General features: G+C 35.5%; 46 protein-coding genes (2 of these 46 cut by a window edge). 40 read left to right on the top strand and 6 right to left on the bottom strand.

Annotation, left to right across the window (positions count from 1 at the left end):
- The 31 genes from G634_RS0115890 to G634_RS0115735 all read left to right on the top strand — a co-directional run.
- Positions 1-247, top strand: the 3' end of a protein-coding gene (locus G634_RS0115890; protein ID WP_026506092.1) for an ABC transporter permease subunit. 545 nt of this gene lie to the left of the window's left edge; 247 of the gene's 792 nt are visible here — the last part of the coding sequence; its start codon lies off the left edge, out of view; its stop codon occupies positions 245-247.
- Positions 248-446: 199 nt separating this feature from the next.
- Positions 447-1142 (top strand): lantibiotic protection ABC transporter ATP-binding protein, encoded by a 696-nt coding sequence (locus tag G634_RS0115885; protein ID WP_026506091.1) that lies wholly within the window; start codon positions 447-449, stop codon positions 1140-1142.
- Positions 1135-1878: a lantibiotic immunity ABC transporter MutE/EpiE family permease subunit gene (locus tag G634_RS0115880; RefSeq protein WP_242826831.1), complete on the top strand. Its 744-nt coding sequence runs from the start codon at positions 1135-1137 to the stop codon at positions 1876-1878. Before G634_RS0115885 ends, G634_RS0115880 begins: the two co-directional genes overlap by 8 nt.
- The gene (locus tag G634_RS0115875) at positions 1878-2609 is read left to right on the top strand and encodes a lantibiotic immunity ABC transporter MutG family permease subunit (protein WP_026506089.1); all 732 of its coding nucleotides are present in this window, start codon (positions 1878-1880) and stop codon (positions 2607-2609) included. The genes G634_RS0115880 and G634_RS0115875 overlap by 1 nt, the downstream gene beginning before the upstream one ends.
- 1 nt (position 2610) lies before the next feature.
- A complete protein-coding gene (locus G634_RS0115870) occupies positions 2611-3273 on the top strand; it encodes a response regulator transcription factor (protein ID WP_026506088.1) in 663 nt (220 codons plus the stop codon).
- 15 nt (positions 3274-3288) lie between these two features.
- The gene (locus G634_RS0115865) at positions 3289-4713 is read left to right on the top strand and encodes a sensor histidine kinase (protein WP_081676679.1); all 1425 of its coding nucleotides are present in this window, start codon (positions 3289-3291) and stop codon (positions 4711-4713) included.
- Between the two features lie 484 nt (positions 4714-5197).
- The gene (locus tag G634_RS0115860) at positions 5198-5809 is read left to right on the top strand and encodes a TetR/AcrR family transcriptional regulator (protein WP_026506086.1); all 612 of its coding nucleotides are present in this window, start codon (positions 5198-5200) and stop codon (positions 5807-5809) included.
- Positions 5810-5863: 54 nt separating this feature from the next.
- A complete protein-coding gene (locus G634_RS0115855; protein WP_026506085.1) occupies positions 5864-8449 on the top strand; it encodes a PEP/pyruvate-binding domain-containing protein in 2586 nt (861 codons plus the stop codon).
- A gap of 52 nt (positions 8450-8501) precedes the next feature.
- Positions 8502-9875 carry an MATE family efflux transporter gene (locus G634_RS0115850; RefSeq protein WP_026506084.1) on the top strand — a complete coding sequence of 458 codons (1374 nt, stop codon included), beginning with the start codon at positions 8502-8504 and terminating at the stop codon, positions 9873-9875.
- Positions 9876-10039: 164 nt separating this feature from the next.
- Positions 10040-10285: a Fur family transcriptional regulator gene (locus G634_RS0115845; RefSeq protein WP_026506083.1), complete on the top strand. Its 246-nt coding sequence runs from the start codon at positions 10040-10042 to the stop codon at positions 10283-10285.
- 130 nt (positions 10286-10415) lie between these two features.
- Positions 10416-10709: a DUF4298 domain-containing protein gene (locus G634_RS0115840; protein WP_035800437.1), complete on the top strand. Its 294-nt coding sequence runs from the start codon at positions 10416-10418 to the stop codon at positions 10707-10709.
- 146 nt (positions 10710-10855) lie between these two features.
- The gene (locus tag G634_RS0115835) at positions 10856-11710 is read left to right on the top strand and encodes a hypothetical protein (protein WP_026506081.1); all 855 of its coding nucleotides are present in this window, start codon (positions 10856-10858) and stop codon (positions 11708-11710) included.
- 12 nt (positions 11711-11722) lie between these two features.
- On the top strand, positions 11723-12217 hold the full coding sequence (gene rnhA, locus G634_RS0115830; protein ID WP_026506080.1) for a ribonuclease HI: 495 nt from the start codon (positions 11723-11725) through the stop codon (positions 12215-12217).
- A gap of 99 nt (positions 12218-12316) precedes the next feature.
- Complete coding sequence (locus G634_RS0115825; RefSeq protein ID WP_026506079.1) at positions 12317-13543, top strand: AGE family epimerase/isomerase; 1227 nt, start codon at positions 12317-12319, stop codon at positions 13541-13543.
- Between the two features lie 15 nt (positions 13544-13558).
- On the top strand, positions 13559-15040 hold the full coding sequence (locus G634_RS0115820; protein ID WP_026506078.1) for a cobyric acid synthase: 1482 nt from the start codon (positions 13559-13561) through the stop codon (positions 15038-15040).
- Between the two features lie 376 nt (positions 15041-15416).
- Positions 15417-16367, top strand: coding sequence for an ABC transporter substrate-binding protein (locus tag G634_RS0115815; protein WP_035800434.1), 951 nt, complete (start codon positions 15417-15419; stop codon positions 16365-16367).
- Between the two features lie 359 nt (positions 16368-16726).
- Positions 16727-17488, top strand: a complete 762-nt coding sequence (locus G634_RS0115805; protein WP_026506075.1) for an ABC transporter permease — start codon at positions 16727-16729, stop codon at positions 17486-17488.
- Positions 17488-18261, top strand: a complete 774-nt coding sequence (locus G634_RS0115800) for an ABC transporter ATP-binding protein (RefSeq protein ID WP_026506074.1) — start codon at positions 17488-17490, stop codon at positions 18259-18261. The genes G634_RS0115805 and G634_RS0115800 overlap by 1 nt, the downstream gene beginning before the upstream one ends.
- A gap of 414 nt (positions 18262-18675) precedes the next feature.
- Positions 18676-20874, top strand: coding sequence for an anaerobic carbon-monoxide dehydrogenase catalytic subunit (gene cooS / locus G634_RS0115795; protein ID WP_051234149.1), 2199 nt, complete (start codon positions 18676-18678; stop codon positions 20872-20874).
- A 155-nt stretch (positions 20875-21029) separates the two neighbouring features.
- The gene (locus G634_RS0115790; protein ID WP_026506072.1) at positions 21030-22145 is read left to right on the top strand and encodes an acyltransferase family protein; all 1116 of its coding nucleotides are present in this window, start codon (positions 21030-21032) and stop codon (positions 22143-22145) included.
- A 253-nt stretch (positions 22146-22398) separates the two neighbouring features.
- Positions 22399-22650, top strand: coding sequence for an acyl carrier protein (locus G634_RS0115785; RefSeq protein WP_026506071.1), 252 nt, complete (start codon positions 22399-22401; stop codon positions 22648-22650).
- Between the two features lie 2 nt (positions 22651-22652).
- The gene (locus G634_RS0115780) at positions 22653-24302 is read left to right on the top strand and encodes an AMP-binding protein (RefSeq protein WP_026506070.1); all 1650 of its coding nucleotides are present in this window, start codon (positions 22653-22655) and stop codon (positions 24300-24302) included.
- Between the two features lie 19 nt (positions 24303-24321).
- Positions 24322-37023 carry a non-ribosomal peptide synthetase gene (locus G634_RS0115775; RefSeq protein ID WP_026506069.1) on the top strand — a complete coding sequence of 4234 codons (12702 nt, stop codon included), beginning with the start codon at positions 24322-24324 and terminating at the stop codon, positions 37021-37023.
- A 51-nt stretch (positions 37024-37074) separates the two neighbouring features.
- Positions 37075-38808 (top strand): MATE family efflux transporter, encoded by a 1734-nt coding sequence (locus G634_RS0115770; protein WP_026506068.1) that lies wholly within the window; start codon positions 37075-37077, stop codon positions 38806-38808.
- A 343-nt stretch (positions 38809-39151) separates the two neighbouring features.
- Positions 39152-40243: a PTS transporter subunit IIC gene (locus tag G634_RS0115765; RefSeq protein WP_026506067.1), complete on the top strand. Its 1092-nt coding sequence runs from the start codon at positions 39152-39154 to the stop codon at positions 40241-40243.
- A 76-nt stretch (positions 40244-40319) separates the two neighbouring features.
- A complete protein-coding gene (locus G634_RS0115760) occupies positions 40320-40790 on the top strand; it encodes a flavin reductase (RefSeq protein ID WP_026506066.1) in 471 nt (156 codons plus the stop codon).
- A gap of 447 nt (positions 40791-41237) precedes the next feature.
- Complete coding sequence (locus tag G634_RS0115755) at positions 41238-41858, top strand: GDSL-type esterase/lipase family protein (RefSeq protein WP_026506065.1); 621 nt, start codon at positions 41238-41240, stop codon at positions 41856-41858.
- A gap of 37 nt (positions 41859-41895) precedes the next feature.
- Entirely contained in the window at positions 41896-42801 is a 906-nt protein-coding gene (locus G634_RS0115750) for a transporter substrate-binding domain-containing protein (RefSeq protein ID WP_035800425.1), read from the top strand.
- Positions 42802-42885: 84 nt separating this feature from the next.
- A complete protein-coding gene (locus G634_RS0115745) occupies positions 42886-43539 on the top strand; it encodes an amino acid ABC transporter permease (RefSeq protein WP_026506063.1) in 654 nt (217 codons plus the stop codon).
- 13 nt (positions 43540-43552) lie between these two features.
- Positions 43553-44230 carry an amino acid ABC transporter permease gene (locus G634_RS0115740; protein ID WP_026506062.1) on the top strand — a complete coding sequence of 226 codons (678 nt, stop codon included), beginning with the start codon at positions 43553-43555 and terminating at the stop codon, positions 44228-44230.
- A gap of 2 nt (positions 44231-44232) precedes the next feature.
- Complete coding sequence (locus G634_RS0115735; protein WP_305803623.1) at positions 44233-44979, top strand: amino acid ABC transporter ATP-binding protein; 747 nt, start codon at positions 44233-44235, stop codon at positions 44977-44979.
- Positions 44980-44993: 14 nt separating this feature from the next.
- Here the strand turns inward: G634_RS0115735 and G634_RS20595 are convergent, their stop codons facing one another.
- A complete protein-coding gene (locus tag G634_RS20595; RefSeq protein ID WP_026506060.1) occupies positions 44994-46211 on the bottom strand; it encodes a GGDEF domain-containing protein in 1218 nt (405 codons plus the stop codon).
- A 201-nt stretch (positions 46212-46412) separates the two neighbouring features.
- Between G634_RS20595 and G634_RS0115725 the strand changes: the two genes are divergently transcribed.
- Genes G634_RS0115725 through G634_RS0115715 form a run of 3 tightly spaced genes read left to right on the top strand, consistent with a single transcriptional unit; the run spans position 46413 to position 48302 of the window.
- Positions 46413-46736 (top strand): metal-sensing transcriptional repressor, encoded by a 324-nt coding sequence (locus tag G634_RS0115725; RefSeq protein ID WP_026506059.1) that lies wholly within the window; start codon positions 46413-46415, stop codon positions 46734-46736.
- A 53-nt stretch (positions 46737-46789) separates the two neighbouring features.
- Positions 46790-47461 (top strand): DUF4230 domain-containing protein, encoded by a 672-nt coding sequence (locus tag G634_RS0115720; protein ID WP_026506058.1) that lies wholly within the window; start codon positions 46790-46792, stop codon positions 47459-47461.
- A gap of 13 nt (positions 47462-47474) precedes the next feature.
- Positions 47475-48302 (top strand): hypothetical protein, encoded by an 828-nt coding sequence (locus G634_RS0115715; RefSeq protein ID WP_026506057.1) that lies wholly within the window; start codon positions 47475-47477, stop codon positions 48300-48302.
- A gap of 79 nt (positions 48303-48381) precedes the next feature.
- On the opposite strand, the gene G634_RS0115710 is transcribed toward G634_RS0115715, so the two are convergent.
- Complete coding sequence (locus G634_RS0115710) at positions 48382-49449, bottom strand: HD-GYP domain-containing protein (protein ID WP_081676677.1); 1068 nt, start codon at positions 49447-49449, stop codon at positions 48382-48384.
- A 140-nt stretch (positions 49450-49589) separates the two neighbouring features.
- Between G634_RS0115710 and G634_RS0115705 the strand changes: the two genes are divergently transcribed.
- From G634_RS0115705 to G634_RS19680, 3 genes are all read left to right on the top strand, one after another.
- Positions 49590-50153 carry a DJ-1 family glyoxalase III gene (locus G634_RS0115705; RefSeq protein WP_026506055.1) on the top strand — a complete coding sequence of 188 codons (564 nt, stop codon included), beginning with the start codon at positions 49590-49592 and terminating at the stop codon, positions 50151-50153.
- A gap of 388 nt (positions 50154-50541) precedes the next feature.
- Entirely contained in the window at positions 50542-51039 is a 498-nt protein-coding gene (locus tag G634_RS0115700; protein WP_035800421.1) for a GNAT family N-acetyltransferase, read from the top strand.
- Positions 51039-51776 (top strand): sce7726 family protein, encoded by a 738-nt coding sequence (locus G634_RS19680; protein ID WP_051234147.1) that lies wholly within the window; start codon positions 51039-51041, stop codon positions 51774-51776. The genes G634_RS0115700 and G634_RS19680 overlap by 1 nt, the downstream gene beginning before the upstream one ends.
- A 51-nt stretch (positions 51777-51827) precedes the next feature.
- On the opposite strand, the gene G634_RS0115690 is transcribed toward G634_RS19680, so the two are convergent.
- The 4 genes from G634_RS0115690 to G634_RS20590 form a co-directional block, all read right to left on the bottom strand.
- Positions 51828-52583, bottom strand: coding sequence for an amino acid ABC transporter ATP-binding protein (locus G634_RS0115690; protein WP_026506053.1), 756 nt, complete (start codon positions 52581-52583; stop codon positions 51828-51830).
- Complete coding sequence (locus tag G634_RS0115685) at positions 52573-53265, bottom strand: amino acid ABC transporter permease (RefSeq protein WP_026506052.1); 693 nt, start codon at positions 53263-53265, stop codon at positions 52573-52575. Before G634_RS0115685 ends, G634_RS0115690 begins: the two co-directional genes overlap by 11 nt.
- 24 nt (positions 53266-53289) lie before the next feature.
- Positions 53290-54033 carry a basic amino acid ABC transporter substrate-binding protein gene (locus G634_RS0115680; protein WP_026506051.1) on the bottom strand — a complete coding sequence of 248 codons (744 nt, stop codon included), beginning with the start codon at positions 54031-54033 and terminating at the stop codon, positions 53290-53292.
- Positions 54034-54244: 211 nt separating this feature from the next.
- A complete protein-coding gene (locus G634_RS20590; protein ID WP_051234145.1) occupies positions 54245-55213 on the bottom strand; it encodes a glycosyltransferase family 2 protein in 969 nt (322 codons plus the stop codon).
- Between the two features lie 314 nt (positions 55214-55527).
- On the opposite strand from G634_RS20590, the gene G634_RS0115670 reads away from it, so the two are divergent.
- The 3 genes in view from G634_RS0115670 to G634_RS0115660 are tightly spaced (at most 55 nt apart) and all read left to right on the top strand, a layout consistent with a single transcriptional unit that may run on beyond the window.
- Positions 55528-55878, top strand: a complete 351-nt coding sequence (locus tag G634_RS0115670; protein WP_026506050.1) for a GntR family transcriptional regulator — start codon at positions 55528-55530, stop codon at positions 55876-55878.
- Positions 55879-55933: 55 nt separating this feature from the next.
- Complete coding sequence (locus tag G634_RS0115665) at positions 55934-56857, top strand: ABC transporter ATP-binding protein (RefSeq protein WP_026506049.1); 924 nt, start codon at positions 55934-55936, stop codon at positions 56855-56857.
- Positions 56829-57671, top strand: the 5' portion of a protein-coding gene (locus G634_RS0115660) for a DUF6449 domain-containing protein (protein WP_026506048.1). 1503 nt of this gene lie beyond the right edge of the window; only the first 843 of its 2346 coding nucleotides appear in the window; it begins with the start codon at positions 56829-56831; the stop codon falls past the right edge of the window. The genes G634_RS0115665 and G634_RS0115660 overlap by 29 nt, the downstream gene beginning before the upstream one ends.

Raw genomic sequence — 57671 nt, 5'->3', positions numbered from 1 at the left:
CGGTAAGAACAGAATGGGTATTGGTCTTGGCATTGCTCTTTTATGCTATTGCTATGATGTAATGGGACGCGTTATTCCTGACGTTAAAAAGTATCTGTATCTAGGACCTTATTCATATTGTAATGCCTCAGAGATATTTACAGATGTAGCGACGTCCGCAAAAGCAATAATTGTTGCGGTTGTTCTTCTTGTAAGCTGCACAGCATTTGCTTTTTGGAACTATAACAAACGAGATCTTGCCAGTTAAACTGGAGGTCGTCTTTATGAAATCAGTAATGGGATAATCAAAGCTTACAAGTATCTTTCTTGCCTAAAATCTTCGATGTCAGACTTTGATTTTAAAAAATTTACAAATCTTCATTAATTCTTTATTTTTTCCAGTTATGATTTATGACAGTAAAGGCAATACAGATTTTAGTAAACAAGTCATAATCAAGGAGAACAACATGGAAGAATTAATGCTTCAAACAAGAAATCTATGCAAAACATATAAAAAGCAGAAAGCGGTTAATGGTGTATCGCTAAATATAGTTAAGGGATCAGTTTATGGTTTGCTCGGACCAAATGGAGCAGGTAAATCGACGACTTTAAAGATGATAACAGGTATTATCAAGCCTTCATCGGGTGAAATACTATTTGATAATAGTAAATGGTCTAGGAATTGTCTATCAGATATAGGAGCTTTAATCGAGAATCCGCCGATTTATCCTAACCTTTCTGCAAGAGAGAACCTGAAAGTAAGAGCACTTTTGTTAGGAACAGGTGAAGATAGAATTGATGAGGTTTTAAAAATTGTATCTTTATCTGATGCTGGCAAAAAGAAAGCCTCACAGTTTTCGCTTGGAATGAAACAGAGGCTTGGAATTGCTATGGCGCTTCTTGGAAATCCAAAGCTTTTAATTCTGGATGAGCCAACAAACGGTCTTGATCCTATTGGAATTGAAGAATTAAGGAATATGATTCGACAGTTTGCAGATAGTGGAATAACTGTTATTGTGTCTAGTCACATATTGTCAGAAATCGAGCATGTGGCTGATTACATTGGGATTATTTCAAATGGAGTCTTAGGATATGAAGGCAGATTAGAGCGCGGCACAGATTTGGAAGATTTATTCATGAAGGTGGTAAGAGCAAATGGTTGAAATGATCAAGATTATAAAAGCAGAGCATATTAAGACACGTAAATCCGCAAGCAGGCACATTTTGTGGTTATTTCCTATAGTAACATTTATTCTTGCTACGATACTTACACTTGGCACGACTGATACATATGCGCAATGTGTATGGAACTGGTGGTATACCATGATACTTCCTGGAGTCATGGCTATTATTTGTTATCTTTCTATTATAAGAGAAAAGAAAATTGGTTTTTACAATCTTCTTACTTTTACAACAGAAAGTTCTAAGCTTTTTCTTGGGAAAATAATTTATATAGCCCTGATGATTTTGGCTTCCAACTTAATTATATTTGCAGGTGCTGCAATTGGGGGATTTATATTTACAAGCACTGTGCCGGTTCTAGGCGGATTTATAGCAAGCATTCTATTAACTGTAACCTTGTTGTGGCAGATCCCGATACTTTTACTTATAAGTGAGAAATTTGGACTTATTGTTGAAGTTATTTTTAGTATGTTTTTGGCTTTTTCTGGCACGATTATTTCACAGACTGGCAAATGGCTTCTTGTCCCTTTTGCTATTCCTATGAGAATAATGTGTCCGCTTATTCATGTTCTTCCTAACGGATTAAGAGCTGAAATTGGGAATGAAATGATGAGGACTGCAGATGTATTTTTGGGTGTGATAGTATCTCTTGTTTGTTTTTTAATAATCGGCATTTTGGTATTATTTTTTAGCAAAGATTGGAGCGCAAGTAAGTAATGATGATAAAATATATTCAGGCTGAGTTTCTTAAGATGCGTAAATTTCCTGTTGTTTTAGCGCATTTATTAATTCCTGTTATTGTTAGCGTAGTTTTCCTTGCATATTATTCAGGCACTTCTTATAGTGAAGAATCCAAAGTGGAAGCTTTTTTTGAAACTCTTGGATTTGGACTTCCGATTTTGATTGGTATTTTTGCAGCATGCATAGCTGAACTTGAAGAAAATGCTGGAGAACTTCAAAATCTCCTTACACATAAAAATAAAACAAAGGTATTTTCAGCAAAGCTGATAGCGCTTTTAATATTGGAATTTTGCATGGTGATGACAGCAACTCTTATCTTTGGAACTTTTTTCTGCAGAGATGAACATGTTATGATTAGTTTTAGTGAATGTGCGATATGCGGAATAATGATGTGGGCTTTTAGTATTTCTGTTTACATTTGGCAGCTTATTTTTGCATTTTCTTTTGGAAAAGAATTTTCAATTGGAGCTGGAATTGTTTCAGGACTTATCTGCGTTCTTTTCTTAACAGGTATGGGTGAAATAGTATGGAAATATACTCCATCTTCATGGACAGGAAGGATACCTTATACATATTTGCAGTCTTTTTATAATCATGCAGAAAATGCGTCTTTACACAGTGTTGCATTATATTGTATTATCTTCACGGTAGTTAGCTTTATTGTATTTTGGACGTGGTCGTCTAATTTTTCAGGCCGGAGAGGATAATATGACAAAGATTTTAGCAGTAGATGATGATGTAGCAATTTTGAATATGATTGAAAATATATTGAAAAAAGATGGGCATGTGATTACAAAGATAAGCAATCCGTTAGAAATAGATATTGATAAGGCTTCTTCGTACGATTTGATTCTTCTAGATGTAATGATGCCAGGGATTGACGGGTTTTCATTGTGCTCGAAATTAAGGACTGTAGCTGATTGTCCTATCATTTTTCTAACTGCTAAAACAGAGGAAAATTCATTGGTAGAGGGGCTTTCCAAGGGGGCAGATGATTATATTTGCAAGCCTTTTGGTGTTATGGAACTTAGAGCTAGAATATCTGCTCATCTTAGAAGAGAAAATAGAGAACATTCTGTAAGAATGGTTTTTGGACGCATCTGCTTTAATCTTTCACAAAAGCAGATGCTAGTTGATGATAAAGAGATTTCGCTTACAAGAGTTGAATATGATATTTGCGAGTTTCTAGCTAGAAATAAAGGACAGGTTTTTTCCAAGGAGCAGATATTAGAAAGTGTATTAGGATTTGATAGTGATAGTAATGAAAGTACGATTATTACGCACATAAAAAATATCAGAACCAAGTTTTCACCTTATGAAATAATGCCGGTAAAGACTGTATGGGGAATTGGCTATAAATGGGATGAATAATACAATAAAACGCAAATGAAGAATATAATAAAAAATCAAAAGGATAAACAGGTAAAAAAGAAAACTAAAGAGCATACTAATAAGCCTTTAAAGCGCAGCATTTCACTGGGAAGTGTTTTTTTAAGATATGTATTTGGAATGCTTTGTTTATTGCTTATTCTGGGGGTATCAGCAGTTATTATATTTGATATTTTAATTAATTCTGGAGCTGTTTATCCGGCAAATTATGCTGAAAAATGTATAAATGATTCTATAGAATCGATAATTAATTCTGATGAAGTCACAAGTGACATGATGCCTTTTTTGAGCAGGTACGCTATTTTTGCCAAGGACGGTGAAGTTAAAGAAACGAACATGACAGAAAAAGAGTTGTTAAGTGCTAGAGATATCATGAATTCGCAAAAGATTTCTGTTAATTATTTTTATAAAGTAATTTACGCCAAAAATGAAAATGTTTTTCTGCGTTATGAACTTACACCTCAATATAGATCGAAGTTTTTAAGGCAGCATTTTATAGAGCCGCAGAAATTTACGATTGTACTGGTAATCATCGGTCAATTTGCGATTATTATGTTTACATCTCTACGCTTTGTTAAAAAGATGAAGGAAAAGCTTAAGCCAGTACTTAATGCTACTGATGAGATTAAGCATAGGAATCTGGATATTGAAATATCCAGAAGCGGTGTGAAGGAAATTGATGACTGTTTAGTTTCAATTGACGATATGCGAATAGCTCTTAAGGATTCACTTGAAAATCAATGGAATGCTGAGCAGGAAAAAAACAGGCAGATTTCAGCGCTTGCCCATGATATCAAAACTCCACTTACAATTGTACGTGGTAACGCAGAACTTCTTATGGAAACCGATATTACTGATGAACAGAAAAGCTATCTTGATTACATTTCAAACAGTACATTGCAGATTCAAAACTATATACAGACTCTTATTGAAGTAAGTAAATCGTCTGATTATCTTCATCAAAAAAGAGAAAAAGTTGAATTAAAAAAAGTTATTCAGGAGATTAAAAATCAGACTACAGGGCTTTGCAGAGTATGCGCAATCGAAGCTAAATGGAAAGAAGATGTTACAAGCGATTATGTTTATATCATGGAGGATTCATATATAAGAGCAGTTATGAATCTGGTAAAGAATGCTACTGAACATACAGACAGGAAGGGAATAATCTATATTTCTATTTTGGAAAAAGATGGGAAACTTTTCTTTGTAGTTGAAGATACAGGAAGCGGTTTTTCAAAAGAAGCGCTTATTCATGGAACAGAGCAGTTTTTCATGGATGATAAGAGCAGAACTTCTTCCGGTCATTATGGAATAGGTTTATATTTTGCCAATCAAATAGCAGGAATGCATGAAGGAAGTTTACTTTTATCTAATTCTGATAAGACAAAGGGAGCTAGATGTGAACTTGTTGTAACTGTTTAAGAAGTCATAGGTTATTGTTACTTATATTTGATAAATGAGTTTTACTGGCTTGTAATATTTCATGAGCAGAACTGTATATAAACGTTGGTCTGGGGTTTAAAGGCATAAATAATGCCTTTAAATCTGCCTACGGCAGACGACATAATTTAAAAGTGTTTAAATTATGCCGCATTTACTTATGCGCTGTATTTTAGCGCATTATGTACCACTACGTTTATAATCAAGCGAAAGCGTGTCTGCGACGAAATATACAAACAGTAAAACGTACTATATAAAAACAATAAAGTATAGATTTTTGTCACTGCGTTCCAAAGTACATAAGGTTATATAAATGATTAAGTCAATTTTATTTATTGATAAAAGTTGTCAATAAGTAGAATTGACTTATTTTTTGCACAGTTATATATTATCTATGAACAGAACGAAAAATGTTCACGGCTGAAAATTTACGTAGATTATCTGCTAAAGCGATGGAAAGGATTTTATGGGAAAAGCGTTTACAGAGGAAGAAAAAATAGAAATAAAAGAAAGAATTGATAAAGCGGCATTGGAGGCTTTTCGCAGAAATGGTGTTAAAGAAGTCGCCATAAGAGATATTGCAAATGCAGCAGGTATATCGGTTGGTGCTTTTTATCATTTCTATGACAATAAAGAAGCTGTCCTAAAGGAACTTATAGGTAGAAGAGCCAGAGAGAAGAATGAGATTTTAATGAATAAGCTTGCAGCCATGGATCCAGATTCTATAAAAGATGTCAAGGAATTTGTAGTGGAGTGTGTTATTGAACAGATGAATATTCTAAAGCCTAATAAAGCTTTCAATAATACAATAAGTGATTCTTTGAAACTCATGATTCAATTTGAAGAGTCAAAAAATGAGGCACTTATAAGAACATATATGCAGCTTATATCTTTCTTTGAAGACTATTTTCAAAAAGCGGGAAGACCCATCAAATTCAATCGTTCAAAACTTGGTGCAGCTGTCAATGGGGGAATGATTCTTTTTATGAATATGGATATCATCGGGGATGGATTCGACGAGGTATTCAGACTGTATGTTACAAAGTGTGTGGAAGAATATGTTATTACGAAAAGCTAAGTTGTATAGACTGTAAACTAAAATTTTTTTCATACAAAATAAGAGGAGTTTTCTATGAAATATATAAAAGAATTTGTTGAAATAAAAAAAGAAGACATAGCTATAGCTGGAGGAAAAGGAGCTAATCTTGGCGAAATGGCTTCAAATTCATTTCCGGTACCAAATGGAGTGGTGCTGACAAGCAAAGCTTTCGAAGAGTATTTGGAGTTTAACCATATAGATCCGTATAGTAAGAAGTATCTTGAAGACAGCATGCTTCTTAGAAAAGATATAGTAAGCGGAAGTTTCCCTGAAGATGTTGAGAAAGAAATCGTTTCATTTGTTAATGAAAAAATGGAAGGCCCATGTGCTGTAAGATCTTCAGCTACTGCAGAAGATTTATCAGATGCAAGTTTTGCAGGGCAGCAGGAGACTTATTTAAATGTTGTTGGTGAGAAAGAAGTGCTTTCTAAGATTAAAGAGTGCTATGCTTCACTATATGGCAAGAGAGCAATCAGCTACCGTAAGAATAAAGGCTATGACAAAGATAAGGTTTTTCTTGCAGTTGTAATTCAGGAAATGGTAAACAGTGATAAGTCAGGAGTTCTTTTCACACAAAATCCAAATGGTACAGGAAGTGAAGTTATAATAAATGCTTCCTATGGTCTTGGTGAAGCAGTTGTATCAGGAAGTGTTACTCCTGATGAATATGTCTGTGATGAATCAGGGCATATCATAAGAGAAACAATTGCTTCAAAAGAAATCGAAATAAAGTATAACCAAAAAGGAACAGGAACACTTACTCTTAATGTCGATGAAAAAAGAAAGAGCGCAAAAGCTCTAACAAATTCTGAGATAGAGAGACTGACCATCTTGTCTAAAAAAATAGAAAAGCATTATAACCATCCATGTGATATCGAGTGGGCGATTAAGGGTGGAAATATCTATATCCTGCAATGTCGTGCTATTACCACAATCAATTTGTCAAATAAGCTAACTCCTTGGCAGGAAAAGCTTTATAACGAAGAAAGTCAAAAAGGCATTCAAAATAAAAAGCTGTCAAAGCTGACAAAAGATAGCCTTATATTTATGCTGGAAAAAACTCCAACAGTTTATTATCCGCTTGATTCTGATCTTAGTAATAGAATCAATGAGCAGAAGACAAGGATTTTTGCTGAGAATGGAATCGGTTTAAATGCTGATTTTTGTGTTAACGACCTTGGAATCTTTCATCTTCCTGATGGAAAAAAGACTCTGAGTCTTAAAGCTTTTAGATTAATCAAACTAATTAAAAGCTATAAGGATACTGCAGAAATAAAGAGACTTGGACAAAGTTATGAACGTAAGACTTCAAGACAGGTTAAAGAACTTATGTCTGAAGATATAAGCAGTATGAATTTTGAAAAGCTTATAGGTGCACTTAATAGATGCGCTGACCAGGTGGCTGACTGTGCTTATGGAAGATTTTCCTATTCTCTTTTCCCTGGTGTAATCATAGCTAAGTCAATAGAAAAAAGTCTAAAGAAAGTAGATAGTAAGCTGTCTACTTATGACATTTTGATGGGGCTTTCCTATGAGACTTACATGCTCAATCTCGACATGGAGGAGCTTGCACTTAAAGTCATAACAACAAAAGGTGCTGCAAATTTATTAAATGAGAATCCATCCTACGATAGGTTTATAGGAGAATATCCGCAGTTAAAAGAAAGTTTTGATCTGTTTTTGTCAAAGCATGGAATGAAGTCTAGTAATAACTGCTATGCACTTGAATCAGCGTCTCTTATTGAAGAACCTGATAGAGTAATCTATCTGCTGACTCCAGTAGTAAATGCGATTATTCTGGGCAAGCGCACTACATCTCTAGAAGATGGACTTGCAAAATATGAGGAACTTAAAAAACGTCTTGCAAATTCTATGAGCAAGAAAAAGTGGGAAAAGCTTTATAAACAGATAGAGTTTTACAGATTTGCACATGTATACAGAGAAAGCTCTCAGTATATGTGGGAAACGCTGTTTTATCGTTGCAGGCAGATATATAACAGACTGACTAAAATGATTGAGAAGGATGGATTAATCCTGAAAAATGGTTCAACAGAGAAGTTTTTTGGAAATAATAAGTCTATTAGTACTAACAGTGAAAGTGTAAATGTTAATGATCTTCACTACCTGTTTCTTAGCGAATTATCCAGGATAAAACAGGATTCTATGGGATACATCATTATTCCGGAAGAGTTAATTGAGAAAATAAAGCAGAGAAAACAGATACGACCTGTTGCAGAAAAAATCTATGAAGATGAGAAAAAATATCTTCTTATGCTGGGAAAAGAAAATGATGATGAAAACAGTTTGTCTGGAATTAGTGGAAGTAGCGGATTTGCTACAGGAAAGGCTTGCGTTATTCTGTCTCCTGATGAATTCTACAAGATGAAGAAAGGATGCATTCTTGTCTGTCACTATACTGATCCTGAATGGACACCTCTATTTACGCTTGCAAGTGCAGTTGTCTCTGATACAGGCGGAGCACTTAGCCATGCAGCTATAGTTGCAAGAGAATATGGAATTCCTGCTGTTCTTGGAACAGGGTGCGCTACAACTTTCTGCAATGATGGAGACGAAATGGCGATTGATGGAAATCTGGGAGTGGTCAAAAAAGTGTCATGATTTTCGTAAAAAAATCTTTCATATGCTTCTTGAAATTAGAAAGTGAGTGTATATGGGTAAATTAGAAGATAATTATATAAAAATGACGCAGACTCCTGTGAAAAAGCTTATCCTGAAAATGGCGTTGCCTACCATAATAGGTATGCTCATAACTTCTTTGTACAGCCTGACTGATACCTTTTTTGTCAGCAAACTTAATAACAGCAATATGACTTCAGCAATTGGAGTCATATTCTCGTTTATTTCAGTTGTTCAGGCATTAGGATTTTTGTTTGGCTATGGCTCTGGAAATTCTATTTCTAACCTTCTGGGTAAAAAGGAAGAATTAGAGGCAAAGAAATTTGCAACTGTTGGTTTTTATCTTTCTGCACTTTGCGGATTAATAGTGGCTTTAGCCGGATTTTTATTTCTTCCATTCCTTATTAAAATTCTAGGAGGAGCGATTTCTAAGGATTTGCAGAGTGCATGTACAACATACGTTTTTCCAATTCTATTTAGTGTTCCGTTTACAACTTCTGCTGTTACTCTTAATAACCAGTTAAGACTTCAGGGAAAGGCCAAAGAGGGCGCTCTTGGACTAATCATAGGCATGGGGTTAAATATGGTTTTGGATCCTATTCTAATCTTTGGTCTTGGAATGGGAATAAAAGGAGCTGGAATTGCAACTTCTATAGGTCAGATTGTTGGATTTGTCGTATTGTTTAAAACTTCTATGAAGACTGGCAATATCGGGCCTATGATTAAGCCTGATTTTAAACTAATTATGGATTGTTTTTCTGTAAAGAAAACAGTAAGAGTAGTGTACGGAGGATGCCCTAATTTCATCAGACAAGGGGTAACATCTATTTCATGTGCGCTTTTGAATCAGGCAGCAGGTGTATATGGAAAAGAAGCACTTGCGGCATTTACTGTTAATAGCAGATACATATTTATTATATATGCTATAGCAGTAGGCCTTGGCCAGGGATTTCAACCGGTTTGTGCGTTCAATTATGGTGCCAAAAAGTACAACAGGGTTAAAGAAGGATTTGACTTTTGCGTAAAAGTAACAACAATTTACCTTTTGGTATTTGCAATAATATCATTTTGGTGTGCACCATTTATTATGTCAGCTTTTTCAAAAGAAGAAAGTGTTGTAGTTTATGGAATTGAAATCCTTCGTATGCAGACAGTTTCCCTGCCGTTTCTAGGTTTTTATATTTTGGTGGGAATGATGCTGCAAAACACAGGAAATTTTGGTAAAGCAACCTTTGAAACAATTCTAAGACAAGGCATTTTCTTCATTCCTCTTGTTTTGGTACTTCCAAGACTTTTTGGCTTCGTGGGAGTAGCCATGGTTGCTCCTACAAGTGATATTTTGAGTTTTATTGCTGCATTGTTTATTTTGGGAGCTTTTAAGGCTAATAAGGTAATTGAGAAGGCTTGATTTTTTGTATGTTTCTAGAGCCTTACCCTATTATAGAACATCACTAAATATATGATACGAGATTGAAAATAATTATCAATATTATTTATTGACAATTTGACAATTTGATGGTAATTTGTTATATGGTTAGCAAGAACTAACAAATTAACTTGAAGAGGTGTAGCATGAGTGATGAGCAGATGATTATGGCGCTGAGAAAAAGCGGTTTTAGAGTTACAAAACAAAGAGCTTTAGTAGCAGAGGTTATTGCCAAAAACGATGGCGCATCATGTAAAGATATCATCTGCCTTGTGCGATCTAGAGATAAGAGTATAGGCACAGCAACTGTCTATCGTATGATAAAAGCGCTTGAAGACATCGGCGCAGTCGAAAGAGTTGATATGATTAAGATGGTTACTGATAATAGGTGAAGCGTAAAAAGTACCTGCTTTAGTGAAAACTAGGGCAGGTTTTTTTGTTAATAAAACTCCTTTAGTGGTATTATAGTAGCAAGCTCTGGAATAAAGGTAGAGTATATTGATAAGAAGATGGGACTTTATTATGAAGGATTTTAAACATATATCAGAGTATGAGAAGATTTTTGATGAAGTTAAAAATGCTCAAGAATATTTAGAAAACGCTATTGAGAATTACAAGAGTTTGCAGTCAAAAGTTCAGATATTAGAAAAATATTATTCCAGCAGGCAGTGGAAAGAGGATTTTGCTATGGATGAAAAAGGAGAAATTCCTTTACATGTGAAGAGGGGAGTTCTTTCTGAAGATGGTATCTATAACATGCTAGAGCGAAACAGGGAAATAATGGAGATGATAAATAGGGATGGTGGAGAAATGTGAAACAATTCTTTCATATGTATCACAATTTGATAAAACTGTAGAAAAATAAGTTACTGTTTGTGCTATAATAAAACATGTGTTATGGAGAATGCCAATCATTAAATAGGAAATAATGATTGGCATTAACTTTACAAAGCGAGGTTAATATGAAAAAAGAAAATAACAGATTCTCAAGAAAAGATCTTAGAAAAGTAACTGTAAAAAACAAGTATGGTATGTTTGCTGCCAGTTTATTAGGAACTGTGATAGCTGCGAGCATGGCAGGCTGTAGTACTCCATCTGTAAACTTTTCTGGAGACAACAACTCCGCAATTGAAGAGAGAGGGGCTGATAATAGCGCTTCTAATACTGCCAGTACTCTTGTAACAACAGACAATCAGAATACATCTGATAGTGCATCATCAAGTCTTGATGCATCTGATAGTGTATCGTCTGCAAATGAAGCCACCACAGCTGTTGTAAATAATGCTAAGCTTCCATCAGAGGAGAATGTTAGAAAATGTTTGGATCGTTTCATAGATTGGAATGGTCTTAGGATGATGGAATCAGTTAAGAGCTACTCTTCGTTAGATGATGATATAGCTGTTGCAGTATCTATTTTCTATGCTGGTCATGATTACAGCAAATTCGAGTATTCAGAGGATAATGGCTGTGCAATAATTCCGAGAGGCAATGTTGAAGAGGCTATGATGGAATTATTTGGCAAAAAGTTTGACTATAGCAATTATACAGGTCAGCAGGCAAAGAAAATTGATGATGAAAATTTTGGCCTTACACTTGGTGACTGGGGAACGGTTTATCCAAAGTATGATGTCAATATAGTTGATAGCGGTAATGGCGAATTTGTTATCGAGGCTGATTATTATCCTTGGAATGACGAAGAAAACAATAAATGGGATAAATATGAGCTTAAGGCAAAATATTACTGCGTAGTAGATGAGAATAATCCTAATGGCTTCTACATCAAAGATATGAGCGGTGAAGCTATAGAGAATAAGTAACAGGGAATATTTATGCAGAATATTGAGATATTTACCGACGGAGCAGCAAGAGGAAATCCAAACGGTCCGGGCGGTTTTGGAAGTATATTACGCTTCGTTGATAAAGATGGTAAAGTTTATCAAAAAGAACTTTCAGAAGGTTTTGATAAGACTACTAACAATAGAATGGAACTGCTTGCAGTTATCAAAGCTCTTGAAGCTTTAAATCATCCGTGTCACATTGATTTATATTCTGATTCCAAATATGTTATTGATGCATTTAATCAGAACTGGATAGAGAACTGGCAGAAAAAAGGGTGGGTTAATTCTGCCAAAAAGCCTGTAGCTAATAAAGCACTTTGGGAACGCTTGTTAAAGGCTAAGAATGGTCACATAATCGTGTGGCACTGGGTTAAAGGTCACGCAGGACATCCAGAGAATGAACGATGTGATGAACTGGCAACAACTTCAGCAGATGGAGATAATCTTTTGCATGATGATGGAGGAGACTTAATCGGTATTTGTTGAGTTGGTATAATACGCTTTTTGTCATGAAAGCGTGTCTGTGACGTAATATACAAACAGAAAACAGAATTTATTGAAAACATAATCTTAGGGGGTATTGCAATGAACAAAAAATATATACTTAATGATGAAGAAAACAGGGAGTTTCTTAGAAACTGTACTGATAATCTTTTGAACTTTGGGCACAATTTCCCATCTCCTAAAGGTAGTTCTTATTATTTAGGAGATGATGGAACACCTTGGAAAGACAGACCTAGAGAGACCTGGATAACAAGCAGAATGGCGCATGTTTATAGTATTGGTACTATGCTTGGTCACAAAGGTGCCAAAGAGCTTGCTGGGCAGGCTATCAATGGTCTTTTGACAGAACTTTATGATGATAAAAACGGTGGATGGTATGCAGGAATTAATGCAGATGGAACTATTCTTCCTACAAAGCAGTGCTATGCACATGCTTTCGTGATACTCGCAGCTACGTCTGGAGTTCTTGCGGGTATAGAAGGTGCTGACAGGCTTTTGGATATAGCACTTGAAACTTATGACAAATTTTTCTGGGATGAAAAAATCGGACTATCTGTAGATACCTGGAATACTGAGTTTACCATTCTTGATGACTACAGAGGTCTTAATGCAAATATGCATTCAGTAGAAGCTTTTCTTGCTGTTTTTGATGCTTGTGGAGATGTGAAATACGCAGACAGGGCAAAGAGAATAATAGACAGGGTAATCTGCTGGGCAAAAGACAATAACTGGCGTATTCCTGAGCATTTTTCAAAAAACTGGGATGCAGAACTTGAGTGCAATAAGGAGAAAAAAGATGATCCATTCAAGCCCTATGGTGCAACTCCGGGGCATGGAATCGAATGGGCAAGGCTTATTACTCAGTGGGCCAAAGCTACAGAGACAGATGATAGGAAATATATAGATGCGGCTATAAATCTTTACAATACAGCAGTTTCTGATGCATGGAATGCAGATGGAGCGCCTGGAATATGTTATACAACAGGATGGGATGGACAGCCTATTGTACATGACAGAATGCATTGGACTCTTGCTGAGGCAATCAATTCTTCTTCTGTTTTGTTTAGGGTTACAGGAAATGAGCGATATAAAGAAGATTATTCAAATTTTATGGATTATCTCGATAATGTTGTAATAGATCACAAAAATGGTTCATGGTTTCATCAGTTAGATTCACATAACAATCTTCTTGAAACCGTATGGCCGGGCAAATCAGATATTTATCATGCTTTGCAGGCAACTCTTATTCCTTATAACAAAGAAGTGGGAGTATCTATTGCCAAAGCAGTTAAAGATGGATATATATAAAAATCGGAGAAAGCATTGGCTAAAAATTTAATGATTCAGGGTACGATGTCAAATGTTGGAAAGAGCATCGTAACTGCAGGTATTTTAAGAGTTTTACATCAGGATGGATATAGCGTTGCGCCATTTAAGTCTCAAAATATGGCTTTGAATTCTTTTGTGACTTTAGATGGCAAAGAGATGGGACGGGCACAAGTGGTTCAGGCTGCTGCCGCATGCAAACTTCCAAGCGCAGATATGAATCCTATTTTGCTAAAGCCTATGGGGAATTCTATTTCGCAGGTAATAGTAAATGGAGAGTCTATCGGCAACATGAAGGCAGCAGAATACTTTTCCATGAAAAAAAGTCTCATTCCGGAGATAAAAAGTGCGTATGATAATCTATCCCAAAATGCGGATATCATAGTTATTGAAGGAGCGGGAAGTCCTGTTGAAATTAATTTAAGGGAAAATGACATAGTAAATATGGGGCTTGCAGAGATTCTGGATGCCCCTGTACTTTTGGTGGGCAATATTGACCTTGGAGGAGTATTTGCACAGCTTCTAGGCACTATGAATCTTCTTTTACCGGCAGAAAGAGATAGGGTGAAAGGATTTATCATTAATAAATTCAGAGGAGATGTTTCTTTACTAACACCAGGACTTACTATGTTCAAACAGTATTGTGATGTTCCGTTTACAGGAGTTCTGCCTTATGTAAATCACAAGCTTGATGATGAGGACAGCTTATCTGATAAATTGTATACAAGAAAAAAAGATACTGTTTTATCAGAAAATGTTGTGAAAATAGCAGTTGTTAAACTTCCATATCTTAGCAATTATTCAGATTTTGAAGTTTTTGAAGGCTTGGATAGTGTAGACTTTTTCTATACAGATAACGCAGAAGATTTGGAGGATGCAGACCTTATTATTCTTCCAGGCACCAAGAATACTACAAAAGATATGTTGTGGTTAAAGAAAAATGGTTTTGATGAAGCTATAAAAAAGTGTATAGCAAAGAGAGCTCTTCTTATAGGAATCTGTGGCGGCTTTCAGATGCTCGGAAACGAAATAGTAGATGAACTTGGAGCGGAGACAAAAGGAAATGTAGAAGGTTTATCGCTCCTTCCTATGACTACTTATTTTGCCAAAGAGAAGGTTCTAAAGCAGGTAATTACCGTAACAGATAATATGAGCGGCGTATGGAATAAACTCTCAGGGATTAGAGTAGAAGGTTATGAAATCCATATGGGAAGGTCTTTTGAAAATGGACAAAAAGTAGATAAAGTTACTTTTTCAAAAGGAAATGTTATGGGTTCATATCTTCATGGAATTTTTGACAGCGAGGAGTTTACAGATAGTTTATTAGAAATTTTGTTTGAAAGAAAAGGACTTACTAAGCCAGAATTCAAGCTAAAGTCTGCAAAGACAAGGCAGGAAGATGAGCTTAATTATATAGCTGATGTGTTTAGGGAAAATCTGGATTTTGACTTTATCAAAAAGACGATTTTTCATAATTAAAAAACGTTTTTTATAAAAAGAATATTTATAAGTGACATTATAAAAATTATTGATAACCAAATATCACAATCTTTAGGAACTAGGCTTATTGACCTAGTTCTTTTATTTTGGTATTATCCTATTGAAGCGGTAGGAAATGAAAAAAGTTGTATAAATATACATAACTATGCAATGTTTTTTCGTTTTAAAATCGTTTTAGGCACTTTTAAACCTATTAAACTAGAAGGTATAAAGGAATTGTCAAAAGAAAAATAAAAGTGCGCAAAAGTGAAGGTTCCCCAAAATTCCAAAAAGATAGCACCTTAAATAAGGAAGCCCATAAAAAGAAAGGTCTTAAAAAGAAAGTATCTAGATAGTAATCAAAATGGAGGAGACTATGATGAAAAAGTTGTTTATTTTATTGCTTGTTTTAATTCAATCTGTGGGGCTTATGGCGTGCTCTGCAGAAAAATCAAGTGCTAACGAAAATGCAAAGACTATTAAGATTGCTTACCTTCCAATTACTCATTCACTGGCTCTTTTGGAAGAAGCTGAGGAGCTTGAAAAAAACAATAAAGATATAAAAGTCGAGCTTATAAAATATGGTTCCTGGCCAGAACTTCTGGATGCATTAAATTCAGGCAAAGTGGATGGAGCATCTGTTCTAATCGAGCTTGCTATGAAGTCTAGAGCTGAAGGGATTGGAATAAAGGCAGTTGCACTTGGTCACAAGGATGGAAATGTTCTTATCGTATCTAAAGATGTGAAAGATGCTGCTGACCTTAGAAATAGGACAATTGCAATTCCTCACAGACAGTCTTCACATAATATTCTTGTTAATGATGCACTTTCTAAGAATAATTTAAAAATTGATGATGTGAAAATCGTAGAGCTTGCGCCAACTGAAATGCCATCAGCACTTGCGGCAGGAACAATTGACGGATACTGTGTTGCAGAACCTTTTGGCGCCATGGGAGTATCTATTGGGGCAGGAAAAGTTCTGTATACATCAGAAGAACTTTGGGAAGATTCTGTTTGCTGCGTACTTGTTCTTACAGATGATTTTTTGTCAAAAAGAGCTGTTGAAGCAGGGAAATTTGTAGATGCTTATAAACAAGCAGGTAATAATCTGACAAGTGATGCGGCAAAGGCAGTTGCTAAAAAGTATCTTAATCAAAAGGATGATGTTCTGGATATTTCCTTGAAGTGGATATCATACAAAGATTTGGAAATTACAAAAAAGATGTACGAGGATTTGCAGAAAAGAGTTGTTAGTTACGGATTGCTTGATAATCCACCTTCATATGAGGAATTTGTAGATGATAGTTTTTATAAAGAAAACGAGTAAAGATAAAGTCAAGGTAAAAAGCTATAGATTTTTGTCACTGCGTTCCAAAAACTACGCAAACTGGCCATTTGAAAAGGCTTCGCCTTGGACCAGTTTGCCGCTTGACTTTTGTTCTCACGAAACTCGCAGTAAATGCGAGTTTCTGAATATAAGTGACAAGAAGTCATGAATTCTTGCTGAGATTTAGGATAATCATCAGCAAGAATCCTGCTTCGCAGGACAAAATTTGTCTTAACGACAAATTTTGGTCTGGTACGGTTATTGATTTTCCGGATGAAAACAATAACCTATAGATTTACAAGGCGCTTCCCAAAGTAATGGGGTAGCGGAGGAGTCTGCTAAACCGAAAGGATTTATTTATGAAAAAAGTTATTTCTCTTAAATATGTAATAGTTTCGCTTCTTATACTTATAGGAATATGGCAGCTGTTGTTTAATATAAGTAGTTATAGTCCAGCGCTTTTTCCGTCTCCTTTAATGGCTTTAAATGCACTTATTGAGATGATTACGACAGGAGTTTTGATTAAGTCGATTGCAACGAGTCTTGGTAGATTTGCTATTGGGTATGGATTATCGGTTGCAAGTGCTGTTTTGATAGGACTTATTCTTGGGAGTCTTCCGAAGGTATTCAAGTATGTAAATCCAACATTACAGCTTTTAAGACCTATTTCTCCTACGGCATGGATGCCTTTTGTGGTTCTTTTATTTGGTATAGGCGATGTTCCTGCGATTGTGATTATTTTTATTGCGGCTTTTTTCCCGGTTCTTTTAGCTACTGTATCTGCTGTATCAAGGATTGATAAAGTCTATTACCGTGTTTCGGAAAACTTTGGAATAAAACAGCCTCAGCTTATGTGGAAAGTTATCTTCCCTGCGGCATTTCCTCAGATTGCTAGTGCTATTCATTTGGCTCTTGGAAGCGCATGGATATTTCTTGTAGCAGGCGAAATGGTAGGGGCTACGTCGGGGCTTGGATACAGCATTATTGATGCCAGAAATAACGTAAGAGCAGATATTTTGCTTGCGACTATCTTCGTAATAGGTATAATAGGGCTTATTTTAGACTTTGCATTAGGATTGATAGAAAAGAGAATTTTAAGAGCGTGGGGAGGTAGTGTCTAATGGCTTATATTCATATAGAAAATGCCGGAAAAACGTTTGTAGAAAACAAAAGAGAATTCACAGCTTTGGAAAATGTTAATCTCGATATTGAAAAAGGAGAATTTATATGTCTTCTTGGTCCGTCTGGCTGCGGAAAAAGTACTCTGTTAAATGCTATAGCAGGCTTTGATTTGGTGAATAAAGGAAGTATCGAGATAGAAGGTAAAAAGGTTAGTGCACCTAATACAAAGAATGTAACTATTTTCCAAAATTATGGTCTTCTTCCATGGCGAACTGTTCAGAAAAATGTTGAGCTGGGAATAGAAAACAGCAGATTATCAAGAAAAGAGCGAAAAGATAAAGCATATGAGTATTTAAAACTTGTAAAGTTGGAGAAGTTTGCTAAAAGTTTTCCAAGGCAGCTTTCTGGTGGAATGAAACAAAGGGTTGCTATTGCGAGAGCTTTGTGCGTGGATCCGGATATTATTTTCATGGATGAGCCGTTTGGAGCGTTGGATGCTATTACCAGGATGAAGCTTCAGGATGACATTCTTGATATATGCAGAAATCAGAAAAAGACAATTATTTTCGTAACTCATGATATTGAAGAAGCGGTGTATTTAGCAGATAGAATCGTTGTTATGACGCCTAACCCTGGTAAAATAAAGGGAGTAATAAAAGTGCCGCTTCATCATTATAGGGATAGGACAAGCGGAGATTTTTTGCAGGTTAGAGATAAGATTTTTGAGCTTTTCAATATGAAGGCAGATGATAATATAGAATATTCTATTTGAAGTCGAAAGTTACGGTAATCCGTAAAAACGGTGGCAGTTAAAAATTATAGGTTATTGATTTTCCTGATGAAAACAAGAACCTATAGATTATTGTTTTAAATACTTAGTAGATTAGTTTTACTGGCTTGTAATATTTCATGAGCAGAACTGTTTATAAACGTTGGTCTGGGGTTTAAAGGCATAAATAATGCCTTTAAATCTGCCTACGGCAGACGACATAATTTAAAAGTGTTTAAATTATGCCGCATTTACTTATGCGCTGTTTTTTAGCGCATTATGTACCACTACGTTTATAGTCAAGCGAAAGCGTGTCTGCGACGAAATATACAGACAGTAAAACGGACTATATAAAAACAATAATCTATGACTTCTTGATTTTGGTGACAGAATAATAATTATAGGTGGGAGAAAAGGATGAGCAATTTTTCTAGACAGGAACATATTCCAGAGGACAAACACAAGCACAACCATGAACATATTCATGACCATGAACATAATCATGACCATGAACATAATCATGATCACATTCATGAAGATACGCATAATCATGCACATGGTCATTCCAAAAGTGGGCACGAACATATTCATTCACACAGAAATCTGATAGGATTTGATGAACATGGAATTCCAACTGTTACGTTAAAGGCTAGTGCGCATGGCGGTGAGGAGAATCCTGAGGATTTCATCAAAGACTATATGAATGCAGTATCCGAGTATCGCAAGACATTTCCTTCAAAGGAAGATGTAATAGAGAAAACTCCGGATCCGGCTGTAAGGCAAATGCTTATTAGAATGCAGCAACTAGGGATTGATACCGCTTTTGATAGATTTGATGCACAAAAGCCTCAGTGTAATTTTGGACTTGCAGGAGTGTGTTGCAAGATTTGTAATATGGGACCTTGCAGGATTACGCCCAAGGCTCCTAAAGGCGTTTGCGGAGCAGATGCAGACTTAATCGTTGCAAGGAATCTTCTTCGCTCAGCGGCAGCAGGTGTGGCGCAGCATGGCATGCATGCAAGAGAGGTTATGCTAGCGCTTAAAAGGGCAGCAGAGGGAAAACTTGATATTCCGATACTGGGTGAACAGAAAATAAGAAGTACTGCAGAAGCATTTGGAATAAGACAGAAAAATAGGCAGCTCAAAAATGTGGCAAAAGATTTGGCAGATGTGCTTTTAGAAGATTTATCAAGAACTCTCCCGGATGAGTACAAGACAATAAGTGCCTGTGCTCTTCCTGAAAGAAAAAAAGTGTGGGAAGAACTTGATATTTTGCCTATTAGTGCTTATCATGAGGTGTTTGAAGCTTATCACAAGAGTGGATGTGCAACTGATGGGGATTGGAAAAGTGTAATGCAGCAGTTTCTTAGATGCGGACTTGCATTTACTTTTTCTGGAGTTGTAGGAGCATCTATTGCAACAGATTCTCTTTTTGGTGTTGGTGATAGAGTTACATCTAAGGTTAATATAGGCGCACTAAAAAAAGGTTATGTAAATATCGCAGTTCACGGTCATCTTCCTCTTTTGGTTAGTCAGATAGTAGAGGCAGGAAAAAGAGAAGATCTTATAGGGCTTGCAAAATCGAAAGGTGCTAAAGGAATAAGGTTCTATGGAATTTGCTGTTCAGGACTTTCTGCAATGTATAGAAATAATGGTGTAATTCCACTTTCAAATGCTGTTTCAGCAGAGCTTGTACTTGGTACAGGAGCGCTAGATTTGTGGGTTGCAGATGTGCAAGATGTATTTCCATCTATAATGGACGTTGCAAGGTGTTTCAAGACGACTGTTGTAACAACAAGTGAGTCTGCTCGTCTTCCTGGTGCAGAAAGATACGAATACGATCATCATCACAGCAATATCGGTGAAACCAAGGCTCTTGCCGAAAAAATCGTAAGACGCGCTATAGAAAGCTACGAGAATAGAAAAGGTATTCCTGTGTATATTCCTCCATTTGAAGTTGAGGCGGAAGTGGGATTTTCAGTTGAGTACATTTATAAGAGATTTGGTAGTATGAAGGTACTTGCTGATGCACTTAAGTCTGGAAAAATACTGGGAATAGTAAATATGGTTGGGTGTAATAACCCTAAGGTACTTTATGAAAAGTGCATTGTAGATGTAACTGATGAACTTCTTAAAAACAATGTTCTTATCATATCAAATGGATGTGCATCGTTTCCTTTGATGAAGCTTGGATATTGTGCAGTATCTGGGAATAAGAAAGCAGGTGAAAAGTTAAGAGAATTTCTTGGAGAAGATTTACCTCCAGTATGGCATGTTGGCGAATGTATTGATAATACGAGATCTAGCGGAATATTTGCGGGAATTGCAACAGCACTTGATAAGAATATGTATGAACTTCCATTTGCCTTCTCATCTCCTGAATGGGGAAATGAAAAGGGTATTGATGCGGCACTGGGATTTAGATTAAATGGTATTGACTCATATCACTGTGTTGAAGCTCAAATTTATGGCTCTAAAAATGTTATTGAGTTTCTTAAGCATGGAACAAAAGAGATTCTTGGTTCAACGATGAATGTTAATACCGATCCTGTTGCACTTGCAAAGCAGATGGTAAGTGATATGAAGGAAAAAAGAAAGAAACTTGGTTGGGACTAGTTTGATATTGTGGTTAGTTGATAAGTTATACTTGAAAAAACAAACAAATGTGCTATTATTATCTAGAAGTGCCAATTCAAGGATTGGCACTTTTATTGAGCTCAAATGAGGACGGGTAAGGTTCAATAAAAAAATTAAAAAGGGGTAATTGTGATATGCGTTCTGTTTTTTATTTTCCTAAAGAATATGTGTTGAGCAGTCTTTGGCCTATGTATATTCTTTCTTTTTTTGTGCTTCCATTGTTGATAGTAGTTTCTGTAAAAAAGTTTTTCTTTAGAGAGAACAAAGAAAATAGAGAGGTTTTTTCGCTAGAAACTTCTTTGGATTTACGAGGAATTGCTGCCTGTGTGGTAATGATTCATCATTTTGCTCTTAGAACAAAAACACCAGATAAGATGTTTTATTACTGGTTTGTAGGATATATCGCCGTAGGTGTATTTTTCTTCTTATCAGGATATGCATCATTTTTTCAGTTAGAAAGAAAAGAAGAAAAGTTTTGGGATAACTATTTTCCAAAAAGATTTTTTCGTCTATTACTTCCTTTTGTAATTACGAATTCTGTGTATGCTATTTTTTACTGTCATTCAATTTCAGAATATTTTGAGGCAATGTTTACACTTAGACAGATTAAAGGAAATCCTTCAGAGTGGAGTGTTGTATGGTTTTTGGCAGTAATTCTTCTTTTTACAGTTTTGTTTTGGATTAGTTTTAGATTTGTCGGTGCTAATAAGAAAATAGGTGTTGGAATCTTTTTTGTCGGAACAGTTATTTTTATTCTGGTTAACAGATATTTGTTACATAGTATAAGTTATTGGTTTAATAGCTCCTTGGCATATGTGACAGGTATTGCATATTGTATGTACAAGGATAAGATTAGTGATTTTGTGAATAGATTTAAAAAAGTTCTAATTCCTATTTTAACGATATTGGTTTTAGGAATTTTCTTTGCGACTACAAAAGGATATCAGTTTTGGTGGATTCAGGTAACATGTTGTGAATTATGCTTATGCTTGTTTGTTACACTTGAGTATAGTGTACAGATTAGATCTGAAATTTTTAAAAAAATCGGAACGGCATCCTGGGAGATTTTTTTGATTCATCCACTTGTATATGTTGTTTATTTTTCGGTATTTAAAGATCATTTTGGATTATCAGGAGTAATTTGCATTGCAATTGGATTGACACTTGGATTGTTGATTAATGCGTTGGATGAAAAGATTTTTTCTTGTGTATTTGGAGGAAGAAAAAAGCTGATTATGTCAAAGAACTAAAAGTAAGATTATTTATATAAACATGACTTGAGCTGTTTAAAAGCCTATTTTGCATATGTGATATGTTTCCATAATTTTGGATACATATTACATATGCAAGTAGGCTTTTTTCTAATGTAAAAATCGAATAAACGAAAAATAAACAAACTATAAACGATATATGATATAATGATTATATGCTTCGCAGTTTGTGCATTTATAAAAACGATTAATACAACATTTAATCACTGACTGTTTGAAAGGAGATATCTTAATGGATGCAAAGAGACAGGAGTTAATGGATGAAATTTCAGAGTTTTTAAGAAGCCATACGGAAAATGATCTTGGAGATTTTGATGAAGACAGCCAGCTTCTTGCCGACCTTGGTTTTAATTCATTAGACTTTTTGACGATTATCAATGATGCAGAGGTTGAATTCGACATCGTAATAGAAGACGAAGACTTGGAGGATATTGTTACTGTAGGCGATGTGGTTGATCTTGTCATGAATAAAATGGAGAACTGATTATGACTGATATTAAAACCTATGCATCAGTACCAAGAAGAAAGCCTTCATTAGGTTTTGATAATTTCCGTACCATGCTTGAAAAGATGTGCTCTGACAGGCCTAAAGTACCACTTTACACTTTCCTTGATTATGCTAGTAATGAGCAAAGTACCATTATGCCAAAAGACTTTTTAAGTGCTGTTGAAGGTGTAGGTACATGGTTATATGAATACGGAAAAAAACGTAAGGTAATAGGAATACTCGGTTCTAATAGCTATGAATGGCTTTTGACTTTTTATGGTGCTCAGTATTGTAGTTGCATTGTTCTTCTTTTGGATAAAACGGCCAGTGAAGATATTCTTAAGGATCAGATTACCCGAAGTGGATGTCAGGATGTATTTTATTCCTCGGACTTAAGTAAGACAGTAGAACATTTGGCAGAAGAATTGAATCTAAAGTTGTATCCATTTGAAAAAATAAATGAATATTCTAAAGAAGGCAGAGAGATGATTAATCAGGGCAAGAAAGCTTGTCTTGATGATGAAATAAATAGCGAAGATGTGGCTGTGATTATGTATACATCTGGAACAACAGGAATAAGTAAAGGTGTAATGCTTAGTAGCAAAAATCTTTTAATGAATTGTGAGTGCGTAAAAGATCTGGTTGATACATGCAAAGATCAGGTGCATATATTACCACTTAATCATATATATGCAATATTGACGCAGCTGCTTGCACTTGTATCAGGAAAATCTTTGCATATTTGTCTTAATATGAGACGAATGACAACAGATTTTCAGGTTGCAAAGCCTGAGATTTTGTTCCTTGTTCCAATGATTATAAAAAACTTGTATGGTGCAGTCTGGCAGGTAATAAGAAAAGCCGGAGATGAAGAAAAAGTTAAGAAAATGATTTCTGATAATAAAGAAAAGGGGAATGTTTCTTATGAACAGAGAAGAGAAATGTTTGCCCCTTATCTTACAATATTTGGAGGTAGGCTGAAAAGCATCATATCAGGAGGTGCTCCAATAGATATGCAGGTTATAAAGGGATTTGAAGATTTTGGAATTCCAATCCAGGAAGGATATGGAATAACAGAATGTTCTCCTGTACTTGCAGTTAATCCTGATGAAAATATTAAACAGGGAACAGTTGGTTTGGCATTACCTGGACATGAGATTATGATAGAAAACCCTAATGAAAAAGGAATCGGTGAGATTTGTGCCAAAGGTCCTAGCGTTATGCTGGGATATTACAACATGGAAGAAGAGACAGCAAAAGCACTTAAAAATGGATGGTTCCATACAGGAGACTTAGGTTTTCTTGATGAAGATGATTATCTGACAATTACGGGACGAATCAAAAACCTGATTATTCTTTCAAACGGAGAAAATATATCAGCTGAGGAGCTTGAAGCAAAGCTGTATTATTGCAAAGCGATTGCTGAAGTTGTCGTTTACGAAAAAGAAGATAAGATTGCTGCGATGATATATCTTGATAAGGATTTTATTACAACAAATAAGATTGCTGATGGGCAAGAATATGTTAGAAACTTTGTGAACGAATATAACAAAACAGCTTCTACAACGAAAAAAATAAATGAATTATCGTTCAGAGATGAACCTTTTGAGAAAACTGCAACGCAGAAAATAAAAAGAATACTGAATTAGCCCTTATAAGGAGGGATTCATGAAAAAATATCCACTTTTACAAGTTCAATTAGGTGTTTTTTTGGAATGTCAGTCATATCCTGACAGTACACAGTATAATCTTCCATTTCAGGCTGTGCTTGATGTTAATGAAGACACAGCGTCCATCATAGATGCCTGGAAGAGGCTTATTAAGGCATCACCTGTTTTACGGGATCGTTTTGAAATAGACGAAAACGGAACTCCATATCAGTTTGCTGATGACAAAATGAAAGTAGAGATTCCCGTAAAACAAATGAAAGAAAGGGAAGCAGAGAATTATATTAATTCAGAATTCGTGCGTCCTTTTGATGTATTAGATGGAAGCCCATTATTTCGTATAGAGCTAATAAAGACTGAAGAAAAGCTCCATATGTTGATGGATTTTCATCATCTTATAATGGATGGTCTTAGTTATTTTACTCTTATTGATCGTGATTTTGTGTCTGCGCTTAAGGGGAAGGAAAAAAAGGCGGATTTATCATATTTCGAGATTGCTGAAGAAGAACAGGAATTCTTTAAGACAGAGGAATATGCTAAATGTCGTGACTATTTTGTAAACAGGTTCAAAAACGATGAATCTAGCAGTCTGTCTTCTATTACCTCTTGTCTTGGAAAAATGGTCACAAGCGCAGAAATGCTTGACAAGGAAAAGTGCGATGCCTGGTGTCTTGATAACAATGTGGAGGCACACGCTCTTTTCCAGGCAGCATTTGCTGTTGTCCTTGGTAGAATGACTAGAACTAAAACTCCTGTTTACTGCACTAGTTACCATGGACGAATTAATCGCAAAATGATGCGCTGTCAGGGTATGTTCGTTAACAATGTCGCAATGAAAGCTGAGATCTCTCCTGAAAAAAAGGTGATTGATTTAATCAAGGATATTGTTGAAGATACTGATACAGCATACTCTATGGGAAGATATCCGTTCCCACATCTTAATAAAGAGATTGGGATTGTGCCAAGAGTTTCTTTTAACTTCCGTCCGTTTAATCAATTTTTGAAAATTGGAGATAATAAATATAAGGTTACAGAGATAGAGAGAAAAACAGCGCAGACAGATATTAACGTTCATATTGAAAATATTGACAATAATTATGCTATCTGTGCTGAATCTTCTGATGCAGTAAACAGTCTGGAAACAGTTAAAATCTTTGCAAGAGCTATTTACTGTGTAGTTAACAATATGATAAGTAATCCAAAGGCGCAGCTAAAGGATATTTATCTTGTAAGTGAAAAAGAAGCTGAGGAACTATTAAAAATATCTACAGGTGAGCACAAAGAATACGATGAATCAAAAACATGGCTTTACTATTTCAAAGAGCAGGTTGAAAAAAATCCTGAAAACGTTGCTGTAGTAGATGAAAATGGTTCTTATACATACTCTCAGCTTGATAATGCATCAGATTCTGTTGCAAAATTTCTTATTGATAAAGATGTTAAGGAAAATGATTTTATAGCGCTTAAAACATCGAGATCCAAGGATTTTTTGGCAGCAGTTCTTGGTATATGGAAAGCGGGAGCAGCATATATTCCTATAGATGCAGACTATCCAGAAGACCGTATAAACTATATTCTTAATGATTCAAAAGCCAAAATGCTTCTTGATGATGCTTCTATAGAGCTTGCTAAAAAGACTAAAGTATCTGAGCCGGTTATTTATACGACTCCTTCTTCTTATGCATATATTATTTATACATCAGGTTCTACAGGAAGACCAAAAGGCGTAGTAATTCGTCAGAGTAATGTTCTTAATCTTGTTTCTTTTATTAGAGATCGTTGGGGACATACTTCAAAAAGTCGTATAGCTTGTCATTCTAATTTTGCGTTTGATGCATCGGTAGAAGATTTATATCCGGTACTGATGGTGGGAGGCACTCTTTATATTGTGCCTGAATCTGTGCGTAAAGATATTTATCTTATGCGTTCTTATATTAAAGAAAACGGCATAACCGGTGGATGTTATACTACGCAGTTTGGACAGCTTCTTGGTGATGATAAAGAGCCTCTTGAACTTGATTATATGGTTCTTGGTGGTGAAAAAATGACTGCAACACCTAATATTACAGGAACCGTTTATAACACATATGGACCTACAGAATTTACTGTAGACGCTACATATTGCGAAGTTGAAAAAGGCATGCATAAGGATATACCAATTGGTAGAGCTCTTTATAACTGTCTTGCACTTGTTCTTGATGATTGCGGAAACCTTTTGCCAAAAGGAGCAGTTGGTGAACTATGTCTTAGTGGTCCACAGGTTGCAGCAGGTTATTGGAATCTTCCTGAGAAAACTGATGAGGTCTTTAAGACGATATGCCTTCCTGATGGAAAGGAAAGAAGGATATATAGAACAGGAGATCTTGTCAGGTATAATTCTAGAGACGAACTTGAGTATTTTGGAAGAATTGACTTCCAGATAAAACTCCATGGATTCCGTATAGAACTTGGAGAAATTGATACTCGTGCCATGGCATATGATGGTATTCGTCAGGCTGTTTCTCAGGTAAAAAAAGATAGAATAGTTCTTTATTATGTACCTGAAAAGGACATTTCAGAGGATGCATTAAGAAGCTTTATGGGAGAAACTTTAGCTGAGTATATGGTTCCTTCTGTTTATATGTGTCTTGATAGTATGCCACTTACATTAAATGGTAAAGTTGATCTTAAAGCTTTGCCGGACCCTGTTATTCAGGATGCACAGATAGTGGCTCCTGAAACTGACCTTGAAGTTTCTATTCTTAGCATTGTCAAAAAAGTATTGGGATTTGGTGAAATAGGTGTTACCACCAATCTTGTTTCATCAGGTATGAGTTCTCTTGATACCATGCGTCTTAGTGCAGCATTATCCAATGAAATGGGAATGCATCTTAAGGTTTCAGATATCATGAAAGATCCTACTGTACGTGGTATCGCCAGCCTTGAGAGTAATTATGAAGATGATAAGCTTGTTTTAAAACATTTAGCAAATCGTCCAAACTATCCTATAACAGAGAACCAGCGAGGTGTTTATCTTGACTGGGATATGAATAGAGAGACAACTCAGTACAATATGCCAGGAGTCTATCTATTCGAAAATACATCTTCTAAAGTGTTGCAAGATGCATTAATAAAGGTGTTTAATGCTCATTCTTATCTTAAGATGAGACTTTCAAAGGTTCTAGGTGAAGTTGTACAGGTTCCGCATGATGATGAAGAGCCAAAGATTGTGATAAAGGAACTTGATTTTGAGCCTGATACAGACTTTTTCCAAAGTCTTGTAAAGCCATTCGACTTGTTATCAGATAACCTTTACCGGGTAGAGCTTTTTAGCTGTAATAATAAGACGTGGCTCTTTATGGATATGCACCACATTATTTGTGACGGATTATCTACAGCCATTATTTTTGATGACCTTATAAAGGTTATGAAGAAAGAAGAGCCGTCAAGAGAAGAGATAACAGCATATGATTATGCTGTTTACGAGAGGGATTATTTTGAATCAAGTAATAATTCTCTAGATGAGGCATTTTTTGAAAATATGATTTCAGAATCTCAGGTAGTAGTATACCCTGATTCTGAAGTTCCGGACAAAAAGAAAAACGGATATGTTGAGTATAAAGTAAATAAGGCTCAGATTGATGACTATTGTAAGGAACATGAAGTTACACCGGGAAGTTTCCTTCAGGCGGCATTTGCACTTTGCCTGAAGCGTTTGTCAAGAGAAGACAAACCTTTATATCTTACAGTAAGTAATGGACGATCTGATATTAGACTTGCGGATACAGTAGGTATGTTCGTCAAGACTCTTCCTGCTGCCTACGTTGGAGATGGAGATTCAAAAACTGCTTCTATGTATGTGGAAGAAACCCACAGACAGCTTCAGGAAATATACTCAAGGGAAATGGTTCCGTATACTTTGCTTGTTGATAAATATAGACTGCATGTAGAAATACTTTTTGCATTCCAGGGTGGTATTTCCAATGAAGTTGAAGGAGCTAAAGAAATTCCGCTTTCATTAGATACGGTCAAGTTCCCTATCATGGTCACTATTTATCCGGATAAGGATGACTATAAGATATGTGTTGAGTATGATGGAATGCGCTACAGTGCTTCTGATATGCTCATTATTGCCAGAGCTATATCAGCAGCTGCACTTGGACTTGTTAAAGCTGACAAATTAAATGATGTGTGTCTTGTAGATGAAGCTGAAACAAAAGAGCTTATGAAGCTTGGTTTTGGTAAAAGACTTGAACGTGATGAAACAGAAACTATTCTTAAGATATTTAAGGACAGGACTAGTGCAACACCGGATGCGCCTTGTCTTGTTTTCCATGGAAAAACATATACCTATAGACAGCTGGATGAAATAACAGACCGTCTTGCAGTGCATCTTTATAAAACTGCACATATTGGTCCAGAGCAGAATGTTGGTGTGCTTATTAACAGATCCGAGCTTATGCTCATCTATCCTTTGTCTGTAATGAAGACAGGTGCAGCATATATGCCTTTGGATCCGCATTTCCCATCAGACAGACTTTCCTTTATGTGTGAGGATGCAAGTGTAAAGCTTATACTTTCAGAGAATAATCTGATTGAGGAAAAGATACCTGAATATAAAGGAGCAAAATTTTATAGTAAAGATATAGAAACTCTTCCTAAAGTTACTGATAAGGAAATTGAAGAATTGACTCCTCCAGATGCTCATAACAGACTTGTAATCCTCTTTACATCCGGAACAACCGGAAAACCTAAAGCAGTTGATTTGGAACATTACGGTATTGTTAATTTCTGTCATTGGTATGTGACAGAGTTTGAGCTTACGATGAAGGATCATGTTGCTGGATATGCTAACTTTGGTTTTGATGCACACATGATAGATCTTTATCCATCAATACTTGCAGGAAGCTGTATTTATCTTTTTGATGAAGCAATGAGAATGGATATTCTTGCCATGAATGATTACATGGAAGAGAATAACGTCTCTGTTGCTTTTATGACTACGCAAATTGGATGCCTTATAAGTGAGATGAACCATTCACTAAGATATCTGTCGACAGGTGGTGAGAAGATGCCTCCTATTACACCTCCTGACTTCAGATTCCTTAATGTATATGGTCCTACTGAATGTTCACTGTTTTCGACATTTTATGATGTACCAGGTTATTTTGAAGGAAGGCTTATAGGTCGTCCGTTGTCAAATTATGAACTATATATTATTGATCAGGCTGGAAAACTTGTTCCAAGAGGTGCAAGAGGCGAGCTTCTTATTGCAGGTCAGGGTGTCACTAGAGGTTACATGAACAGAGAAGAACTGACAGCTGAGAAGTTTATTAACTTTAAACCTTTAAAAGACAGCCCTTCTGTAAGAGCATATCGAAGTGGTGACCTTGTAAGCTGGGATGATGATGGAAATGTTGTTTATCTTGGAAGAATAGATAAGCAGGTTAAGCTGCGCGGACTTAGAATTGAGCTTGGTGAAATTGAGAACAGAGTACTGTCGTATCCTGGTATTACTCAGGCTGTTGTTGATGTTAAGGGTAAGAATCCACAGCTATGTTGCTACTATATTTCAGATAAAGAGATTGACATTGATGATCTTAAGAAACATTTGTCGGAGACTCTTACTGAATTTATGATTCCTCAAGTCTATATGAGACTTGAAGATTTGCCTCTTAATGCAAATGGTAAGGTTGATAGAAGAGCTATTCCGGAACCTGAAACTGTTTCAGAAGAAATTGTTGCGCCTGAAACTGACGAAGAGAAGAAAGTATTTGAGGTAGTGGCTGACATTCTTGGTATGAAGGAATTTGGTGTTACCACAAACCTTATTTCACAAGGTATGAGTTCTATTGCTGCAATGCGCCTTGCAGCTGCACTTGAAGAAAAGCTTTCTATTAAGCTTAGAGTTGCAGATATATTAAAGAATCCTAGTGTGCGTGAGATTATTGCATGTAGTAAGAAAGAAGATTCTTCGTCGTCAGAAGATAAACGTTTGATCCATTATCCTGATAGAGATGTTTACCCTATTACAGAGAATCAGCGTGGTGTTTATCTTGACTTTGAGATGAATCATGATACTACGCAGTACAATATTCCTAATGTATATGAGTTCTTTGGAATAACTGCTGACAAATTGGCAGAGGCTGTTAGAAAGACTATGGAACTTCATCCATATTTGAAGACTCGCATTATTCAAACAGATGAAGACATTATGCAAAAGCCGTTTATGGATGAAGCGGTGGATATTGAGATAAGCGAGCTTGATACATGTCCTGATGCAGAATTTTTCCAGAAGCTTATTGTTCCATTTGACCTTTTAAATGAAAAGCTTTACAGGATAAAGATTTTTACTTTTAAGGAAAAAGTTTATCTGTTTATGGATATTCATCATATTATTTATGATGGCCTTTCATCAGCTGTTTTCCTTGAAGATTTGCGCTCTGAGCTTAAAGGAATTGAAAGTAATGCAGAAACTGTTACGGCACTTGATTATGCTGTATATGAACAGGAATTTATAAAAAGCGATGCTTTTGACGAGATTGAGAAGTATTTCGACAGTCTTGTTGAAGGTGTAACAAGTGCGTCCTATCCATTGTCAAAAGAACCTGATATTAAGAAGGATTCAAGTAAAAATATGGTAGGAACGATTATTCAGAAGGTAGATGCTGCGCCAATTGATGAATTCTGTAAGCGTTATGCGGTTACAGCAGGTAATTATTTGCAAGCTGCATTTGCTGAAGTTCTTTACAATATTACGCTTGAAGATAAGCCAATGTATGTCACTATCAGTAATGGTCGTTCAGCTGACAGTGCGCTTCAGAATACTGTTGGTATGTATGTAAGGACTCTTCCTGTTGTTTTTGAATGGAATAATAATGGTCACGGTGATGAATCGGTGGCTGGTTACGTACAGGCTATGCAGAAACAATTGCAGATGACGTTTGAGCGTGAAATCTATCCTTATACCAGGATAGTTGAAAAGCATCGTATTCATGCGGATATTATGGTTGCATGGCAAGGCGGAGTAGCTGACAAAGAGTTGGTTGATGCGCAGAAGTCTATTCCGTTAACGCTTGATACTGCTAAGTTCCCGATACTTCTAACAATGTACCCGGATAAGGGCAATTATGTTCTTATGCTTGAATATGATAAGACTTCCTATGGACAAGAGGATATGCAGCAGCTTGTTTCATGTGTTTGCAAGGCAGCAGAAAGCATGACAAGTGCAAGGAAGATTGGCGATATTTCGATGGGTATAAAGCAAAGAGGCTTTAACAGCGTCATCGATAGGATACCGATTGGGAAGATAGACCGAAGTGCTCTTCCTGAGTTTATGCAGTCAAGTTCTGCTGAGTACGTTGAACCAGAGACAGATGAGGAAAAGATTGTAGCAGAAAGCATGCAGAAGGTTTTAGGATCATCAGATCCTATCGGTGCTTTGGATAATTTCTTCGAAATAGGTGGAGATTCCATTAGAGCTATTCGTATGGTTAGTCTTATTCGACAGGCTGGTTTCATGATTCAGGTTTCAGATATCATGAAGCTTAAGGTAGTAAGAGAAATTGCAGCTGTCCTTAAGGCAAAAGAAAAAGCTTCTTCTATTTCACAAAGTCCGTTTACCGGAAGTGTTCCTGATTCTGCTATTGTTAAGTATTTCAAGTACCTGGAACTGCCTGATAAACAGCATTTTGCTCAGTCTACTTTGTGGAAACTTAATGAGCATTGCGATATTAATGTTCTTGAAGAGGCAGTTAATGCAGTTTTCTATCAGCATGATATGTTAAGAGCTGTTTGCAGGGATGATTGTCTATTTGTCCGTCCTGCTGATACAAGGTTTACTATTCAGGATATCGAAGTTAATTCGAAGGAAGAGATTCCTGCACTTTGTGAAAAAATTCAGGCATCTATTGATGTGACTAAATCTCTTGTGAGTATCGTGCTTATTCATGTAAACGCACAGGAATATCTTTTCATGGCAGTTCATCATCTTGTAGTTGATGGTGTTTCATGGCGTATTATTACATCTGATCTTGAAGAAGCGATTAAAAATGTAAAGAATAACGAGAAGGTTAATCTTCCTGCAAAGACCAACACGTATAACGACTATGTGAAAGCTTTGCAGAAATACCGTGAGAGTTATAAGTTATCATTAGAAATACCATATTGGGAAAATGTTCAAAACGAACTGATGAGTCTTCCAGTCTCTAATGAGAAGAACTATGACAGAAAGATAAGCTTATCCTCTGCTGTAATGGATGAAGCAGCTACCAGCATGTTTATTAAAGCTAACTTTGGAATGATGAATGCTGATATTAATGATGCTCTTCTTACAGCCGTTGGTATGAGCTATTTCAAGATGACAGGAGAAAAAAGTGTATCTGTTCAGCTTGAAGGGCACGGCAGAGAAGATATAGGAGAAAACCTTGTAACTGATAGAACGGTAGGTTGGTTTACTTCTATATATCCAGTTATTTTAAAGAACATTAGTGGTAATTTGAAGGATACTTTCTGTGAGGTTAAGGAGACTTTACATAGAGTACCAAACAAAGGTGTAGGATATAATGTACTAAGGTTCCTTGATGGAAAAACTTCATTTACAAGCTGTGGTGACAATATTGCACGTATTGGCTTTAACTATCTTGGTGAGATGGATAGTGAACAGGCAGCAGATGATGCAATTCTTGGTATAGCAGATGTTGAAACAGGTGCATCTGTTTCTTCTAAGAACACCTTTGGTTGTGAATTATCCATTAATGCATTGGTAGAAAATGGTAAATTCTGCCTTTATGTGACTTATAATTCAAAGCTTTATGATAGTAAGCAGATAGAGGAATTTACAAAGAAGATACTAAGCAATATGTCTGAAATTGCTACATTTTTGTCTATGCTTAATGAAAAGCAGTTTACAGCAAGTGACTTTGGTGAAACAGAATGGACAACTAGAGAGTTTAAAAAGGTTGTTAAAGATTTTGATTCCAGAGGAGAAAAAATCGAGAGAATTTATCCGCTTACCTCGATGCAGGAAGGTATGTTGTATAAGTATCTTTCAAATCCTAAGGATTGGGCATACAGAATTGTTACTATATTGGAACTAAATGTATTACCTACTAAAGAGGAGCTGTCTTTGGCACTAGACAGACTTGCATTAAAGCATGAGGTACTGCGTACAGCGATAATCTACGATGGTGTAAAGAAGTCTAGACAGGCTATTATTGACAGAAAACTTGTTCCTACTATGGTGGATTTGAGCAAAAAACAGGATAAGGTTAAGGCTGTTGAGAATCTAAGAATACAGATTCTTAATGATGCCTTTGAACTGCAAAGAAAGCCTTTGTTCCAGTTAACCTGTGCAAAGAAAGATAATAAGAGCTGTTATCTTGTTATGGCTGTTCATCATGCTATTGTTGATGGATGGTGTATGGGAATCTATACAAGTGATTTCTTTACATTCTTAAATGAAGAAATCACCGGAAAACGTACAACAGATAGTGCTCCTGAGAATGGTAAGTATGAAAAAGCTGTAAGAGAGATTATCTCTAAAGATAAGGCAGAAGGACTTTCTTATTGGAGAAATCTTCTTGATGGGTACGAGACTAAGACGGAAATTCCATCACTTGGAGATGTTCCGCTTAATCAGCAGAGCAAAAAAGACTCTGTTCTTACGACTATTGATAAGGACATTACTGATAGATTCCTTGCTCTTTGCAACAGCGAAGGAGCGACCATAAGTAATGGTATCGAACTTTGCTGGGGACTTGTTCTGCAGACCTATAGCAGAACAGATGATTCTGTATTTGCAAAAGTTGTATCTGGTAGAGATAACACATCAGTAGATGTCAACAACCTTGTAGGACTGTTTATAAATTCTGTGCCTGTACGAGTAAAGATTGAGCCTGATACGACAACGCGTCAGATGTTAAGAAATCTTCAGAAGCAGGCAGCTCAAAGTAATAAGTATGATTTCTGTCCGCTTGCAGAGATTCAGCAGCAAAGTGAGCTTGGATCTGACTTGTTCCAAAATATTATTGCTTTTGAGAATTATGATAGTGGTCTTGAAGATGACGATGAAGCTGAGTATGCATTTTCTGTTAAGCCTGTGGTTTTCAAAGAAGAAAACTTTGATGAAGTTACCCCTGCAATGTATATCGATAAGGAGGGAAGACTTTGTATTAACCTCACCTTCAATCGCAGGCATTATCGTATGGAAGAAATTGAAGCTGTAGGTAAACTCTTTGATGTACTTGTAAGAGAGGTGACGGATAATCCTGATACTCCAATAGTAAATCTTCCTAGGATTGCAGAAGATGACATGCATAATGTTATGGAAATGTGCAAGGGCGAAGAAATTGAATATGATACTTCAAAGACCTGGCTTGATTTATTTGAAGAGCAGGTTAAGGAACGTCCAGATGCTGAGGCTGTGACTGACGAAAGTAGTAGTATGACATATGGTGAACTTGATCAGGCTTCTGATAAGGTTGCAAGTTGGCTCATTTCCAAGGGAATAGAGAAAAACGACTTTGTTGCTATCAAGATGAACAGGAAAAAGGAATTTGTAGTATCAATTTTGGGTATCCAGAAAGCTGGTGCTGCATATGTTCCGATTGACCTTGCATATCCTAAGGATCGTATTGCCTATATTGAGGAAGATTCAGGTGCAAAGATTACTTTGACAGATGATATTATGCCTGAAATATTACAAACAAAGGCAGAGCATATTAATAGGACAGGACCTGATAACTATGCATATATGATTTATACTTCAGGTTCAACTGGAACCCCAAAGGGTGCGGTAATCTATCAGAAGGGTCTTATGAACCATACAATTTCTATGAGGAAGTTGTTTGAACTTACGCCTGAAGATAGGATTAGTTGCCATAGATCATTATCTTTTGATGCTCACATTGTAGATTATTATGCTCCGCTTTGCTCAGGTAGTTCAGTTCACATAATGCCTGAGAGTATCAGAAAAGATCCAGGAAGAATATTTGAATTTCTTACTGAGCACAGAATAACAGGCGGTGGATATACTACGGCACTTGCTAAGATTATGAAGAATGGTTATCCACTAAAGCAAAGATTTATATCTTGCGGCGGAGAAGCTCTTAACGGTGTTGTAAGTGATAGTGTCAAAGTCTATAACCTGTATGGACCTACAGAATGTACCTGTGACAGTGTAATTTTCATATTGGAAGATGGAGTACAATATGACACTATTCCAATTGGAATACCGGTTCCTAACAATTATGTATTTATAGTGGATGAACATGGAAATCTTCTTCCACCAGGTGTTCGTGGTGAAATATGTATTGCAGGTGTTCAAGTTGGCTATGGATACTGGAATAGACCTGATATGACTAAGGCTGTATTTGGTGATTGTCCGTTTGTTCATGGTATACGTATGTACCACACAGGAGATCTTGGATATTACAACAAAAATCATCAGATAGTATATGCTGGACGTATAGATTTTCAGGTTAAGCTTCACGGATTTAGAATCGAGCTTGGAGAAATTGAAAGCCGAGCAGCACAGTATAACGGAATTACTATGGCTTGTGCTCAGGTAAAGAAGGATACTCTTGTTCTGTATTATTCATCAGATACTGATATTGATGAAGAGTTGCTTAAGAAATTCATGGCGGAGTCTCTTACTGAATATATGGTACCTACTATCTATATTCGTATGAATCCTATGCCACTTACTCCTAATGGTAAGATTAACATTAGAGAGCTTCCTGAACCTGAGATTACAGCTGGATTCAAGAATGAGCCACCGGCTAATAGGCTTGAGGAGAACTTCCTTAGAATTGCAAGGCAGATTCTTCCTGAAAAAGAGTTTGGTGTAACAGATGATCTTACGTTGGCAGGACTCAACTCACTTAGTACAATGCTTCTTGCCAGCAGGATAACAGATGAACTGAATATGAAGATTCGTGTATCAGATATTATGCGTTATAAATCGATACGTGGATTTATTCAGGGAAAGAGAAGAATTTCATGGCTTTATGAAGAATATGATGAGAATAAGCCGACTCTTTGTTTCATTCAGGGAATTGTTCTTTTGAGTGATACCGAACACTTACATAAGCTTTTGAGTAAGTATTTCAACCTTGTTGTTATAGAACCAGTACAGAATCACTATGATAAGATATTCCAGGGTGAACATTATGATGATGTAGTAGCGTTCTATATTGTAAGTACAGAGATTCTAATTCCCGAAGATGCGAAGATATTTGGCTTCATGGGATTTAGCTTTGGTGGAGAACTTGCATTTGGTATGGCACAGGCCTACAAGAAGATGACCGGAGAGAAGGTTGTTACAATCATGGGCGATTCGACTCTTCCTAAAGCCGGTAAGCATCAACCTGAAAAAGTTACAACCGACTATTTCAGGGAAATCATTGGTTCTTTCGAGCAAAAGGAACATGAATATACCAAAGAAGAACTTGAGATGTTGACTGAGCTTACCAATATGACTCATGAGATTTGTTGTGAGAATTCTCTTGTCCCATATAACGGAAAAGTTATTTTCCTTAATGCATGCAAGAATTCTACAGATAAACTTATGAAGGATAAGATGGATGCGCTTGGTTTCTATGCGCCAGATGCAGAAATTCATGAGTTTAAGGATTATTCTCATAGTGGTATATTTACTAGCACTTCATTGCATCCGTTCTATCAGGATTTGGTAAAGAAGTTGCTGGAACCAAGTGACAAATAGTAACTGCAAACATTGATACGGTTGACGAGCTTCAAACCAGGGGTATAGAGAATGGAACGTAAGGCATATTTGATAGATAAGAGTTTCAGATTTCATATGGGTGCATCTATCATGACTATGACAGCGATGAATCTGAATAGTATCATAGACGGAATTTTGATGGGACGTTTATTAGGATCGGATGCCTTTTCAGCAATAAATGTTGTTTTGCCTATTGTTAATTGTATCAGTGCAATTGGAATACTATTGTCACAGGGCGCCGCTATGAAGATAGCAAAATTTTTAGGAGCCATGGACAAGAAAAAGGCAAATGAGGTATTCACGGTCAGTATGATTTCCATGCTGATCGTGGGTATTGCCTTAAGCAGCATAGCTGCCATGACAGGTATTGCACAGCCTATAGTTGGAAAGCTGTGTGTTGCCAAAAATCTATATGACATGGCAGAAAAATACGCAGCAGTTTTAATGATGGGTGCTATTCTCTTAATCTTTGAGAACGGGACATCTATGCTAGTTGATGTGATGGGAAATCCTAGAATAGTAACTGTTGGCACTATAGTTAAAACCGGTACAAATATTCTTTTTGATATTCTTAACATAAAGGTGTTCGGGATGGATATAAAAGGCGCCGCCCTTGCAACTTTATTTGGATCACTGGCAGGAAACGCAATTTATTTATATTATATTTATAAAAAAAGCGGTATGCGGATGACATTATGTCCTACGTGGGCAGCAGATTTTGCAAGCGGACTTGCGCATTCTTTGCCAGGTTTTCTGGGACAACTTGCTTCAGTGGCACTTATGTTTATATGTAACTATTACATTATGGCAAATCAAGGCGCTGATGGTATGTTTGTCATGTCTATAGGGTATACGATTGTATCGATAGGAAGTATTATTTCAAATGGCGTTGGAATGTCTTATGCAGCAATTGGTGGTATGCTTTTGGGTCAGGAAGATGATTATGGCATGTGCGTATTGTTTAAGAGAGGCTTTTTTGTGACTATTTTAACTCCAGCTATATTCTGTATTGGTGGTTTGTTTGGAAAACAGCTTGCTCTAATGTTTGGCGCTGATACCGCTGAAAAAATAGCACTTGCAGGAGAAAAAATTCCAATGATATGCATATTGCTGTTTTCTCTTGGCATTATTTCGTCTATGGTATATCTTCATACAGTATTAGGACATCAGACAATTTCATCAGTTAATACACTACTTATTTTGCTCTCAATTGTTGCCTCCTTTGCTAATACAGAGCATTTTCTTTCTCCAGATAAAATCTGGCTCGCATTTCCGTTGACTACTATTCTTAGTCTTTTGACTTTTTTTGCAGATACAACGGTTATATTCCTGAAATCCAAGGGACAGCTAAGATTAATATCACTGATACCAAGAACTTCTCCTGTAGCAAAGAAATTCGATATTTCTATTAAATGTAATATGAATGATAAGGCTGAAGCTATAGAATATCTTATAGGCTTTTTGAATGAGTATGATACTGGAGATTTTCAAAGTAGTATTATTCACTGCCTCGATGAACTAATGATGAATATAGTTAGTTATTCTGGATGCAAAGATGATGCCTATATGGATTTAACTGTAATGATTCATGAAAATAAGGTGACAGCTTCTCTTAGAAATGCTGGAGTACCATTTGATCCTGTATCTTTTTCTGAAAAGAAAAGGAAAACAGGACTAAAACTTGTATTTCATTATTGCGATAATTTAGAGTATAGATATTCTTTTGGCCAAAATATGATTTTTGTAAGCTGGAATAATCCTTAGTTATTGTTTTCACCAGGAAAACAATAACCGTACCAGACCATATGGGCAGTCAGAAGAAAGGAAAGAAAAAGTAAAGAAAAAGTAAAGAAAATTATGTTGAGTACCAACAGGTGTTGTAAGTACAATAGATTGTGATTTTTTAAAGCTTTTAAAAGATATATATAAAGAGGTAGTAGAAAGCGGGTTTTCATTAAAAAATGTGAAGACCTGCTTTTTGCTTCTGACAAAAGCATGAACCTATGATAATATAAGAAATGTTGGGTGAATTTTTCATTAAATTTCAATTAGATTCGTTACAGGATATAATTTCAAGTAAATAGTAACGTTAGATGGAGAGAGGGATATGAGTAGGTTTAAGGATTTTTTAAAGAGAAAAAATATTGAGATTTCTTTGAAGCGTTATGGAATTGATGCACTTGGTGCTATGGCACAGGGACTTTTTTGTTCACTTCTCATAGGTACTATTATAGATACTATAGGAAAACAGTTTGGGATTAGTTTTCTTCTTAGTACTGTAGCTACAATAGCAGGGAAGGAATATACCGTTGGAGGTCTTGCATCAGCTATGAGTGGTCCTGCCATGGCTACAGCTATTGGCTATGCGCTAAAATGTCCGCCGCTTGTTCTTTTTTCTATGATTACAGTTGGTTTTGCGGCAAATGCACTTGGAGGTGCAGGTGGCCCTTTGGCTGTGTTGTTTGTAACAATTCTGGCTGCAGAGATTGGTAAGGCTGTTTCAAAAGAGACTAAGGTTGATATTCTGGTAACTCCACTTGTTACAATCGGAGTTGGAGTATTTTTCTCCTGGCTTATTGCCCCGCCACTTGGAAAGGGTGCGATGCTACTTGGAGATGTAATAATGAAGGCAACCGAGCTTCATCCATTTTTCATGGGAATCATTGTTTCTGTTCTTGTAGGTATAGCTTTAACTCTTCCAATTTCGTCAGCGGCTATATGTGCAGCTTTTGGTCTTACAGGTCTTGCCGGAGGCGCTGCTGTAGCTGGCTGTTGTGCACAGATGATAGGGTTTGCAGTTATTTCTTTTAAAGAAAATAAGTGGGGCGGTTTAGTATCTCAGGGTATTGGAACTTCTATGCTCCAGATGGGAAATATTGTTAAAAATCCTAGAATATGGATAGCTCCAACACTTTGCTCTGCTATAACTGGGCCTCTTGCAACATGTCTGTTCAAATTACAGATGAATGGTGCACCTGTATCATCAGGAATGGGTACATGTGGAATGGTCGGTCCTATTGGCGTGTACACTGGCTGGGTAAATGATGTTCACGCAGGAGTTAAGGCATCAGTAACAAGCTTTGACTGGGTTGGACTTGTGATGATAGCTATTATACTTCCAGCTGTTTTATCACTTTTGATTAATGCTTTTGTAAAGAGACTTGGATGGGTCGAGGATGGAGATATGAAACTTGCGTAAGGAAATCTTTGCAGGTGATTAATAAAATTATTGAATGAAATTGTATTAAATATGTTTTTGAAGAAGGGAGCATAATATGAATTTTCAAACAGATATTTTCGAACAATATGATAAGAAATGGGCACTACTTACAGCTGGCAATAAAGAAAAATTTAACACCATGACTATTAGCTGGGGAGGTCTTGGAACACTTTGGGGCAAACCAGTTGCAAATGTTTATGTCAGAACAACAAGATATACACATGAGTTTATCGATAATAGTGATTATTTTACTATTAGTTTCTTTTCTGATGAATATAAGAAAACGTTGGCTGTTTTGGGCTCTAAGTCAGGCAGAGATATGGATAAGATGAAAGATTCAGGTCTTGTGCCAAAACAGCTGGAGCATTCCATGACTTTTGAAGAAGCAGAAGTTACGCTTGTATGTAAAAAGCTTTTTAAACAGACTTTAGATGTTAAGAATATGCCGGAAGATATAAGAACTCAGTATTATGAGAATCAACCAGACCATGACATGTATATAGGTGAAGTGGTAGAGATTATTTGATTTTTGGGGATTTACGATGGTAAAGCAAATTGTTAGAGATATATTATTTTTGCAAAAATAGATTTTTTTCCATAAACCTATTGACATAGTATGTAAAAGTAAGTATTATTATTTTCAATAAATGAGTCCCTATTCTATTTAAAAAAATGATAGGTGAAAGAGGAGGAGAAGATTATGTTAAACACAATGTCTATTAAATCATCATGTTGCATGTGCTGTTGTTTAATGAATAACTGTCAGGTACATAGAGAGGCGGATAAGTTGGCGTGTTGCTGATGATATAGTTTTTGAAATTTTTTGCCAAAGTCTATGTATCTGAGAGAACAATGTTCTCTCATTTTTTGTTTTATACAACTTGATTATTTATTAACTGCAAAATGTTTCAAAGTAAAATCGAGTAGCTGTCAGCATGTTTTATTATGCAAACTGACAGAAAGAAGGTGGGATATGAAAAATGTTTTAGCATTTGGTGATTCGAATACTTGGGGGCTTATTCCTGGTACAAAAGATAGATTTCCATGGGGGATTCGCTGGACTAGCATTATTCAGGAAAATTTAGAAGGCGTAAGAGTAATTGAGGAAGGACTTTGTGGAAGAACTACAGTATTTGAAGATGAACTTAGACCTTTGAGAAAGGCAATTGATGTTCTTCCGATGGTACTTGAAACAATTACTCCTATTGACTATGCAATTGTTATGCTTGGAACTAATGATTGTAAGGCTTTATTTCACAATAATGCATATACGATAATCAGTGGTTTAAAACTGTGTGTAAGTGAAATTGTAAAATACCTGCCGCCAGACAAAATCTTGATTGTATCTCCAATTTATCTTGGTGAGGATGTATGGAGAGAGGATAAAGATCCGGAATTTGACAAAGATTCAGTAAAGGTTAGTACCAAGCTTAAGAAATACTATAAAGAGTTTGCTTTAGAAAATGGGTATAGTTTTTTGGCAGCTTCTGATTATGCCAAGGCAAGTCATATTGATGAGGAGCATTTGGATGAGGAGGGACACAGGAATCTTTCTAAGGCAATAATTGAAAAAATAAGTCCGTTCTTGTTATAAAAGGACTAAAAAGTTGATGAAGGAGAATATTTAAATTATGAAAAAGAATCTTATTAAAAATATAAAGGCAAAAAAAATTATTACAGGAGCACTTGCGCTAGTACTTGGAGCGTCTATGCTTGGTGCTTGCGGAAAAAGTGATGCTGCAAATGGAGAAAATGGTGCGCAAAAACTTAAGGCAAACGGAAAGGTATACAGGACACTAGATGAAATCAAGAAGAGCGGAACAATTAATATTGGAGTTTTTTCTGACAAAAATCCATTCGGATATGTTGATGAAAATGGTGATTATCAGGGATATGATGTATATTTGGCTAACAGAATCGGAAAAGATCTCGGTGTGGAGATAAACTATGTTTCTACAGAAGCAGCAAATAGAGTTGAGTATCTTGAAAGTGGCAAAGTGGATATTGTTCTTGCCAACTTTACTGTGACAGATGAAAGGGCTCAAAAGGTTGACTTTGCGCTTCCATATATGAATGTTGCTCTTGGAGTGGTTTCACACAAGGATAAAGTTATAAAAGATATTGAAAAAGTCTCTTCTGATGAGCAGGTTATTGTTATTTCTGGTACAACTGCGGAGACCTTTTTAGAGAAAAACTACCCGGATATAAAGCTTCAAAAGTTTGACACTTATGCTGCAGCCAAGACTTCTTTTGAAAATGGAACTGGCATTGCGTGGGCAAATGATAATACAGAAGTTATTGCCTTTGCTAAAGAAAATGAAGGTTATGAAGTAGGTATTCCGTCACTTGGAAGTCAGGACACGATTGCTCCAGCTGTATCTAAGGGAAATGAATCACTTCTTAAGTGGTTAAATGACGAGCTTGTTACACTTGGAAAAGAGAAGTTCTTCCATGCTGATTATGAAAAGACTCTTATTGATACGTATGGTGCTGATTATGAGGATACACTTGTTGTTGAACAGGGCGATAACAAATAAGTAAGTTTAAAGATAAGTGTTTTTTAGATTATAAAATAATTTCAAAACAATAGTTTTGAAATAAAGGATTAAGGGTTTTTGAAGATGGATTTTAATGTTGTAATTTCGTATATTCCAACTTATGTTGATGCTTTTTTACTTACCGTAAAAATTGGTTGGATTGGTATAGCTTTTTCGCTTGTAATAGGTATATTATCAGCATTTATAATGCATTTCAAAATCCCTGTTCTTTCACAAATTGTCGCAGTTTACATAGAGCTGTTTAGAAACACGCCTTTACTGGTGCAGTTGTTTTTCATATATTTTGGACTACCTAAGATAGGTATCGTGATATCAGCAGGCACTTGCGGGGCTGTTGGATTAGGACTTCTTGGTGGAAGTTACATGGCAGAAGTTTTTAGAAGCGGCCTTGAGGGAGTATCTATATCTCAGACTGAAAGTTCACTTGCACTTGGTTTTAGTAAGACTCAAATGTTTATATATGTAATACTTCCTCAGGCTTTTTCTAAAAGTGTACCGGGGATTGTGGCAAATGTCATTTTTTTATTGAAAGAAACCAGTGTTTTTTCTGCAATTAGTCTTATGGATTTGATGTTTAGAGCAAAGGACCTTATAGGACTTTATTACAATACTACAGAAGCTTTGTTCTTACTGGTGATTTTCTATGTAATAATGCTTCTTCCGGTATCTTTTCTAGGAAGTGTTATTGAGAAAAAAGTGGTTTCTATTAACGGCTAAAACAAAATGGAGTGTGAAAGTAATGGGTTTTGAAGTTTTATTAAAAGGTAGTAATATGCTAAGGCTTTTGGAGGGGCTTTCCACTGCACTTAATATAAGTTTGATATCAGTTGCTATTAGTTTGGTACTTGGTATTATTCTGGGAATTTTAATGGCTATGCATAACCGTGTTGTATTATTTTTTTCCAAAATCTACTTGGAAATTGTGCGTATTATGCCACAGATGGTTCTTCTGTTTATTGTGTATTTTGGTTCAACAAAAGTAATAGGAATAAATTTATCAGCAGAAACTGCTTCTATTATTGTTTTCTCATTTTGGGGTGCTGCTGAGATGTCGGATCTTGTAAGAGGAGCGTTAAAGAGCATTCCGACGATACAGTATGAAAGCAGCGCAGCGCTTTCTCTTAGTTCATTTATGACATACAGATATATTATTATGCCACAGGTGGTAAGAATGCTTATACCTTTATCAATTAATCTTATTACCAGAATGATTAAGACTACAAGTCTTGTAATGATGATTGGAATTGTAGAAGTCTTAAAAGTGGGTCAGCAGATAATAGAAGCTAATAGAACGGCATCCCCAAATGCTGCGTTTTGGGTTTTTTTGGTAATATTCTTGCTGTACTTTGCAGCTTGTTGGCCGATTAGTCTACTTTCAAGATTTTTAGAAAAGAAATGGAAAGTTTAGTTATGAGTGAAATTCTTAAAGTAAAAAATATAAGTAAGAAATACGAAAATACAATTATATTCGAAAACTTAAATTTATCTGTACAAAAGGGCGAAGTACTCGTTATTGTTGGACCGTCCGGATGCGGAAAAAGCACTTTTTTAAGATGCCTTAATGCATTGGAAGATATACAGGAAGGTGAGATTATTCTAGATGGAGAAGTGATTAATTCTGATGCACATAACCTTCGAAAAATCAGAGAAAAGATTGGAATGGTTTTTCAGAGTTATGAACTGTTTCCTCATATGACTGTTTTGCAGAATGTGATTTTAGCTCCTGTTAAGGTGAAAAAGATAGATAAGAAGGAAGTAACTAAGAAGGCATTAGAACTTCTAAACAAAGTTGGTCTTCTTTCAAAGAAAGATAGTTATCCAAGACAGCTATCTGGCGGTCAAAAGCAGAGGGTTGCAATTGTCCGGGCATTAATGATGGAACCGGAGATTTTATTATTAGATGAGATTACTGCAGCACTTGATCCGGAGATGGTGAAGGAGGTTTTAGATGTGGTATTGTCTTTAGCAAAAGAAGGGAGGACAATGCTGATAGTTACTCATGAAATGCAGTTTGCAAGAGCAGTTGCTGATAGGATGATTTTTATCGATGAGGGAAAAATTGTGGAGGAAGGGAATCCGAAGGAATTCTTTGATAATCCAAAATCTGAGAGATTAAAGAGATTTCTTAATAACTTTAATTATGTTGAGACCAATTAAAAAATGGAACTGTTTCATAAGGAAACAGTTCCGTTTTTTATAGCAATAAGTTTTGAAACGAAGTTATTTGGTATTTTATGACGCTCTTCTTTGTCTTTGTAAAGAGCTGCATCAGCATATACTAGAACCTGTTCAGAAGTTTTATTAGGAGATGTACACTTATAGAAACCAGAACTAAATTGTGGAACGTAACTTAGTTCATTATTGGTTTCAAGTTCTTCCTGAAGCCATTGTCTGAACTTTTCGCTTAGTTCTTTTTCTTTTCCACAGACTACAAATTCGTCGCCGCCCCATCTGGCAGCTACAGCGCTTTTGTTTAAAAGCATGTGACCAAGTGATTTAGAAAAATAAATAAGAGCTTTATCTCCTTCATCATGCCCTAATATGTCATTGATACTCTTGAAATAATCCATGTCAATCATGATTATTGTGAGCGGATCTTCTTTGCTGCAAGTTGAGATTCCATCATTGATAAATTCAGTCATGCGTCTTCGGTTATAAAGCTTTGTAAGAGCGTCTGTGTATATTTGCGAATCTTGCAGTTCTACGAATATTTTTAATACTACAGGTATCACACATAGTTCAATTGCAGGCAGGTTCATTAGAAAGCCAATAAGGAAACCGCTAACTGTAAAGAATAGAATAAACAGTATCTGGCTATTATATTTTTTCTTTTCAGATTTGGTTTTAGCTCTTTTTTTGTTAAATATAGAAATGCCTGTTGCAGCAATAAGGTAGATATAATCAATAATAAGTATAAGATTTATTAGTGGTTTGAAGTATGCAACACCATCTTTTATCTCATAAACGAATACATACATGGGTGTGAACAGTATAAATAGATCAATAAGTACAGGTATGTGGATTATTATTCCCCATATATTTATTTTGTTTTTTAGAGAACTTTTCTGCGCGATATGCAAATCCGAATAAACATATAAAAACCAGAAAAAGCATGCACAGGACATTGCGGCAAAACCAATTGATACTACAAAAAGTACGAATAATTTTGGAAATATCGAGTAAAATCTTTCTCCTATAAGCAAGCGCAAATCAACAAGACAATATATCATAAATGAAATCAACATACCTTTGAAGCAGCGGATTTCACGCTTATTACCAATATTCTCATTTGCTTTAGAATAAATAATATTTAACGAAAGAAGGCTTATTAGAAGTATTAAAAAAATAAATGGCTTTATCTGTGCCTCAATGGGCATTACTTTCATCATGACTGTTTTCTCCTCGTGTTGTTTAAGTATGTAAATAATTGAATCCATAAACATACTAATTTTATTATACAACTAATAGTGCTATACTGATACCTTTTAACGTTAATTATTTTATTGACAAATAGTATCCGGGTGTATATAGTTGTTTCTATTCAAAGATAAATTAAAGTAAATATTATAAGAGTTAAAGAGGAAAAATGCATGGAGAAAAAGCAACAAACAGATGTAGTAAATGAGTGCTGCTGTAAAAAGAAAACTATTCGTTCTGATGAGCAAAAGACAGCTTTGATAAATAGATTAAAGCGAATAGAAGGACAGGTCAGAGGTCTCCAAAAGCTTGTGGAGTCTGATGCTTATTGTAATGATATCCTTCAACAGTCTATATCCGTTGGTTCTGCAATTGATGGTTTTAATCAGGAACTTCTTGGATGCCATATAAGAGGATGTATTGTTGATGGTATAAAAAACGGTGATGATGAAATTGTGGATGAATTGTTGAAAACTTTACGAAAACTCATGAAATGATTTAAATCTTTCTACGTTTTTTGAAGAAAAGAGTTTACTTGAGAGGACATAACATGAAGGACAGACAGAAACTAAATACTTACTTCTTGATTTCGATTATTTTGCTCGCAGTTATATTGAGTGCTATGCTTTGCGTTGATTTTTTTAACAAGAATTCGCAAGGAAAAGATTTTTCTAATGAATCGGTATCAACTGTAGTTAAAAAAGATACTAAAGAGAGAGTTTTAATTACAATTAATACCAAGACGCTTCAGGATGGTCTTGAAAATATGGGATTTCTGATTACTCAGGAGTACTATTTTACAAATATCGAAAGATATTCCAAAGAAAAAACATTTCTAAAGTTTATTACAACATCGTCAGAATTTATCTACAGTTATGATGGTACTGTAAGTGCTGGTGTAGATTTTTCTAAAATATCTATTACTAAAAATGATACAAATAAGACTTTGTTTATCAGTATTCCAAATTCAGAGATTAAATCTATAAACATAGATAAGAATACTTTCAAAATATATTCAGAGAGTGAATCTTTGTGGAATCCTCTTAAGCTTGATGACTACAATGCATCTCTTGCTGAATTTGAGAATGCTGCAAAAAGTAAGGCATTAGCTAATGGAATTTTGGTAAAGTCGGATGAGCAGGCAAAATTACTTATAAAGAATTTTGTTCAAAATTTTCCTAATGCTTCTGACTATAAAGTAGAATTTGGAATAAAACGATAAAAGGAGTTTGGTTTTGAGATTAAAAAAGACAGCTATTATAGCAATATTACTTCTTATTGCAGTGATTTCTTTTACGAAAATTGCACCTTTTGCGGCTTCTGCGGATAACCATCAGCATTCAATTGAGCAGACTCAGAAGAAAGTTGAAACAGTTATGAAGCTTTCAGGTGGCGCTGCTGGTGCTTCAGCTATTCTTTCTCTTTTGCCTGGAGATGCATGTACGCCTATTGCACAGCAGTTGGCGCAGCTTGCAACTTACTTTTTGGCAATCCTTAGTGCTTTGTATTTGGAAAAATTTTTAATTACAATGTCAGGATATGTAGTATTTACATTTTTTATACCAATTGTTTGCGTTCTTATGAGTGTTGCGCTTTTATTTAATAAAAAAAGATATCGTGTGATTGCAAGTAAAATAGCACTCATTGGGATTGTTGTTTATATGATAGTACCTGCAAGTGTAAGACTTTCGGATATTGTCTATGAAACTCAGAGAGAAAAAGTTGAGAATACAATAAATCAGTACGATGATATTGAAAACGATGAAAGTTTGGATTCTGAATTTGGTAATGAGTCGTCTTCTATTACCAATAAGATGGTGGATAAATTTACAGGCTTTCTTAGTGGAATGTTAGAATCACTTGCTGTAATGATTGTTACATCCTGTATTATTCCTATACTTGTATTTGCTTTCCTTGTATGGATGGTAAAAGTTTCATTTTCATCTAATATTACGATTAAGCTTCCGGAAAAATTTAATAGGGCTAAAGCTGATAAGAGAAAAAACTATACGGATGAAATTGATATAGATGAAAATGCAAGGGATGAGGAGATAGAAGAGTAAATTTAAGTTCGTGAGATTATAATCAAGCGGCAAACTAAACAAATAAATGACTTTTTGTTTAGTTTGCCGCTTTTAGTAATTACAAAATAGCTTCAATATACAATGTTTTTTCTTTTGACAGATCGTGATAAGTATCGCCACATTGAATAGTAGGTCTTGCTAAGTGTAGCGGATCAATATAGATGATTTCGCCTTCTTCACCATTATTGAGTCTTACTCTATTCTGACGGTAGGTTTCAACTATATTCTTTAAGAAGGTCATTATGGCCTCTACGTCGTATTTCTGCAGACCTTCATCTTCGAACATTTGTATTGCAACAAACGGGCACAAAGCTTCGCGATATACTCTGGCGCTGGTCATCGCATCATAAACGTCAGCTATTGCCACGATACGAGCAAATTTATCTATTTGTTCTCCTCGAAGATTACTAGGATAACCTGTTCCATCGCATCTTTCATGGTGTTGAAGGCAGGCTAGTTTAACATGTTCATTAATTTGCTGATTTTTTAAAATCTCATAACCTCTTTGGGGATGAGTCTGGATTAACTGATATTCTTCATCTGTGAGTTTATTTGGCTTATTGAGAATATCTTCAGGAATTTCCATTTTACCAATGTCATGAAGTATTCCTGCTTCTGTAAGAATGATTATTTCGTCAGGGCTCATTTTTAGCCATTGGCCTAGAATATTACAAATCATCGCAACATTTATGCAGTGTACATAAGTTGCATCATCGTAGCTTCGAAGAGAGTGAATCATTCCGAAAACTTCCTGAAGATTTGATCCACCGCTAATCATTGCGTATATAGGGTCAATCAAAGGCTTTGTTTCAATTGGTTTTCCACTGGAGATTGTTTCTTTGATATTTTTTTTAAAATCACCTGTAAAATCTTCAAAGTCTGTTTTAAATTTTTTGAAAGTTGGTGTTTGACGCATTCTTGCAGCGTAAGATTCGCTATCAACACTTATAACTTTTGAATCATCAATTAATACGTATATTATAGAATAAAAAGCAAGTTTTGTAATTGAAGCATCGTCAAGTACAGTTCCTTTTGACATTATAAGCTGGTTGTGATCAAAAGAATACACATTTTCAGCAAGCTTCATACCTGGTGTGAGTTCAGCAATTCGTAATCTAAGCATCATTCACCTCTCTATTAACAGTAATTTATGGTTAACATCATCTTTAAAAGCTTTTTGGTCAGTTAATTTATCGGTCTAAATATGTTAATATATTAGATGATATACGCTAACTGTGATTTCTTTATAAAAAATCTGGAGGGAAAATGAATAATTCAAGTGTTAAAACAGCTATTTTTATGGCAGATGGATGTGAAGAAGTTGAAGCCCTCAGCACTTATGATATCTTATATCGTGCCGGCATTGAATGCATTAAGGTTTCAGTCTCAGACAGCTTGTCTATAACTTCATCGCATAAAGTAACAATTCTTTGCGATACTACAATCAGTCAGTTGAATTTTGATGATATAGATATGATTATTCTTCCTGGCGGAGTTCCGGGAACACCGAATTTAAAAGCATGTTCTGTTTTGTGTGATAATATAAAAAAGTATATTGCAGAAGGAAAAAAAGTAGCAGCTATTTGTGCGGCTCCAACTATTTTGGCAGAGCTTGGGCTTTTGAAAAATAAGAAAGCAACTTGTTATCCTTCATGCAAAAATACTCTTACAGATAATGGTGCATTATATGTTGAGGACAAGGTTGTTGTAAGTGACAATATCATAACCAGCAGAGGTGTTGGAACAGCGCTTTACTTTGGACTTGCAATTGTTGAAATGTATTTTGGGTTAAAAGAAGCAGAGCATCTTAAGGAAAGTATTGTTTTATAATAAAATTTCAAGCCCCACGGCAGATGCTGCGGGGCGTTTTTTTGAGCATAGATTTTTGTCACTACGTTCTAAAAACCACGCAAACTGGTCATTTGAAAAGGCTTCGCCTTGAACCAGTTTGCCACTTGACTTTTGTTCTCACGAAACTCGCAGTAAATGCGAGTTTCTGAATGTAAGTGACAAGAAGTCATAGGTTATTGTTTTCATCAGGAAAATCAATAACCGTACCAGACCAAAATTCGTCGTTAAGACAAATTTTGTCCTGCGAAGCAGGATTCTTGCTGATGATTATCCTAAATCTCAGCAAGAAGTCATAGATAATAATAAATCGCGTAAATCACATGGTGATTTGTATGCTGACAAGCGTCAAAAAGTGGAGGAGAAAAGTATGAGTACGTATACAGTTAGAAGAGCAAATGAAAAAGATATTCCGCGTATATTGGATTTACTTGTCCAAGTTGATATGGTTCATCATAATGGGAGACCGGATTTGTTCAAGGGACCGGCTACTAAATATAACGAAGCTGAGTTAAGTAATATTTTAAAAGATGATAAGATGTTTGTTTTCGTATGCGTGAATGAGGATGACTACGTTTGTGCCCATGGATTTTGTATTGAAAAGCAGGTTGTTAATGATAACGTTTTGACTGATGTGAGAACTCTTTACATAGATGATATTTGCGTGGATGAAACATGCAGAGGACAAAATGTCGGGAAAATTCTATATGAGCATATTCATCAATTTGCAAAAGAAATGAAATTTTATAATATCACATTAAATGTTTGGTCATGCAATCCTTCTGCAAAAAAGTTCTATGAGAAAATGGGATTAAGACCTCAGAAGATATGCATGGAGACTATTATAGACAGGCAGGGAGAAGATTGATGCTACTTGATAAGGATATTAGAAAGCCTTTGGGGCTTTTTTTGCAGCACGAATATGGAAAGATAAAAATCATAGAAGAGAAGATGATTGGTAATTCCAGAGCAGATTTATTAGTAATAACAAGCAATGCTCTTATCGGTGTAGAGATAAAATCTGATGCTGATACATATGCTCGTCTTTCAAGTCAGACAGAAGATTATGATACCATTTTTGATTATAATATTGTGGCTGTCGGAAGTTCTCATGCATTTCATATTGAAGAACATGTACCAAAACACTGGGGAATCATAACGATAGATGAAATTGAAGAAGGAGTTGATTTCTATTTTCTTAGAAAGCCGGCAAAGAATGATAAAGCACTTATTGAAAGGAAGTTAGAGCTATTATGGCGTCCTGAATTTAATGTTGTTTTGCAAAATCACAATATGCCAAAGTATTCATCGTCTAGTAAGCCTTTTCTTATAAAAAAGATCATAGAATGGACCAAACTTCCTCTTCCTAAAACTGAAATTAAGAGATTAGAGCAGTTAAAACAAACTGATGATAGTATAAAAGTTCCACAAACTAGAATAGATATAGAAAAACTCTCGCCCGAAATCTGCAGTATTCTTCTTAACAGAAACGAAGAGAAGATACTTAAAGAAATTAAAGAATATAGAAAAAGTAAGAATCCAAGAAGAAGAGGAAGAAAAAGAAATACGAATATAAAATCAATTAGGAGAAGAGCCAAAAAATAACAAAAAAGTTCTTGATTTCCACTTTTGAGGAAATCAAGAACTTTACAAAATTTATAGAACTTTGCTCAAGAATAGCTTTGTTCTGTCATTCTGAGGATGATCAAAAAATTCTGAAGGGGTATTTTCTTCCAGGAAATTTCCACCATCTAAAAACATTACTCTATTAGAGACATTTCTGGCAAATCCCATTTCATGAGTAACTACAACCATTGTCATTTTTTCCTTGGCAAGGTCTTTCATTACGTTTAAAACTTCACCAACCATTTCAGGATCGAGAGCAGAAGTGGGTTCGTCGAATAGCATTACTTCAGGTTGCATACACAAAGCCCTTACTATGGCAATTCTTTGTTGTTGTCCGCCGGATAACTGGCTTGGATATGAATTGACTCTGTCTTCAAGTCCTACTCTTTTAAGAAGGCTTATTGCCATTTCTTCAGCTTCCTCTTGTGATTTGTGCTGAAGGCTTATAGGAGCGATTGTGAGGTTCTTTAAAATGGTCATATGTGGGAAGAGATTAAACTGTTGAAAAACCATTCCCATTTTTTGACGATGAATGTCGATATCTGTCTTGGGATTGCAGATATCAACGTTGTCGAACAGTATCTGTCCGGATGTCGGAGTCTCAAGTCTGTTCAGGCATCTAAGAAAAGTAGATTTTCCTGAACCAGACGGTCCTATTACGCATACAACATCGCCCTTATTTATATTGACAGTAATGTCATTTAAAACTTTCTTTTTGCCAAATTGTTTGCAAAGGTTTTTAACCTGTATAAGCGTGTCTTTGGTCTCTTTATTATTATCGTTCATTTTTACGAAGATTCCTTTCCAAATGCTTAACTATCTGAGTGAGTATCATTACTAAAACAAGATAAGTAAGTGCAACAGCAATAAGCGGCATAAATGCTGAGTAGGTACGGCTTCTAATGATATCTCCACCTTTGGTCAGGTCTTCAAGTGCTATGTATCCAGAAACAGAAGTCTCTTTAATAAGAGAAATAAATTCATTGCAGAGAGCAGGTATTACATTTTTTACTGCCTGAGGCATTATTATTTTTACCATTGTCTGATTAGATGAAAAACCTAGGCTTCTTCCAGCTTCGTACTGTCCACGCGGGATTGAATTTAATCCTGAACGGAATATTTCAGCCTGATATGCACCTGAATTTATACCAAAAGCAATGATAGCAACGAATGACTTATCAATTCGTGTGCTGCCAAATATTACAAAATATATTATGAGCAACTGAACAACAACTGGTGTTCCACGAATAATAGTAAGATAAATATCGCATATAAAATTTAGTATCTTACAATTTCCATTGTTATCATGGCTATATTTAATAACTGCTATGATAAAACCTAAAATAATACCTATGATAATCGAAAAAATAGAAATTTTAAGTGTAAGCAATAAACCATTCGTAAGATACTGCCAACGATTATCATCTATGAAGTTTAAAATAAACTGTTCTCTGAAATTTTCAAACATGTTCCTTAGTCCTTAGTAATATAATTATTCGGCGGTAATGTATTTATCAATAATCTTATCGATAGTACCGTCTTCTTTCAATTCGGCAAGTGCTTTATTAATCTTGTCAAGAAGTTCTGTATTTCCCTTGTTTACAGCAATAGCATAAGATTCTTCAGCATATGCAGTATCTAGAATTTTAAGCCCCTTGTTCTCAGATACGAACACCTTTGCAGGTTCATTATCGATTACAACTGCATCAATTTTGCCCTGTACAAGTGCCTGAACTGCCTCCATTCCCTTGTTATAACGCTCAACGTGATCATCGCCAAGGTCATCAGTTACGTACAAATCACCAGTTGTTCCTGTCTGAACACCGACAATCTTGTCTTTAAGGTCATCTGGACCTGAAATAGATGAGTTTTCAGGAACAATAATAGACTGACGAGCAGAAGCATAGGAATCTGAAAAGTCTACACTCTTTTTACGATCTTCTGTAACTGTCATTCCTGCCATGCCAAAATCCGCTTTCTTACTGGAAAGCTCAGGAATAATGGAATCAAATGCAATGTCTTCGATTTCAAGTTTGTAGCCAAGTTTATTAGCAATTGCTTCAGCTATTTCGGCATCAATTCCCACTATTTTATTATTGTCATGATATTCATAAGGTGGAAATTCGGCGTTAGTTGCCATTGTAATGGTATTATCATCATTTCCTGACTTTCCACATGCGCAGAAACTGGCAGTAAGTACCACAGCCATTATTGCAGACAGAATCTTTTTTTTCATAAATAATCCTCCTGTTATGAAATTAATGTAAAAAATAAAAATAATTATTAATGATATTAATTTTGCCATGAAAAAATATACAAATATTAAATCACAATAGTTGCATAAAATCAATACAAAAATGAATATTTATAGAATTTACTTTTTATGTTTTTACAGTTTTATACATTTAGAAGACTATTGAAAATAGACAGTTTTAAACGCGGACTGTTTAATACTTTTCGTCATTTTCATGAAGCATTTGTATATCATCAGCTGATAACTGCATTGTGGTGAAAGGGTTTTCTTCGTATTGTGTATATACTAACTTTTTGTGTAAAAGGCATAGTGTTTTTTCTAGGATAGGTGCATAAATATCATCACCTTTTTGTTCCATAAATATGCATACTTCTATTCCATAGGAATAGAGTTTACTTATCTGAGACTCTACAGAAAGCCTTATGTTCTCATAGTTTGGAAGCGGTGAAAGTGTATTGTATAGAGCTTGCATTGCACCTGATACATTTCTGATATATTCAGAAGGATTTGAAATCTTAGTAGAGGCTCCGAAAGTATTATTATACTGGTACAAAGTCTCTTTAACATTTCCTATACTATGAGCTCTTGCGTATAAATATGCCATTATTTCATAATCTTCCAATATGCAGTTTTCCCTCATTCGAATTTGGGGATTTTCGAAAAGTCTACGGTGAAAGATTTTTGTCGGAAGGTATCCTCCAAGACTTATCAGATAGCTTCTTTTTTCATCAGTTAAAACACCGGTAAGTTTATCACTTGCCTGAAGGATGATTTTGTCAAGAGATTGGTCATACATAGCGCAGTCAACGATTTCAAAACCGCCTTCCATTGCCCTTGAATAAAGCTTTTTGTACATATTTGCATTTATAAAATCATCGCTGTCGACAAAGCCAATATATTGACCTTTAGCTGCATTTAATCCGAGGTTACGGCAACCGCCTGGTCCTTTATGTTCTTTGGAATCAATTACGTGAATAAGTCCTGAATAATCCGTCTGATACCGTTGAATAATCTGCATAGTACGGTCAGTGGAAGCATCATTTATAATGATAATTTCTATATCAGAAAGTGTTTGCTTTACAACCGTATCTAAAGTAGCAGATATTGTTTTTTCTGAATTATAGGCTGGAATGATGATACTTACTTTTATAAGATCAGACATACCTTCCTCCTGATTATTTGCCTAATATTTGTATTTTTTGTAGTTCTGTAAAATAATATGTCTTATATTGTTTGGATTGATTAGCTATAGTTTTTGTTTTCATGCTTTTGTTTACAATTATTATAGTTAGTATTATTTCGGATTTATTGTCTGATTATTGAACCCACATTATTAATTTTACGTAAAAAAGTGATTATTATCAAGGTAAATGAAAAAATATTATTTTGACTATTGACATAATTGTATTACGGAACTATTATTAGTGTACTAACACAAATAATACAGTTCATACAAGAATGAAAGGAGCGAAGTAATTGTTTATTCATATCGACTATCAAGATTCTCGCCCCATTTATGAACAGATTTATGATGGTTTCAGAAAGCTGATTATAAATGGAGTTTTGGAGAGTAATGAGCAATTGCCTTCTGTTAGATCACTTGCTGTTGAACTGTCTACAAATCCAAATACAGTTCAGAAAGCGTATGCAGCTTTAGAACGTTCAGGATTTTTGTATACAGTCAAAGGTCGGGGAAACTTTGTAAGTGGTAATATGTCTTTGAAAATGGAAAGACAGAAAGAGCTCAGACTCGAAATTGAGAAAATTTTGAAAGAGGCTGAAGAAATTGGTATCGATAAAAAGGATTTGTTGGAAGGATTGATATAATTATAGTTTTTGTCACTTCGTTTAAAAACATAGCGACAATATGTGAGGAAAGTGTATGATTGAGATTGTTGATTTATTTAAGAGTTTTGAAACTGGAGATAAGAAAAATCCAATTAATGCTTTAAATGGTATCTCACTGAAAATTTCAGACGGAGAAGTATTTGGCTTGATTGGTACAAATGGTGCAGGTAAGTCTACTATGATGAGACTTATTTCAGGTATTTATCGTCCTGATAAGGGAAAAATACTTATGGATGGACAGCCTGTATATGATAATGTTGAGGCTAAAAAGGAGATTTTCTTTGGTGCTGACGAACCGTTCTTTTTTTCTAATAGTACACCAAAAGAAATGATGAATTACTATAAAGACCTTTATCCAAAATTTGACTGTGAGAGATTTTTTAGTCTTTTGGATAGATTTGGTCTTGAAAAAGTTAGAAAGATAACTACTTTTTCAAAAGGTATGAAGAAACAGCTGGTTTGTATTTTGGGCATTTGTTCTAATACGAAATATCTTTTTTTGGACGAAACATTTGATGGCCTTGATCCAGTTATGAGACAGGCGGTTAAAAGTCTTTTTGCTAATGATATGGAAACACGAGGACTTACACCTATAATTGCATCTCATAACCTTAGAGAATTAGAGGATATTTGCGATCATGTTGGTTTACTTCATCAAGGCGGTGTTATACTGTCTCAAAATATTGAAGAGATGAAGCTGGGTATTCAGAAAGTTCAGTGTGTTTTTGAGAATGAGAATGATTTATCAGGTTTAAAAGCAAAAACAACTGTAATGATTGATGATAAGCGTGGAAAACTCCACACACTAACTTTAAGAGGTAGTAGAGAAGAGATTGAGGGACTTTTTCGAGGATTAAAAATGGTTTTCTTCGAAATGCTTCCTTTGACACTAGAAGAAGTCTTTATTAGTGAAACGGAGGTGGTTGGATATGACATCAGAAAGATTATTGAGGGGTGATAATGTGAGTATTACACAAAATGAACCTAAGAAGACAGGCTGTTTTAAAAATTTCTTAACTTTGCAGAAGCAATTCATGAGAGAACATAATGCTTTTATCATTATTGTTTCTATTTTGTTCTTTCTATATTATGTTGGAATTCTCAGCACAGGCTGCATGCTTATAAAAGCAGATGTAGATTATGAAATTGATACTTTTACAAAATTTGAAGAGTATCTGTTCAAGTGGAATACAATAACTATATTAGGGTGTGTTGTTCTTGCAGCTATGTCTGCTGTGTTTAGTTTTAACTGGATGAATAATCGACAGAAAATCGATTTTTTTGAGGCTTTGCCTGTAAAAAGAAATATAAGATGGTTTGCAAATTACCTTAGTGGTATGCTTATGGTCGTGATTCCAGCAGCATTGTTTTGCCTATTGGGACTTGTTTGTACAGGCTTTTTTGGATATTTTTACAATCATTTGATAATACATGTAGTATGTAACTTTATTAAGGAAATTTCCTTTTTTGCAGCGATTTATTCGATTACTGTATTTTCAATGATGCTTTGTGGAAATTCATTTATTGCACTTTTACTATGTACAGTTTTGAATTTGGTAGAAGGAGATATTCTTTTATTAAGCAATTTTTATCCTTCTGCCTGCTTCGAAACATATTACTTGAATTTTTACAATACGTTCGAAGAGTGTAATTTCATTTCTCCTTTTCTTAAGGTGTTTTTACATAATGACATGAAGAATTCGTTAGTACTATACGATATTGTTTTTGCTATAGTAATGACAGTAATTTCGTTTGTTATTTTTCATTTTAGG

The sequence above is a fragment of the Butyrivibrio sp. NC3005 genome (assembly GCF_000424545.1).
Taxonomy (GTDB): domain Bacteria; phylum Bacillota; class Clostridia; order Lachnospirales; family Lachnospiraceae; genus Butyrivibrio.
The sequence above is the reverse complement of the archived record's forward strand: the minus strand, read 5'-3'. Positions and strand labels throughout refer to the sequence as shown.

Bases quoted from the DNA above. Each gene is read 5' to 3' on its own strand.
- G634_RS0115770 (WP_026506068.1), top strand. From the start codon at position 37,075: ATGGAACGTAAGGCATATTTGATAGATAAGAGTTTCAGATTTCATATG.
- G634_RS0115785 (WP_026506071.1), top strand. From the start codon at position 22,399: ATGGATGCAAAGAGACAGGAGTTAATGGATGAAATTTCAGAGTTTTTA.
- G634_RS0115870 (WP_026506088.1), top strand. From the start codon at position 2,611: ATGACAAAGATTTTAGCAGTAGATGATGATGTAGCAATTTTGAATATG.
- G634_RS0115735 (WP_305803623.1), top strand. From the start codon at position 44,233: ATGAGTGAAATTCTTAAAGTAAAAAATATAAGTAAGAAATACGAAAAT.
- G634_RS0115855 (WP_026506085.1), top strand. From the start codon at position 5,864: ATGAAATATATAAAAGAATTTGTTGAAATAAAAAAAGAAGACATAGCT.
- G634_RS0115850 (WP_026506084.1), top strand. From the start codon at position 8,502: ATGGGTAAATTAGAAGATAATTATATAAAAATGACGCAGACTCCTGTG.
- G634_RS20590 (WP_051234145.1), bottom strand. From the start codon at position 55,213: ATGTCTGATCTTATAAAAGTAAGTATCATCATTCCAGCCTATAATTCA.
- rnhA (WP_026506080.1), top strand. From the start codon at position 11,723: ATGCAGAATATTGAGATATTTACCGACGGAGCAGCAAGAGGAAATCCA.
- G634_RS20595 (WP_026506060.1), bottom strand. From the start codon at position 46,211: ATGATGAAAGTAATGCCCATTGAGGCACAGATAAAGCCATTTATTTTT.
- cooS (WP_051234149.1), top strand. From the start codon at position 18,676: ATGAGCAATTTTTCTAGACAGGAACATATTCCAGAGGACAAACACAAG.
- G634_RS0115875 (WP_026506089.1), top strand. From the start codon at position 1,878: ATGATGATAAAATATATTCAGGCTGAGTTTCTTAAGATGCGTAAATTT.
- G634_RS19680 (WP_051234147.1), top strand. From the start codon at position 51,039: ATGCTACTTGATAAGGATATTAGAAAGCCTTTGGGGCTTTTTTTGCAG.
- G634_RS0115885 (WP_026506091.1), top strand. From the start codon at position 447: ATGGAAGAATTAATGCTTCAAACAAGAAATCTATGCAAAACATATAAA.
- G634_RS0115835 (WP_026506081.1), top strand. From the start codon at position 10,856: ATGAAAAAAGAAAATAACAGATTCTCAAGAAAAGATCTTAGAAAAGTA.
- G634_RS0115755 (WP_026506065.1), top strand. From the start codon at position 41,238: ATGAAAAATGTTTTAGCATTTGGTGATTCGAATACTTGGGGGCTTATT.
- G634_RS0115690 (WP_026506053.1), bottom strand. From the start codon at position 52,583: ATGAACGATAATAATAAAGAGACCAAAGACACGCTTATACAGGTTAAA.
- G634_RS0115710 (WP_081676677.1), bottom strand. From the start codon at position 49,449: ATGATGCTTAGATTACGAATTGCTGAACTCACACCAGGTATGAAGCTT.
- G634_RS0115750 (WP_035800425.1), top strand. From the start codon at position 41,896: ATGAAAAAGAATCTTATTAAAAATATAAAGGCAAAAAAAATTATTACA.
- G634_RS0115860 (WP_026506086.1), top strand. From the start codon at position 5,198: ATGGGAAAAGCGTTTACAGAGGAAGAAAAAATAGAAATAAAAGAAAGA.
- G634_RS0115805 (WP_026506075.1), top strand. From the start codon at position 16,727: ATGAAAAAAGTTATTTCTCTTAAATATGTAATAGTTTCGCTTCTTATA.
- G634_RS0115800 (WP_026506074.1), top strand. From the start codon at position 17,488: ATGGCTTATATTCATATAGAAAATGCCGGAAAAACGTTTGTAGAAAAC.
- G634_RS0115825 (WP_026506079.1), top strand. From the start codon at position 12,317: ATGAACAAAAAATATATACTTAATGATGAAGAAAACAGGGAGTTTCTT.
- G634_RS0115845 (WP_026506083.1), top strand. From the start codon at position 10,040: ATGAGTGATGAGCAGATGATTATGGCGCTGAGAAAAAGCGGTTTTAGA.
- G634_RS0115700 (WP_035800421.1), top strand. From the start codon at position 50,542: ATGAGTACGTATACAGTTAGAAGAGCAAATGAAAAAGATATTCCGCGT.
- G634_RS0115685 (WP_026506052.1), bottom strand. From the start codon at position 53,265: ATGTTTGAAAATTTCAGAGAACAGTTTATTTTAAACTTCATAGATGAT.
- G634_RS0115840 (WP_035800437.1), top strand. From the start codon at position 10,416: ATGAAGGATTTTAAACATATATCAGAGTATGAGAAGATTTTTGATGAA.
- G634_RS0115760 (WP_026506066.1), top strand. From the start codon at position 40,320: ATGAATTTTCAAACAGATATTTTCGAACAATATGATAAGAAATGGGCA.
- G634_RS0115790 (WP_026506072.1), top strand. From the start codon at position 21,030: ATGCGTTCTGTTTTTTATTTTCCTAAAGAATATGTGTTGAGCAGTCTT.
- G634_RS0115780 (WP_026506070.1), top strand. From the start codon at position 22,653: ATGACTGATATTAAAACCTATGCATCAGTACCAAGAAGAAAGCCTTCA.
- G634_RS0115815 (WP_035800434.1), top strand. From the start codon at position 15,417: ATGATGAAAAAGTTGTTTATTTTATTGCTTGTTTTAATTCAATCTGTG.
- G634_RS0115680 (WP_026506051.1), bottom strand. From the start codon at position 54,033: ATGAAAAAAAAGATTCTGTCTGCAATAATGGCTGTGGTACTTACTGCC.
- G634_RS0115745 (WP_026506063.1), top strand. From the start codon at position 42,886: ATGGATTTTAATGTTGTAATTTCGTATATTCCAACTTATGTTGATGCT.
- G634_RS0115720 (WP_026506058.1), top strand. From the start codon at position 46,790: ATGAAGGACAGACAGAAACTAAATACTTACTTCTTGATTTCGATTATT.
- G634_RS0115880 (WP_242826831.1), top strand. From the start codon at position 1,135: ATGGTTGAAATGATCAAGATTATAAAAGCAGAGCATATTAAGACACGT.
- G634_RS0115775 (WP_026506069.1), top strand. From the start codon at position 24,322: ATGAAAAAATATCCACTTTTACAAGTTCAATTAGGTGTTTTTTTGGAA.
- G634_RS0115705 (WP_026506055.1), top strand. From the start codon at position 49,590: ATGAATAATTCAAGTGTTAAAACAGCTATTTTTATGGCAGATGGATGT.
- G634_RS0115725 (WP_026506059.1), top strand. From the start codon at position 46,413: ATGGAGAAAAAGCAACAAACAGATGTAGTAAATGAGTGCTGCTGTAAA.
- G634_RS0115865 (WP_081676679.1), top strand. From the start codon at position 3,289: ATGAAGAATATAATAAAAAATCAAAAGGATAAACAGGTAAAAAAGAAA.
- G634_RS0115765 (WP_026506067.1), top strand. From the start codon at position 39,152: ATGAGTAGGTTTAAGGATTTTTTAAAGAGAAAAAATATTGAGATTTCT.
- G634_RS0115665 (WP_026506049.1), top strand. From the start codon at position 55,934: ATGATTGAGATTGTTGATTTATTTAAGAGTTTTGAAACTGGAGATAAG.